This window comes from Streptomyces sp. NPDC059010, assembly GCF_042740355.1.
GTDB lineage: Bacteria > Actinomycetota > Actinomycetes > Streptomycetales > Streptomycetaceae > Streptomyces.
Map to the genome: position 1 here is coordinate 1 of NZ_JBHYJA010000068.1, position 43,892 is coordinate 43,892.

Consider the following 43,892-nt stretch of genomic DNA (forward strand, 5'->3'; position numbering starts at 1 on the left):
GAAGAAAGTACGCCGGTGGACTTCGAGGAACTCGTGTCCACGGTCACCCGGCTCTGGGCGAACGCTCTCCGGTTCCCCGGCCACCGCTGATCCGCACCCTTCATGTCTGCTGCTCGGGCAGAGTTTCTGCTGCGAAGCCGGGCTCAAGTCGCGTACCGGCGGAGTTCAGGAAGAACGCGACCATGTAGTACTGACCGACCAGCATGGTGATCTCGATCAGCTGCGCCTCGTCGTGATCGGAGGCGAGCGCGGACCACGTGGCCGCGGACAGCCGGGCGTCCCGGTGCAGTTCGTCGGCTGCGCGCAGCAGACGGGCATCGGCCGGCAGCCACCCCTCGGCGTCCGGGCCCGTGCCGATCCACCGAATCTCCTCGTCGGTGATCCCGGCGGCCCTGGCCAGCGGTAGGTGTCGCCCCCATTCGTAATCGGCGCGGGTGTTGCACGCGGTGCGCAGGATCAGCAGTTCCCGGGTCCGGGCCGGGAGACGGCCGTCACGCAGCAGATGGCTGCCGAACGGCAGGAAGTTCCGGAAGAGGTCGGGGTGGCGCACCAACGTGGTGAAGACGTTGGGGAGGCGGCCGTCGGCGTCACGGGGAATCGGGGCGAGCAGCTCCCGGGTGGCCGGGTCCCAGCCGTCCTCGGTCAGGGGCGCGAGGCGCGGGCCGGTGTCGGCGGCGCGGTGGGGCCGGGCATCGTGCTCGTCGGTCATGGCGGTCTCCGCGGTGCTCGTCGGGGTGTGCTCACGGGGTGGGGCGACAGCGCGCGAGGCGGGTCCGGGCACCGTCGATGGGTACCTTGCCGCGTACGCGTCGAGGCACTCCTGCGCCGCCGTGCGCGCTCGCCGAATTCCTGCGCGGCCTGCTCCACGGCTCAGCCGGGCGACGGCGGCGCGCGAGCCGCGGACGCTTCGACGGGGTCGGGCCGGTTTCATAGGCTTGCATGGCATCAGCGGGTGAGCGTGCAGGGGGGAACGCCGAGCGACTGCCTGGAGACGCGGATGACGGAGTTCAGCGAAGGCCACGACGATCCGTTCGCCCCACACCTCGCCGCCCTGGCGGTGCTCGACGACCGGGGAGCCGTGGTCGGATGGAACCGGCGGGCCCAGGAACTGCTCGGCCATCCGGCGACAGCCGTGATCGGTCGTCCGGCATTCGAGGTCCTGGTCGATCCCCGCGATCTGCCCGCTGTGCGGGCGGGCGCGGCGAGCTGCAGAAGAGCCGACGGCTGGTTCGGGGTGCTCAATGTGCGGCACCGCGACGGGCGGCTCGTGGAGATGGGGCTCAGGGCCCATCCGATCGCACGAGACGACCGCAGCCGTGAGTGGCTCCTCGCCGGGGCACTAGCGGTCGACGTCCTGGAGTGGCAGAGGGACCGCGCGGTGCTGGACGGACTGTATCGCCGGTGTCCGGTCGGTCTGGTCGTACACGGACCCGACCTGAGGCTTCTGCGGGTCAACCGGGCCATCGAACGGTTCAGCGGCGTCCCGGCAGCGGAGTTCCGGGGGCAGCCCACCGGCTGTTTCCTCGTCGCCGACGACGCGCACAGGGCCGTGGACCGGGTGCGCCAGGTGATGGAGACCGGGAGGCCGATGGTCTACTCCGAGCAGTTCGTCCGTCTGGAGTGGGATCCGGCGCGGGAGCAGGTCGCGATGGTCTCGTCCTTCCCGCTGGAGGATGCCTCCGGCCGCATGCTGGGCGTGGCCGAGATGATCGAGGACATCACCGAACGCCATCGCGCCCAGCGTCGGCTCGCGCTGCTGGACCAGGCCGGCAGCCGTATCGGAACCACCCTCGACGTGGCGGAGACCGCCCGGGAACTCGGCGAGGTGATGGTGCCGCACCTCGCCGACCATGCGTCGGTGGACCTGCTGCAGCCGGTGACGCGCGGTGAGGAACCGGCGCAGGCACTGGCAGGCCCAGTGGTCCGGGTGGGGGTCTGCGGCGTCGGCGCCCGGCAGCCCGGCCCGCCCCATCCGCAGGGCGAGCCGGTCCGGTTCGCACCGGACACTCCGCAGGGCAGATGCCTCGCCGAAGGGCGGGCCGTCCTGGAACCGGTGCTCCCGCCGGACTGGTTCTCCACGGAGGGCCGCCAGGGACCCCACGCTCCGGACCTGGCCGCCCACTCGCTGATCGTGGTGCCCGTCGCCGCCCGTGGCCTGGTGCTGGGCGTGATGACCTTGTGGCGTTCGCGCCGCCCCGATCCGTTCGAGGCGGACGATCTCACTCTCGCCCAGGAACTCGCCTCGCGCGCCGCCGTCTCCATCGACAACGCCCGGCGCTTCACCCAGCAGCAACAGACCGCGTTCGCCCTGCAGAGCAGCCTTCTGCCCCGGGCGGTGGCGGACCAGTCGGCCGTCGAGGTGGCCCTGCGGTATCTGCCGGCCAGCGCGGCCCCGGGCCTGGGCGGCGACTGGTTCGACGTCATTCCGCTGTCCGGGGCGCGGGTCGCCCTCGTCGTCGGCGACGTGGTCGGACGCGGTATCCACGCTGCCGCCACCATGGGCCGGCTGCGTACCGCCGTACACACACTCGCCAGCCTCGACCTGGAACCCGACGAGGTGCTCTCCCGTCTCGACGACCTGGTCGACCTGCTGGCAGCCGAACAGGAAGCAGCCGGCGAACGGCCCGTGGGGGAGCAGGTCGTCGGTGCCACCTGCCTGTACGCCGTGTACGACCCGGCCTCCGGACGGTGCTCCATGGCCCGCGCCGGCCACCCCCTGCCGGTGGTGACCGCGCCGGACGGACAGGCGGCTCTCCTCGACCTGCCCGCCGGCCCGCCACTCGGCCTGGGCGGCCTGCCGTTCGAGGCCCGGGATGTCGAACTGGCCGAGGGAAGCCTGCTGTGCCTGTACACCAACGGACTCATCGGCGAGCGCCACATCGATGCCGACCTCGGTCTGACCAAGCTGTGCGCCGCGCTCACCCGGCCCGCGGACGCGCTGGAACGGACCTGCCAGGCGGTGGTCGACTCCCTCGTGGCCGCCACTCCCACCGACGACGTCGCGCTGCTGATCGCCCGCACCCGCATGCTGCCGCCGGACCACGTCGCCTCCTGGCGTCTGCCGCTGGAGCCCGCCAGCGCCGCCCGGGCGCGGGCCCTGACCTCGGCCAAGCTGAGCGAATGGGGACTGGAACACCTGGCGTTCACGACCGAGCTGATCGCCAGCGAACTGGTCACCAATGTCTACCGCTACGCCAGTGGCCCCGCGACGCTGCGGCTGATCCGTGAACGGAGCCTGGTGTGCGAGGTCAGCGACACCAGCCACACCTCACCACACCTGCGCCGCGCCCGTACCACCGACGAGGGCGGGCGCGGCCTGCTCCTGGTGGCTCAGATGGCCGAGCGCTGGGGTACCCGCTACACCCGCGAGGGCAAGACCGTGTGGACCGAACAGCCACTGGCCGGCCTGTTCGCCTGACCGAGTCGGGTGGTGGCGGGCCGCTGCGGCAGGTGCCCGGTCATTCGGCCGCGGCGAGCAGCCGGGCCTCGCTCTCCTCGTACCGCCGCCGGTTCTCGTGGCTGTCGGCGGGGCGGCGCCAGTGGTCCAGACGGCTGCCCAGCCAGCCCGCCAGGTAGCCGAACGGGACCGAGACCAGTCCGGTGGACTGCATGGGGAACAGATCGAAGTCGGCGGCCGGGAAGACGGCGGCCGGCGAGCCCGAGACGGCCTTGGAGAAGGTCATGAGCAGCACCGCGCAGGCCGTGCCGCCGTAGAGGGTGGCGAGCAGGCCGGTGCGGGTGAAGCCGCGCCAGAACAGGGAGTAGGTGAGCGCGGGTGCCACCGCCGATGCCCCTATGCAGATGGCCAGGGTGGTCAGCACACCGACGTCCCAGTTCTGCACCGTGGTGGCCAGCCCGATGGCGACGGTTCCCACGGCGACGCAGGTCCACGCCGCGACCGTCATCTCCGTACGCGGCTCGGCCCGGCCCCGGCGGGCCGCGTGGGCGAACAGGTCGTGGGCGAGCGACGAGGCCGCGGCCAGGGTCATCCCCGCGACCGACGACAGCAGGGTGATGAACACCATGCCCGCCACGGCCGAGTAGAGGATCGTCGACCCGACGGAGTCGGGGACGCCGCCGAGTACCTGCGACAGCATGAGCACCGACGCTCTGCCGTGCGGATCGGCCGCGGTGATGTACTGCGACCCCACCAGCGCCGCCGCGCCCGTACCCATGATGATCACGAGCAGACAGAACGTGGTGACCGTGCCCACCGCCCACGACATGGAGCGGCGCACGGCCGGCGCGTCCTTCGCCGAGTACAGGCGCATCGTGATGTGGGGCAGACAGGCCACACCGAGGACCACGGTGATCTGGAGACCGGCGAAGTCCAGCCGGTCGACGGTCGACGTGCCCAGCTGAAGGCCCTGCTCCAGGAACGCGGGGCCCGCGCCGTTGCCCTGCTGGGCTGCCCTGAGGACGTCGCCAGGACTCCAGTCGAAGCGGTTCAGTACGAGGGCGGCGACGAGGACGCTGGTGCCGAGCAGGATGATGATCTTGATCATCTGGATGAGCGCGGTGCCCCGCATGCCGCCGATCGCCGCGTAGATGATCATCAGGCTGCCGACGATGACGATGCACGCCGTCCTGGCGCCCGCCACGTGCGGCATGTTCAGGATGAAGGTGAGCAGCGACCCGGCCCCGGAGAGCTGGACGACCAGGAAGGGCAGGGTCGCCGACAGCGTCACCACGCAGGCCGCGATCCGCACGGCCCGTCCGGGCATGTTGCGGGCCAGGACGTCGCCCATGGTGAACCGGCCGGCGTTGCGCAGGGGTTCGGCCAGCAGGAACATCAGCAGCACCAGGGACAGCGCCGTGCTGACCGCGAGGACGTAGCCGTCGTATCCGGCGAGCGCGATGATGCCGGTGGTGCTCAGCACCGTGGCCGCGGAGATGTAGTCGCCCGCGATCGCCAGGCCGTTCTTGAGCGGGGTGAGCGAGAGATAGCCGGTGTAGAAGTTCGTCAGGTCGTCGCGGTCCGGTCCCGCCATCACGCACATCATCAGCGTGACCGTGACCAGTGTGGTGAACAGGATCAGGACGGTGGCCTGCGTCCCGGAGCTGAAGTCGTTCATCTCGCGACCCCCGGGTACCGGCCGGCCGGGACCGTCCCCTCCCGCACGGCGCGGGCCAGCGGATCCACCGAGCGCTGTGCGCTGCGGCCGTACCAGAAGACCGCCGCGAAGGTGACGACGAGCTGGAGGACCCCCAGGGCCATGCCCAGGCTCAGCTCCCCGGCGATCTTGGACCCCATCAGACCCGGTGCCCAGCAGGACAGCACGACGTACACCACGAACGAGCCGAGCGCGGTCAGCGTGGAGATCCGGCGGAGCAGGCGGTAGGCCGAGCGGAGGGCGGCGAGGTCGGTGGCACGCCGAGGGGTCTCGTACAAGTACGAGTCGTACGGCTCGTGCCGAGGGGGCTGCCCGTACGGCTCGTGTCGAGGGGGCTGCCCGTACGGCTCGTACCGAGGGGCGTCGTATCCGTACCACCGGGGTTCGGTCTGGGGCTGCCACCACTGCTGTTCTGCAGGCGGGTAGCGGTTCTCGTCGGGAAATGTCATGGCGGGGCCTTCCGCTACGGATCGGACGGATCGGATCCGTGGAGGTGGACGGGACGAACGGCTGCGGGCGCACGATACCGACTGGTTGGAATGCCGATAAGGTCACCGTGGGTCACGTTTCGGGGTCGGTACGGGGTCAAGCCTGTGGTGAACATCACGCACCCCGGCATACCTACCGGTCGGTACTCTGCGGCGAGGCCGTGAACTACAGGAGGCGCGATGTCTGCGACCAACCGCCAGATCCGACTGGCAGCCCGCCCCGTGGGCGAGGTCAAGCCCGATGACTGGGAGCACTTCTCGGGGCCCGTCGACGAACCGGGCCCGGGCCGGTTCGCGGGCCGCACCCGCGTGATCTCCCTGGACCCGGCGATGCGCGGCTGGCTGGACGACCGGCCCTCCTACCTGCCGCCGGTGGGCATCGGCGAGGTGATGCGCGCAGGATCGGTCATCGAGGTCACCGCCTCCAACCACCCCGACTTCCAGCCGGGCGATCACGTGGTCGGCACGTTCGGCGTCCAGGAGTACGTGATCTCCGACGGCAAGGGCGCCCTGAAGGTCGACACCTCGCTCGCCCCGCCCTCGACCTACCTCGGCGCGCTGGGCATGCCCGGCATGACCGCCTACTTCGGTCTGCTGGACGTCGGGGCGCTGAAGGACGGTGAGACCGTCGTGGTGTCGGGCGCGGCCGGGGCCGTCGGCACCATCGTCGGCCAGATCGCGAAGGCCAAGGGGTGCCGGGTCGTGGGCATCGCCGGAGGGCCGGAGAAGTGCGCCATGCTCGTCGACGAACTGGGATTCGACGCGGCGATCGACTACCGCGCCGAGGACGTCAGGAAGGCCCTGCGCCGGGAGACCCCCGACGGCATCGACGTCTACTTCGACAATGTCGGCGGGGACATCCTCGACGCCGCCCTGACCCGGCTCGCGATGCACGCGCGCGTCGTGGTCTGCGGGGCGATCAGCCAGTACAACAACGCCACGCCCGTCAAGGGCCCCTCCAACTACCTCTCGCTGCTGGTGCGCCGCGCCCGCATGGAGGGCTTCGTCGTCTTCGACTACGCCAAGCGCTACGCGCAGGCCGCGCAGGAGATCTCCGCCTGGATCGGCGCCGGCCGCGTCAAGGTCAAGGAACATGTGGTGACGGGCAGCGTGGACGACTTCCCCGAGACTCTGGGGATGCTCTTCCGCGGGGAGAACACCGGCAAGCTCGTGCTGGAGCTCGCATGACCGCCGTCGCCGGCGACACCGTCGCCCGGCCGGAGCAGACGGACGGCGCCGCGCTCCGCGGCAAGGTGGCCATCGTCACCGGCGGTGCCAGCGGACTGGGCCGGGCCACGGCACTCACGCTGGCGAAGGCAGGGGCGCGTGTGGTCGTCGCGGATCTCGACGCGCGGGGCGGCCGCGAGGTGGCCGACATGGTCGGCGGCCATTTCCGCGCCTGCGACGTCTCCGACCCCGACGCCAACCGTGCGCTGGTGGACTTCACCCAGGAGGAGTGCGGCGGTGTCGACATCGCCCTGCTCAACGCCGGCGTGGCGACCGGATTCGGCCTCGGCGAGGACTTCGACCTGGCCCGCTACCGGCGCGCGATGGGCGCCAACCTCGACGGCGTGGTCTTCGGCACCCACGCGGTGCTGCCCGCCCTGCGGGCCCGCGGGGGAGGGGCGATCGTGGCGACCGCGTCCCTGGCGGGTCTGGCGGCCGTACCGCTTGATCCCCTTTACGCGGCAAACAAGCACGCGGTCGTAGGGCTTGCCCGCTCCCTGGGGCCGGCTCTCGCGCCGGAGAACGTGCGCTTCAACGCCGTCTGCCCCGGGTTCGCGGAGTCACGGATCATCGATCCGCTGCGCGACATGCTCTCCGGCCAGGGACTGCCGATCATCCCGGCTCAGGTCGTGGCGGATACAGTGCTGCGGATCGTCACCGGAGACGGCACCGGGGAGTGCTGGTTCATCCAGCCCGGCCGCGACCCGGAGCCCTTCCGATTCCGTACCGTCCCCGGTCCGGGCCGGCTCGCCGACGCCTGAGAATCATCGAAACCCATGGCCGGCAGCGGCTTCCCCGAAAGGCATGCATGATGAAGACCTCTGACCACACCGACCACGCGTCCGCCGTCACCGCGGTCGACCACCGCACGGCGGTCGCGGCGGAGACCGCCCGCTTCGTCGCGGTGGTCAGAGGTGCCGACCTGGCCGCACAGGTGCCCAGCTGTCCCGGCTGGACACTGGCCGACCTGGTCAAACACGCCGGAAGCGTCCAGCGCTGGTTCTCGGTGCTGTTGCGTGCGCGCATCCAGGAACCCCCGCGGACGCGTGAGGTGGACCTTCGGCTCCCCGACCATGAGGACGGATACGCCGACTGGCTGGCCGAGAGCGCGACCGTGGCCGCGGAGGCCTTCGCGGGCATCGAGCCGAACCAGCCGATGTGGGCCTGGGGCGCCGATCAGCACGCCCGGTTCTGGGCGCGGCGGATGCTCTTCGAGACGCTGCTGCATCGGGCCGACGCCGAGCTCGCACTCGGACTCCGGCCCGCGATGGACCGCCTCGTCGCGGCCGACGGGATCGACGAGTTCCTCGTCAATCTGCCCTTCGCCACCTTCTTCGCCCCCGAGGTGGCCAAGCTGCGCGGCCCCGACAGGACCATCCGCTTCCGCACGACCGACGGGGACGAGGCGTGGGTCGTCCGCCTGCGCCCCGACGGCTTCGGGCTCGAAACGGCCCACCCGGCCGAGGCCCCCGCCGACGCGACCGTCCAGGGAACCGCGGCCGACCTGCTCCTGCTCCTCTACGGCCGGCTGCCCTACGAGGCAGACGTCCTCGCTCACGAGGGGGACGAGGACCTGCTGGCCCACTGGTTCGCCAACTCGGCGTTCTGAGCAGGCACACCCCCGCCTTCACCCCTAGGGCGTCGGGCCGGGCTGCTGGTCGACCTCGGGCAGGGCCTGTTCGGCCCAGATCACCTTGCCCTGCGGGGTGTACCGGGTGCCCCAGCGCTCAGCCATCTGCGAGACCAGGAACAGGCCCCGGCCTCCCTCGTCCGTCGTCGCGGCGTACCGCAGATGCGGTGAGGTGCTGCTGCCGTCGGCCACCTCGCAGATCAGCTTGCGGTCGCGGATCAGCCGCACATGGATCGGCTCGGCGCCGTAGCGGATGGCGTTGGTGATGAGCTCGCTGAGGATGAGCTCCATGGTGAAGCCGAACTCCGACAGGCCCCATGCTTCGAGCCGGTGGGACACGGCCTCGCGCATCTCCCCGACCGCCGCCGGGTCCGCCGGGACGTCCCAGTCGGCGATCCGGTCGGGCGGCAGTTCCCGCGTGCGGGCCACGAGCAGGGCGACGTCGTCCTTGGGGCGCTCGGGGAGCAGACCGTCCAGCACGTCCTGGCAGGTCTCCTCGGGCGGCCGTCCGGGGTGGCCCGCCAGCGCGTCCCGCAGCAGTTCCATGCCCGCGTCCAGGTCGCGCCTGCGGTCCTCGATGAGGCCGTCGGTGTACAGGACGAGCTGGGTTCCCTCCGCGAGGCACAGCTCCGCGGTCTGGAACGGCATGCCGCCGACGCCGAGGGGCGGACCGGCCGGCACGTCCGGAAAGGTGACCGTGCCGTCGGGCCGGACCAGCGCGGGCGCCAGATGCCCCGCACGCGCCATGACGTAGCGGCGCGTCACGGGGTCGTAGATGCCGTAGAGGCAGGTGGCGCCCACGACGCCCGCGGCACTCTCGGCCGCCTCGTTCTGGTCGATACGGCCGACCAGGTCGTCCAGATGGCTCAGCAGCTCGTCGGGCGGCAGATCGAGGGTGGAGAAGTTGTGCACCGCGGTCCGCAGCCGTCCCATCGTGGCGGCGGCGTGCAGGCCGTGCCCGACCACGTCGCCGACGGCCAGTGCCACCCGGCTCCCCGGCAGGGGGATCACGTCGAACCAGTCGCCGCCCACGCCCGACTGGGCGGGGAGGTAGCGGTAGGCGATGTCGAGGGCGTTCTGCTCGGGCACGGCCTGCGGCAGCAGGCTGCGCTGGAGCGTGACCGCCAGGGTGTGCTCACGGGTGTAGCGGCGGGCGTTGTCGATGCTGATCGCGGCCCGGGCCACCAGTTCCTCCGCCAGCGACAGGTCCTCCTCGTCGAAACGCTCATGGTGTTGCGCGCGCCAGAAGTTGGCGATGCCCAGCACGACGCCACGGGCCTGGATGGGGGCGGTGATGAGGGAATGGATGCCGTAGTCGATGATCGCTGTGGAGCGCTCCGGGTCCTGCACACGCCAGCCCGCGGCGGTCGGCAGATCGCTCACCAGCTGGGAGTGGCCGCTGCCGAAACCGCGCGCCTGGGGTGTGGAGGGGAGATAGTCGAAGAGCCGGCCCTGTTCGGAGAGCGGATGGTCCTCCCAGATTCCGCACACGGCCGCGCGTCGCATGTCCGTCGCCGTGGGCGCCGGCTCCTCGCCGCGCAGGACGGCGTCGGCCAGGTCCACGGTGACGAAGTCCGCGAAGCGGGGGACGGGGACGCGCGCCAACTCGTCGGCGGTGCGCAGCACGTCCAGGGTGGTACCGATGCGCAGTCCGGCGTCGTAGAGCAGCCTGAGCCGCTCCCGTGCCATCTCCGCCCTGCCGGTCACCGTCTGCAGTTCGGTGGAGTCGCGCAGCGTCACCACCGTTCCCTTGGGGCCGCCCTTACGGTCCGTGGGCCGCTGGTTGACCGCGAGCAGCCGCTCTCCGGCGAGATGCACCTCGTCGGAGGCCTCGCGGCCGGAGGTGAGCAGCTCCTTCATCTCGGGATCGAGGTCCGGCAGTTCCGAGACGAGCCGTCCCTCGACGTCCGGGGGCAGCTCCAGCAGCCGTCTGGCCTCGTCGTTCGCCAGCATCACCCGCCCGTCGGCGGCCACGATCAGCACGCCTTCCCGGACGGAGTGGAGCACCGTGTCGTGGTGCTCGTACATCAGGGTCATCTCGGTCGGGGCCAGGCTGTGTGTCTGCCTCCGCAGCCGCCTGCCCACCAGCGCCGTCACACCGGTGGACAACACGAGCGCTCCGGCCCCGGCGCCCAGGATGATCGGCAGTTGCCGGTCCACCTGACTCTCGACGTTCTTGACCTTCATCCCGGCCGAGACCAGGGCCACCACCTTGCCGTCGGCGTTCTTGATCGGGACCGTGGCCTGTACCTCGCGACCGAGCGGGCCGTCGACGCTCTCCACGTAGACCTTCCCCGCCAGCGACGGCCCGATCTCGCCCACGAACCGCCCTCCGATCCGTTCCGGCAAGGGGTGCGTGTAGCGGATGCCCTTGGTGTCCATGACCACGATGAAGTCGACGCCGGCGGCCCGGCGTGCCTTCTCGGTGAGCGGCTGGAGGATCTTGCTCGGGTCCGGTGCCTGCAGCGCCTCCAGGACGCCCGGTGCGTGCGCGAAGGTCTGTGCCACGGCCGTGGAGCGGCGCCTGGCCTCGGCGCTGGTGTCCCGCTCCGACTGCAGGACGAGGGCGATGACGCCGAAGGCCACGAGCAGCACTACCAGAGCCACCTGGAAAACCAGCACCTGCCCGGCCACGCTTCGCGGGCTCTTGCTGATCATTCGCTTGGCCGATAGGTGCTTAAAACGGGCGAAACGGTTCGCCATGCGACCTTTTTAACATCGGTGATCCGAGGTGGCCAGGGCCCGCCCACTCGATCCTTGCCCGGTCGGCCTCGGGCGCGCTCGATATCCGCTCGGGTCGATATGATGCATTTTGTGGTCATGTCTGCACGGCTGCGGCACCGTCGCCCCGCCTACAGCGGCCGATGGGAAGCTGCTCGGCTGGCACCCGTGATCCTGACCGTCCTCATTGCCGGCCTGGCGTTCTCCACCCCCAGGGAGATCGCCGTCAGCCGCCTTCTGCCCGCCGCGCCCGCCCTGGCCGCCGCGATGTGGCCCGTGCTCCCCACGATCCTGCTGGGCGCGTTCTGCCTGCTCACCATGATCGTCCTCAGCTTCTTCTACACCGATCTGGGGACCCAGTACACGGCGGCCGCGATCGTCGCCGTCACCTTGGCGGCCGCGTACGGCAGTCATGTCCGACTTCAGCGGGAAGAGATCCTCTTCCAGGTCCGGCTCGTCGCCGACGCGGCCCAGATGGTGCTGCTGCGCCCGCTGCCGCGCCGCATCGAGGACGTCGAGATCGAGTCGCTGTACCTGGCGGCCCAGGAACAGGCCCGGATCGGCGGCGACTTCTACGAGGCGATCGGTACACCGCACGGGGTCCGGCTGCTCATAGGGGACGTGCGGGGCAAGGGTCTGTCCGCGGTGGGGGCGGCCTCGGCGGTGATCAGCTGCTTCAGGGAGGCCGCGTACGACGAGCCCGACCTGCGAGCGATCATCCAGCGCCTGGAAACCACCATCACCCGCCACAGCGCCGCGTTCCCCACCCACGACCAGCCCGAGCACTTCGCCACCGCCCTCCTCGCCGAGATCCCGCACGGCGGCGGCCACGTACGCCTGCTCAACTGCGGGCATCCCCCGCCGCTGATCGCGCAAGGCGGGAAGGTCCGGGTCCTGGAGCCCAGCATCCCCTCCCCGCCCCTCAACCTCGCGGCGCTCATCGGTGACCGCTACTGGGTCGACGTCGTCGCCTTCGCCCCGGGGGACCAGCTGCTGCTCTACACGGACGGCGTATCGGAGACCCGGGACCACGCCGGCCAGTTCTTCCCGCTGCCGGACTGGATGCGGCGGCAGGGCGAGGAGCAGCCCCGCGAACTGCTCGACCGGCTGCACCGGGATCTGCTCTACCACAGCGGCGGACGGCTCGACGATGACATCGCGGCCCTCGCTCTGAGGTGCTCCGACATGGAGGATCGGGGAGTCGTCGACGCCGGGAGCTGAGTCTTCGTGTCGGCCTGCTGGGCGGAGACCGATGTGTCATCTGGTGTCCCGCGTGCCGACGGTCACCGCGTTGCTCCAGCTAGCTATGACGGTCGTTATAGAGGCGTGTAACCTGCTCCTATAACAACTGTCATAGGAGGCAGACTGCCATGACGATCATCACCGTGAACGCCCCCAAGGGGCGCCTGAGCCTGGAACAGCGTCATGAGCTGGCCGAGACCCTGACGGACGCGGTGCTGGTGCCCGAGGTGGGCCGGCACGCTCCGGCTGCCCGGGCCGGTTTCCAGGTGCACTTCGTCGAGCGTGAGCGGGACATGATGGCCATCGGCGGCCGGCTGCTGGCGGACGCGGACCCGGAGCTCGATGTGATGGTGATCGACCTCGCCGTCATGGACGCCGCCTGGCAGCCGGAGGTTCGGGCCGAGGTCATCGAACGCGTCCTGGGTGCGCTGGCGGCGGCGTGCGGGCTGGAGAAGCCGGCGCCTGCCTGGTGGGTCAACTTCCGGGTGATCGACGAGGGGAGCTGGGGCTCGTCGGGGGGTGTGCTGTCGATCCTGCCGTTGCTGGAGAGCGGGGTGTTCACGGAGGAGCGGGTCAAGGCCGTCCGCGCCGCGTTGGGCGTCTGACGGTCGGATATGCCGCGCTCAGACCGTGCTCGGCGGACGAGAAGCCGTGCAGTACCTGGACGTCCTCGTCGCGCACCAGGAGCTCCTTGGAGACGGCCCCCGGAATGCCGTTGAGGAAAGGCTTCTTGTACCGGTCGTAAACGGCCGCTGCTTCGACACGCCGGGACTTGTCCATGGTCAGGGTTATTTCGAGATATGTCATGGCCCGGATGTTGGATTCCCGCGCTCGGGCCCGGTAGTGGCGTCGGAGTTATAGAGCCATAACCACTGTCAATCACTGTCAATCACCCGTGCTTTCAGTGCCCTGCTCGGTGAGCGCCGCGACGAAGTCCTCCAGGTCGGCCGCGAGTGGCGTGCCGTTGTCCCAGACGGCCTCGTAGGTGATCTCGACGGGATGTCCGGCCCGGACGAGGGGCCGGGAGCCGCCGTGGTCGTGTGTGATCTTGGACTGGGGCAGGAGTGCGGCACCCACGCCCATCCGCGCCCACTCGTCCAGCACGCGGTAGTTGGAGGCTTCGCCGGGGTAGGTGCGCAGCGCCAGGTCGTGGCTGCGGAAGAGCTCGGTGGTGAAGGTGGTCAGTCCGCAGCTGTCCGGCACGAGGATGTAGGCGGCGTCGGCCGCGGCCTGCAGCTCGACCGGGCTCCGGGTCCGGGAGTCGGCGGGGTCGATCACGACCACCGGCTCGCGGGCGATGACCCGGTGCCGGAACGTGGGCATGGCCTGCACGGCGGGCACGAGAAGGATGTCCAGCCGGCCCGCCTGGAGGTCCTCGCGCAAGTGGGCGAGATCGGCCTCGCGCAGGACCAGGTCGCGCGGACGATCCAGATTGCGGGCGGCGTCGAACGCGCGGGCGACGAGGTCGGCGCCGATCAGGGGGGAGACGCCCATACGGATCGTGTCGGGGGCCGGGTGGGCCAGCCGCTGCGCCTCGGCGACCACCGAGTCCAGGGCGTCGAGGGCCTGGTCGATCATGGGCAGGATCCGAGTACCGTCAGGAGTCGGCCTGACCCCGCGCGGCGAGCGCTCGAACAGCGTCACGCCGAGTTCCTGCTCCAGCCGTGCGATGCCGTTGGACAGGGCGGGCTGGGTGACCCCGTAGGCCCGGGCGGCCGCACTGAACGACTTCGTCCTGGAGACGGCCCTGGCGTAGCGAAGTCCTTCGATGTTCATGCTGCTGCTCCCCTCCTCCCCTCCTGGATATAGCCGTTATTTATACCCCCATTCACCATGATCCTCTACCGGGACCGCCCTGGGGCGCCTTACGGTGCAGGCCGAGCCATGCGCGCGATATTCCCTGGAGTGTGGATATTCGCGTCCCTTTTTCCTTTCCAGGGGAGATTCTCGTGACTCAGGACGCCAACCGTATTCACCGGGCCGCGCAGGTGGCGGAACCCGGAGCTGCCGTACAGGTCGTCCCGATGCGGGAGCGGCCCCCCGGGGTCGGCGAGGTGCGTATCGACGTGGAGGCGACCGGCATCTGCGGCGCCGACATCGGTACGGTCCGCAATCCCGCTCCGGCAACCGGCTTCCCGGTCACTCCGGGCCACGAAGTCGCCGGTGTCATCGCGGAGCTGGGCCCGCAGGTGCAGGGGCGGGAGGTGGGGGAGCGGGTGACCGTCGGCTGGTTCGGCGGCAGCTGCGGGCACTGCTCCGCCTGCCGTACCGGCGATGTCGTGCACTGCCCGGAGCGGAAGGTGCCGGGCCTGTCGTACACCGGCGGCTGGTCGAGCACCCTCACGGTGCCCGCCGCCACGCTCGCCCGGATCCCCGAGGGCCTGTCCGCGGCGGAGGCCGCGCCGTTCGGATGCGCCGGCGTCACCACCTTCAACGCGCTGCGGCACTCCGGTGCCGGGCCCGGCGACCGGGTCGCCGTCCTCGGGATCGGCGGTCTGGGGCATCTGGCGGTGCAGTTCGCCGCGGCCATGGGGTTCGAGACGGTGGCGATCGGCCGCGGCGAGCAGAAGCGCCCGTTCGCCGAGGAACTGGGCGCGCGGCACTACGTCGACACCGAGCGGCAGGAACCCGGCGCGGCGCTGCGGGAGTTGGGCGGGGCGCGGCTGATCCTGTCCACGGCCTCCAGCAGCAGGCCGCTGGCGGAACTGCTGGACGGGCTCACCCCGCACGGCAGGCTCACCGTCGTCGGCTTCGACGGTTCTCCCCTCGAACTGCCGGTGGCCAAGATCGTCATGGGCGCGCGCAGCGTCACCGGTCATCTGACCGGCAGCCCCGCCGACACCGAACAGGCCATGCGTTTCGCCGTCGCCACCGGTGTCCGCCCGCAGGTGCAGACCGTCCCGCTGGACGAAGCGCAGCAGGCGCTCGACACCCAGCAAGAGGGCAAGGCCCGCTTCCGGATGGTCCTCATTCCCGGCGTCTGACCGCCGCCGTAGAGCAGCAGAGAAGCAGCAGAGAAAGGGATCCGTAGATGCTCCAGCGTCACGGCCACGACGTCGTCGTGGTCGGTGCCGGGATCGCAGGCCTCGCCGCGACCGCCGCGCTGGTCGCCGCCGGCCGCGACACCGTGTGCCTGGAGGCCCGCGAGCGTGTCGGCGGGCGGCTGCTCAGCGCGGCCGCCCTGCCGGGGGCTCTCGATCTGGGGGCCACCTGGTACTGGGACGGGGAGCGGCGCGTCGCGGATCTCGCCACGCGGCTCGGCATCGACACCTTCGAGCAGCATCTGGCGGGAGACACCCTCGTCCAGGACGCCACCGGCGTACGCCGACTGCCCGGCAACCTGATCGACGCGCCGGCCCGTCGGTTCGCGCGCGGGGCCGATTCCCTGGCTCACGGGCTCGCGGCCGAACTGTCGGCGGATGTCCTGCGGCTCGACACCCCGGTCACCGCGATCCACCGCCGCGACACCGGCGGACTCGCCGTCCACACGCCGGGCACGGTGATACACGCCGAGCACGTCATCGTGGCCGTACCGCCCGCACTCGCCCTCGCGCACATCGACTTCGGCTCGGAACTCTCCGTGGACCTGAGCCACCTCGCCCGGTCAACCCCGGTGTGGATGGGGGCGGTTGCCAAGATCGTCGCCCGCTACTCCACCGCCTTCTGGCGCGACGAAGGGCTCGCCGGAGCGGCGTTCAGCAGAACCGGCCCCCTGCAGGAGCTGCACGACATGTCGGGCCCCGGCGGGCGGCCGGCCGCGCTGTTCGGCTTCGCGGCGGCCCAGGCCGTCGGCCCCGGATTCGAGGAGGCGGTGACCGCCCAGCTGGCCCGGCTCTTCGGCCCTGCCGCAGCCGAGCCCGAGACGCTCCAGGTGCAGGACTGGAGCAGCGAGCCGTGGACCGCGCCGCCCACCGTCCACCGCCTGGCCGACCACTCCCTGTTCGGCCATCCCCTCTACCAGCAGCCCGCGCTGGACGGCAGGCTGCACTGGGCCTCGACCGAGACGGCCGACCAGCACTCCGGGCACATCGAGGGTGCCCTGGCCGCCGCCGAGCGAGCGGCTCACGCAGTCCTGTCCCTGACCACAGACGAGGTGAACTCATGCTCCAGGTAGAAGCGTTGCTGCGCGAGTACGACCGTGCTCGTGCCTACACCGACGAACTGTGGAAGGACCTCACCCCGGACGAGGTGACCTGGCGTCCGCACGAGAACTCCAGCGCCATCGGCTGGCATCTGGGCCACCAGGCCCATGTCGCCCACTTCATGATCCGCAACCTCACAGCGGCCGAGCCCAGCCCGGACCCGGAACTGGACGCCCTGATGGACTCGGCCAATCCCGAGCGTTTCCGCGGCGCCCTGCCCACGGTCAGGCGACTGACCGACTTCCGCACCACCGTCGCCGAACGCGTGCACGCCCGCATCGGGGACATCGCCGCCGGCCGGGTCGGCGCCCCCGCGCAACTCACCGTCGTCGCCACCCACTTGATCACCACCCTCATCAACCACGAGTACCAGCACGACCAGTGGATCAGCGAGGTCCGCGCCGCCGACCTCGGCCACGCGCTCCCGCCCGATCCCGACGGCGACCACGTACGCCGTATCGACGGCTACCTCGTCATCGATGTTCTGTAGCCGGCCCAGGAGCGGGATCTGTAGCCCGCCTGGCAGAGGGATCTGTAGCCGGCCCATGAGAGGGAAAGGGAACCGCCCGTGACGAGCACCGCCTCAGCCACCACACCCACCGGCATATCCACCCGGCCCGTGGCACAGCGCCGCGTCCTCGCCGTCCTGGTGGGCAGCCAGATTCTAAGCGGGGCGGGTCTTGCGGCCGGTATCACCGTCGGAGCGCTGCTCGCCCAGGACATGCTCGGCTCCACCGACCTCGCGGGACTGCCCAGCGCCCTGTTCACCGCCGGCTCGGCCCTCGCCGCCGTCGTGGTGGGCCGTATCTCCCAGGCGCGGGGCCGCCGACCGGGCCTCGCCGCGGGCTATCTGACCGGCGCCGTCGGCAGCGCGGGAGTCATCGCCGCCGCCGTCGCCGACAGCCCCGCGCTGCTCTTCATCGCCCTGTTCGTCTACGGCGCCGGTACCGCCACCAACCTCCAGGCCCGGTACGCCGGAGCAGACCTCGCCGCACCCGCCCACCGCGCCCGTGCCGTCTCCACCGTCCTGGTCGCCACGACACTCGGCGGCGTCGTCGGACCCAACCTCGCCGCACCCACCGGCGACCTCGCGGACACCCTCGGCATCCCCTCCCTGGCCGGGCCGTTCCTGCTCTCCGGCGCGGCCTACGCGCTGGCCGCCCTCGTCCTCGCCCTATGGCTGCGCCCCGACCCCCTGCTGCTCGCCCGGAGCCTCGACGTCCAGCAGCGGGCGGAGGGCGCGGAGGGCACGGAGGCCGAGACGGCACTGGCCCGTCGTTCCGGGCTGATACCGGGCGCGCTGACGATGATCCTCACCCAGCTCGTCATGGTCGCGATCATGACGATGACCCCCGTGCACATGCACGACCACGGCCACGGCACCGCCGCCTCCGGCCTCGTCATCGCCATCCACGTCGGCGCCATGTACCTGCCCTCACCGCTGACGGGCTGGCTCGTCGACCGCTACGGCCGTATGAGGATCGCCGTCGCCTCCGGAACGACCCTGCTGGCCGCCGGCCTCCTCGCCGCGACCGCGCCCGGCGACTCCGTCGCCCTCCTCGCGGCCGCGCTGGCCCTGTTGGGCCTGGGCTGGAACTTCGGCCTAGTCTCCGGCACCGCGATGATCACCGACGCCGTGCCGCTGGCCACCCGCGCCAAGACCCAGGGCATGGTCGACGTCTCCATCGCCATCGCCGGTGCCACCGGCGGCCTCGCCTCCGGCCTTGTCGTCTCCACCGCCGGCTACCCCGTCCTCGCCCTCACCGGCGGCATCCTCGCCCTGGCTGTCGTACCGGCCATCGCCGCCACGGCGAGCAGCCGGTGAGCCCGGTGCCAGTGCCCCCGCCCGGCCCCGACGCGCAGATCTCCGACCGGTTCACGAGCCCATGGCGACGACCGGTTCACGAGCCCTTGGCGACCATCAGCTCCTCGAAACGCCGGAGCGGGCCTTCCCGGAACCGTCGCGCCCGGGCGGCGAGGCCGAACTCGGGCGGTCGGCGGCGGAGCCCCTCAGCATGGTCGCCCTTTCGTCCGCCCCTACGGCCATTTCGTCCGCCCCTACGGGTGGTGGTCGCCGGTGTCGGGGTGTTCGAGGTGGGTGGCCAGGACCGCGGCCTGGACGCGGCGCTGGACGCCGAGTTTGGCCAGGAGGCGGGAGATGTGGTTCTTGACGGTCTTCTCGGACAGGTACAGCTTCTTGCCGATCTCCCGGTTGGTCAGCCCGTCGCCGATCAGGGCGAGGATGTCCCGTTCGCGGGGAGAGAGACCGGCCAGCTCCGGAGCGACGGCGGGCGTCTCGGCGGGGTCGGCGCGCAGCGAGCGCATCAGCCGGGCCGTGGTGGCGGGGTCCAGCATGGACTGGCCCGAGGCGACGGTGCGGACGGCGGAGATCAGGTCGGAGCCCTTGATCTGCTTGAGGACGTAGCCGGAGGCGCCGGCCATGATGGCGTCGAGCAGGGCGTCCTCGTCGTCGAACGACGTCAGCATCAGACACGCCAGGTGCGGCATCTGGCTGCGCAGCTCCCGGCAGACGGTGATGCCGTCGCCGTCCGGGAGGCGTACGTCGAGGACGGCGACGTGGGGGCGCAGGGCCGGGCCGCGGACGAGGGCGTGCGCCACGGTGTCCGCGTCGCCGACCACCGAGATGTCCGGCTCGGCGTCGAGCAGGTCGGTCAGACCCCGTCGTACGACCTCGTGGTCGTCCAGCAGGAACACACGGATCGGGTTCTGCTCGGTGAAGGTGCCTGTGTCGGTCATGACGACCTCTCGTTCCCCGTTCCCTGACGGCGGACGGGCCGCGGGTGGCCCGCCGGGACGATCATTACTCGCCGGGCCCGGATGTACCAGGGCCGACCGGCCCAAGCGGGGTCCCTCCCCACCCGGGCGAGGCCGCCGCTCACCGCGCCGCCCAGGGGTCGAGGTGGCCCTCCAGTTCGAAGTCCACGTCCACCACGCCCTCGACGGCCCGCACCAGACGGGCGGCCACCGGGATCAGGGACGTGTCCCGGACCCGCCCGGTGAGCCTCACCACTCCATCGTGCACCTGGACCCGGATCGCGGAGCCCGGCGCCGGGAAGAGATGGGCCAGGATCTCCCGGCGCACCTCCTCGGCGATCTCCTCGTCGCCGCGCAGGAAGACCTTGAGCAGGTCGGTCCTGCTGACGATGCCCTCCAGCATGCCCAGCCGGTTGACCACCGGCAGCCGCTTGACCTTGGCGTGCGCCATGATCCGGGCGGCCTGGGCCAGGGTGGCGTCGGGGCGGGTGGTGAGCGCCGGGGAGGTCATCAGCTCCTCCGCGGTGATCGCGCCGGCCTTCGCCAGATCGGACAGCCGGCGCAGCTGGGTGTACCGGTCGGGGTCGCTGTCGCGGAACTCCTCCTTGGGCAGCAGGTCGGCCTCGGAGACGACGCCGACGACCCGGCCCTCGCCCTCCAGGACGGGCAGGGCGCTGACCTTCCAGTCCTGCATCAGCCGCACGATCTCCTTGAACGTGGCCCTGCGGCCGACGGCGGCGACCGTGTGGGTCATGACGTCGCTGACGATGTGCGGGGTGCCGTGCATGATGGCTCCCTTCTCGCTTCGGCTCACGTGCGGGTTCACCTGGTCACCTGTCCGGGTGCTCAGACCGGGCTGCCGGCTCCGTAGGGGGCGTAGAGGTCCAGCAGCCGGGTCCGGGCGGCGCGCAGGCGGTGGGCGAGCACGTCGCCGACCCATCGGGTGACGTTGTTGGCCAGGTCGGGGTCCTCCTCGCACATCGCGCGGACGGCCGTCGCGTCGAACTCGTACGCCCGCACCGGGGTCGTCGCCGCGGCGCCCAGGTGCCAGACGTGCGGGGTGAACAGCCATGACCAGCCGACGAGTTCGTTGTGCCGGATTGTCTCGATGACGGCCGGGCGACGGCCCGGCACGCGCATGTCGAGCTCGATGGTGCCCGTGCGGATGATCCAGAACCGGTCGGCCTTCCCGCCTTCCTCGAACAGACGCGTCCCTTCCGGGAAGGACACCTCGCGGGCCATGCGCATGAGCCGCAGGCGGTGCTCGGCCGGCAGGGCCCGCATCATGGTGGGCGCGGGTGTGGTGATCATGGCGTGCCTCCCGACGGGGTGCAGGGACTTCCAGGGCCAGCGTGTGCCCACCGCCCGTCACAGCACATGGGCCACTCGGTCCATCGGGCTGGGCCACTGGGCTCCGATCCGGCCGAACGGGTCCCCGAACGGTGCGTGGCCTGCTCACCTACTGGTCGCGGGACCACTTCCGGTACGCGGCCACGGCCGTCGGCAGCGTCGGAAAGATCAGGTCCGCGCCCACGGCGTCCGCGAGACCGTACGCCCTGAGGTCGTCCAGCAGGTCCTGCTTGACCCGGGCGAGGGCGAACACGACGCCGCGGTCGGCGAGTTCGCGGCGCAGCTCGTCCACGGCGTCCAACGCGGTGATGTCGACCTCGACATTGGCCTCCGCGTTGAGGACGAACCAGCGGACGGGATCGCTCTGTTCGTCGACGGCGGCCAGGGCGCGGCGGCGGAAGTCCTCGGCGTTGGCGAAGAAGAGCGGGGAGTCGTAGCGGTAGACCAGCAGGCCGGGGATGGTGTGGGCCTGCGGGTAGTCGTCGATGTCGTGCATGCCGGCCACCCCGGGCACGACGCCCTGGATCGCGTCGTGCGGGCGGGCCACTCGCGTCAGCAGCTCGGCCACCGACAGGCCGACGGCGACGAGGACGCCGTACAGGATGTCCAGGGCGAGCACCCCGGCCAGGCAGCCGAGGGCGAGCAGGAGTTCGCGGCGGCGGAAGGAGGCCAGCCGGCGGAAGCCCACGAGGTCGATCATGCGGACGGCGGCGTAGACGACGAGTGCGCCGAGGACGGCGGACGGGGTGCGGGTGAGCAGGGGACTGAGGAAGAGCAGGACCGCGAGGACCACCGCGCCCGCGACCAGTGAGTACACCTGGCTGCGGGCGCCCGACGAGGAGGCGAGCGCGGTGCGGCTGGCGCTGCTGCTGACGGGGAAGCCGTGCAGGGCGCCGGCGCCGAGGTTGGCCGCGCCCAGGGCCAGGAACTCCTGGTTGGCGTCGAGCCGGGGGCCGTCGTCCTCGCCGTTCGCCGGGCCGGTGAACGCCCGCGCGGTGAGGATGAAGTCGGTGTAGCCGACCAGGAGTACGCCCAGGGCGGGCAGCACGAGACGGGGTACCTCCGTCCAGTCCGGCCAGGCGAGGCCGGGCAGGCCGGAGGGGACCTCGCCGATCACCTTCACGCCGTACCGGCCGTCCAGGTCGAAGACCACCACGGCGACCGTGCCGAGGACCACGGCGAGCAGCGGTCCGGGTACGGCAGGGACGTACTTCGCCATGAGGAAGAGCAGGGCGAGGGCGGCGGCGGAGAGGAGGACCGTGGCCGGGTCGGCGTCCGTCACATCGCTCGCGAACGACCACAGTTGGGGGAAGAACCTGGTCTCCGTCGTCCCGACCCCGGTGAGCTTGGGCAGCTGGTCCGCCATCATGATCAGGGCCACGCCCGCCATGTAGCCGATCAGCACCGGGCGGGAGAGCAGGTCCGCGACGAAGCCCAGCCGTACCGCCCGGGCGACCAGGCACAGCAGGCCGACCGTGACGGCGAGGGTGACCGCCAGGGTGGCGTACCGGTCGGGGTCGCCGGCGGCGAGCGGGGTGACCACGGTGGCCGTCATCAGCGCGGTCGTGGACTCGGGGCCGACCGACAGCAGACGCGAGGAGTCGAGCAGCGCGTACAGGCCGAGGGCGGGCAGGATCGCCCACAGCCCGGCGACCGGCGGGAGTCCGGCCACACCCGCATAGGCCATGACCTGCGGGACCAGGTACGCCGCCACGGTGACACCGGCCAGCAGGTCGCCCCTCAGCCAGGTCCGCCGGTAGCCGAGCAGGGCGAAGGCCCCGGGCACCAGGCGGCGCCACCTTGCCGTGTGCCCGCCCGCGCCCCGCTCCATCAGCCGCCCTTCGCTGTCCGACCTCAGGATCCACCGGCGCGCCCACCACCGCGAGAGGTGAACCGGGGGCGGCCCGGCATGCACCCCAACGGGCCCTGTGGACAGGGCCGTTCAGCCCTACGACCCCGGACCTTCGGCACCGGGTGGCCGGCGCCCGGGGCGGCCAGAGTGAGCTGCGGTGGGGGAGGAGGTGCGGTGGGCTCCCCTGTGGGCCCACCGCACGGGCACCCGGCCGGCCGGCGGCGAGAAGCGGCCGCGTCCGGTCCGGGCCGGACGGCACCCGGCCAGGGCCGGTCGGCCCCTTGCAGGGACCTGCGGCCCCTGCCGCACGCGGTGTCCGAGGACGAAGCTCGAATCGGGACCACCGATTCTGGAGGTGGGGATCATGACCGGCACCGTCACCGTCGGCCTGGACGGCTCGCGGGAGAGCCGTGCCGCGGCCGAGTGGGCGGCCCGCGAGGCACGGCTGCTCGGCGTGCCGTTGAAGCTGGTGCACGTCTGGGAGCCGGTCCCGGCGCCGATCGCGCAGGCGCCGCTGCTCGGCGCCGAGACCCGGCAGCACTGGACCGAGCGGATCCCCCGGGACGCGGCGGAGGGCATCCACGTACGCCACCCCGGCCTCGACGTGATCATCGAGCAGCTGTCCGGCCGGCCCGCCGACCTGCTGGTGGGCGCGGCGAAGGACACCGAACTGCTGGCCCTAGGCTCGCGCGGACTCAGCGGCATCGGCGGCTTCATGCTCGGCTCGGTGGGACTGTCGGTCGTGGCACACGCCGAGCGGCCGGTCGTCCTGGTCCGCGCCGACCAGCAGGCCGCCGACGAGCACGAGGCGGACCCCGCCGGCATCCCGTCCGCCGCGACCCGGTTCCGGCCGGTCGTCCTCGGCCTCGACACCGAGAGCCCCGACGAGGAACTGATCGAGTTCGCGTACGCCGCCGCCTCCCGCCGCGGCACCACACTGCGGGTCGTGCACGGCTGGAACCCGCCGCCGTACTACGCCTACGGCCTGCCCGCCGACATGGAACTCCACGGATCCCTGGCCCGGCGCGAGACCACGGCCCTGACCGAGGTCATGCGGCCGTGGCGCACGAAGTTCCCGGACGTCGAGGTCGTCGAGGAGTCCCCCTACGGCTCCCCTGGCGGCCACCTCGTCGACGCGTCCCACGAAGCCTCCCTGGTCGTCGTCGGCAAGCGCATCCGCCGCAGCCCGATCGGCGCCCACATCGGCCCCGTCACCCACGCCGTCCTGCACCACTCCACCGCCCCCGTCGCCGTCGTACCGCACCACTGACACGGGAAGACCGAGGAGCACAAACCATGAAGGCAGCGGCCGTACGAGGCTTCGGAGAGCCCCTGGCCAACCAGGACCGGCCCGGCCCCGGCCAGGTCGAGGCACGGATCGTCCTCGACCTCGGCGCGGACCGGTGAGGGCGGTGGACCTGCCGGTCGTCGTCGGCGTCGACGGCTCCGGGCCCAGTCTGCGCGCCGTCGACTGGGCGGCCGACGAGGCCGTACTGCGCGGCGTGGCGCTGCGGCTGGTGTACGCCTCACTGTGGGAGCGGTACGAGGGAGACCGGCTCGCCGAGGACCTGGGCGAACCGGCCGAACGGGTGCGGGCCCAGGACGTGGTGGAGAGCGCCGCCCGGCGCGCCCGCCGCCGTCGGGCCGACGTGAAGCTCTCCACCGACATCGTGCCCGAGGAACCCGAGTACGTGCTGCTGCGGGAGAGCCGCAGCGCCTCCCTGCTGGTGACGGGGACTCGCGGCCGCAGCGGTGTCGCCGAGGCGCTGCTGGGCTCCGTGAGCCTGACCGTGGCGGGGCACGCGCACTGCCCGACGGTCGTCGTGCGCGGGAGCCATGACAACCGGGGCGGCGCCCGTGACGACCACGCCCGGGCGGGCGACGGCCCGGCCCGCTCGCGCGAGAGCCGGGCTCCGTCGAGCGGCCGTGTCGTCGTCGGTGTCGGCGAGAAGGCGCCGCTCCGGTTCGCCTTCGAGGAGGCGCGGCGGCGCGGAGTGCCGGTGGAAGCCGTACGCGCCTGGCGGTGCCCCGCACGCGAAAGCACCGATCATCCCCGGCAGACCGGGGAACCCGCCCGGCTGCATGAGCAGCAAGCGGTGCAGGCCCTGGAGGAGGCGCTCCAGGGGGCGCCCGCCGATGTCGAGGTGCACCGGCGGGTCGTGGAGGGCCACGCCCGGACCGTCCTGGTGGACGCCTCCCGCGACGCCGGCCTCCTGATCGTCGGAGCCAGGCGCCGCCCACGGCACTTCGGGCTCCAACTGGGCCGCGTGGCCCACGGCGTGCTGCACCACTCGGCCTGCCCGGTCGCCGTCGTGCCCGAGTGGAACGACTGAACCGCCGGGCGCAGGCACAGCAACTCCACCTGAAAACACGGTAGTTCGAGCAACGACGACCTCCGGAGCGTTCCCATGTCCGAGGTGGAACACCACCAGAACGCCACAGCACTCTCCGACGACGAACTGCGCACCCTCGACGCCCACTGGCGCGCCGCCAACTACCTGGCCGCCGGACAGATCTACCTGCTGGCGAACCCACTCCTCACCGAGCCCCTGAAGCCGGAGCACATCAAACCGCGGCTCCTCGGCCACTGGGGCACCTCACCGGGCCTGAACCTCGTGTACACCCACCTCAACCGCGTCATCAAGGCGCGCGGACTCGACGCGCTGTGCGTATGGGGGCCGGGCCACGGCGGGCCGTCCGTGCTCGCGGGGTCCTGGCTGGACGGCAGCTACGGCGAGATCTACCCGGACGTCCCGCGCGACGCGCAGGGCATGGAGCGGCTGTTCCGGCAGTTCTCCTTCCCGGGCGGAGTGCCGAGCCATGTGGCGCCGGAGACCCCGGGGTCCATCCACGAGGGCGGCGAACTCGGCTACTCCCTCGCCCACGCCTACGGCGCCGCCTTCGACAACCCGGACCTGCTCGTCGCCTGCGTGATCGGCGACGGCGAGGCCGAGACGGGCCCACTGGCCGCCTCCTGGCACTCCGACAAGTTCCTGGACCCGGTGCACGACGGCGCCGTCCTGCCGATCCTGCACCTCAACGGCTACAAGATCGCCAACCCGGCCGTGCTGTCCCGGCTGCCCGCGGCCGAACTCGACCAGCTGCTCAGGGGATACGGCCATGAACCGCTCCATGTCACCGGCGACGACCCCGCCGCCGTACACCGCGCCCTGGCGCTCGCCCTCGACGAGGCGCTGGACCGTATCGCCCTGATGCAGCGCTCGGCCCGCGAGGGCGATGTCGCCGAGCGGGTGCACTGGCCGCTGATCGTGCTGCGCACCCCGAAGGGCTGGACCGGCCCCGCCGAGGTCGACGGCCTGCCGGTGGAGGGAACGTGGCGCGCCCACCAGGTCCCGCTCGCCGGAGTGCGTGAGAACCCGGAGCACTTGAGGCAGTTGGAGGCATGGCTGCGCTCGTACCGCCCCGAGGAACTGTTCCACCCGGACGGCCGGCCCGTCGCCGACGTCCTCGCCTGTGTCCCGGACGGCGCCAGGCGCCTGGGCGCCACCCCGCACGCCAACGGCGGGCTCCTCGTCCGCGACCTGCCCATCCGGTCGCTGGACTCCTTCGCCGTACCGGTCGACAAGCCCGGCGCCACCCTGCACGAGCCGACCCGCATCCTCGGCGAGCTCCTGCACCAGGTCATGAAGGACACCCGGGCCCGCCGGGACTTCCGGGTCGTCGGCCCGGACGAGACCGCCTCCAACCGGCTCCAGGCCGTCTTCGACGCCAGCGGCAAGGCCTGGCAGGCGCAGACCCTCCCGGTCGACGAACACCTCGACCGGCACGGCCGGGTGCTGGAGATCCTCTCCGAACACACCTGCCAGGGCTGGCTGGAGGGCTACCTCCTCACCGGCCGGCACGGCCTGTTCTCCTGCTACGAGGCATTCGTCCACATCGTCGACTCCATGGTCAACCAGCACATCAAATGGCTCAGGACAGCGCGGCAGCTGCCCTGGCGCGCCCCCGTCGCCTCCCTCAACTACCTGCTGACCTCGCACGTCTGGCGCCAGGACCACAACGGCTTCTCCCACCAGGACCCCGGCTTCGTCGACCACGTCCTCAACAAGAGCCCCGAAGTCGTCCGGGTCTATCTGCCGCCGGACGCCAACACCCTGCTCTCCGTCGCCGACCACGCCCTGCGCAGCCGCGACCACGTCAATGTGATCGTGGCCGGCAAACAGCCCTGCTTCGACTGGCTGTCCATGGACGCCGCCCGCGCCCACTGCGCGCGCGGCGCCGGCATCTGGGACTGGGCCGGCACGGAGAACGGCGGCGCACCGGACGTGGTGCTCGCCTGCGCCGGCGACGTACCCACCCAGGAGGTCCTGGCGGCCGCCCAGCTGCTCCGCCGCCACCTGCCCGACCTCGCCGTCCGTGTCGTCAACGTCGTCGACATGACCCGGCTGCTGCCGCGCGAGGAACACCCGCACGGGATGGGCGACTTCGAGTACGACGGCCTGTTCACCGAGGACAAGCCGGTGATCTTCGCCTACCACGGCTACCCGTGGCTGATCCACCGCCTCGCCTACCGCCGCACCGGCCACAAGAACCTGCACGTACGCGGCTACAAGGAGTCCGGGACCACGACCACGCCGTTCGACATGGTCGTCCGCAACGACCTCGACCGCTACCGCCTGGTCATGGACGTCATCGACCGCGTCCCCGGCCTCGCCGTCCGCGCCGCGGCCGTACGGCAGCAGATGGCCGACGCCCGCACCCGCCATCACGCCTGGATCCGCGAGTACGGAACCGACCTGCCCGAGGTCGCCGACTGGGCCTGGAACGCCTGAGCGCGCCGCCCGCCACAGCTGGAGGGGGCCGGTGCCGCCGATCACCGACCCCCTCCTCTCACCTGGGACGACCAGCGCACAACCATGGACCGACCGGTCCCCGGTCCACCCCGGACAGCCCATGGGCCCCCTCGCCGATCCGCCGGATGCTCGAAGTGCAAGGCGGACTTCGACCAGGTCCTCGCGGCACCGGGCCGGGGCACCGCGCCCGACGCCCGGATCCCCCTGCTGCCGCGCCCGCCCCCGAACCCTGTCTGCGCCGACTCCGCTGAGGAGGACCAGCCATGAGGCACGACAAGGTCGGCTCCGTGATGACGAGCGACGTCGTGCGGGCCGAGCACGGCACCCCGTTCAAGGAGGTGGCACGGCTGCTGGCCCGCCACCGGATCAGCGGGCTGCCGGTGGTCGACGAGGACGACAAGGTCATCGGGGTCATCTCCGAGACGGACCTGGTGGCCCACCAGGCGCACACCCCTGACCCGCACCAGCCCGGGCGGCGTCCGCGCCTCCCCGGGCTGACGCGCGGCGCCCGAAGGGAGGCCGCGAAGGCCCGGGCCCGTACCGCCGGTCGGCTGATGACCGCACCGCCGGTCACCGTGCACGCCGACGACACCGTCGTCGAGGCCGCGCGCACCATGGTCCGGCGGCGCGTGGAACGACTGCCGGTGCTGGACGAGGCGGACCGCCTGGTCGGCATCGTCACCCGGCGCGACCTGCTCCGGGTCTTCCTGCGGCCCGACGCGGACATCCGCGCCGACATCCTCCAGGAGGTGTTGGTGCGCGCCCTGTCGCTGCTGCCGCCCTACGCCGTCGACATCTCCGTGACGGACGGGGTCGCCACCCTGACCGGACGGATGGCACGCAGGAGCCAGACGGAGATCGCCGTCTCCATGACCCGGCAGATCGACGGCGTCGTCGCCGTGGTCGACCGGCTCACCTGGCGCCTCGACGACGCACGGCTGCGGCCCGACGAACAGGCCCTGCTCGGCGGAGCCGACGAATGGCTGCGCCGACTGTGAGAGGAGGCGGACCGCCATGACACGCAAGGTGCTGGTGGCCTACGGAACGACCAATGGATCGACCGCTCGGATCGCCGAGACCGTCGCCGACGTCCTGCGCCGGGACGGGCTGACGGTGGACGCGCTGCCCGCCCGGTCCGTGGCGAGCGTGTCGGCGTACGACGCCGTCGTGGTCGGCGGCGGACTGTACGCCGGGCGCTGGCACAAGGACGCCCGCCGCTTCGTCCGGCGGCACGGCCAGGCTCTCGCCGAACGCCCGCTCTGGCTCTTCAGCAGCGGCCCGCTCGACGCCTCGGCCGGCGAGCGGGACATCCCGCCCGTGCCCGGGGTGAAGAAGGCCATGACACGGCTGGACGCCAGGGAGCACATCACCTTCGGAGGCTGCCTCCAGGAGGGCGCGAAGGGGTGGGTGGCCGGGATGATCCTGCGCTCCGGGAAGGGCGGGGACTTCCGGGACTTCACCGCGATCGAGAAGTGGGCGGGGCGGGTGGCCGCCGAAGTGCAGGGGGGTGGGTGAGAGGTGTGCGTGAAGGGCCGCACCCGCCCGAGCGGTCCTCCCGTATCCGCGTCAACCTGGACTAGCGGGGCGATTTCCGGGCTCCGTGCCATATCGAGTGGGGTGAGGAGTGTCATGAAGGGCTACGTGTTCCACGGCGCCGGACAGTCCGCCTGGGAAGAGGTCCCGGACCCGGCCATCAAGGAGCCCACCGATGCCGTCGTACGGGTCGGTGCCGTCACCATCTGCGGCACGGACCTGCACATCCTCAAGGGCGACGTACCCGAGGTACAGCCCGGAACCGTCCTGGGGCACGAGGCGGTCGGCGAGATCGTCGAGGTCGGCAGCGACGTCCGGACGGTGCGGCCGGGGGACCGGGTCCTGGTCTCCTGCATCAGCGCGTGCGGCCGCTGCGCCTACTGCCGGCAGGCGGCGTACGGCCAGTGCCGGGGCGGTGGCGGCTGGATCCTCGGCCATCTGATCGACGGTACGCAGGCCGAGTACGTCCGGGTGCCGTACGCCGATCTGTCCGTGCACCTGTTGCCGGGCGCCATGGACAGCAACGACGCCGTCCTGCTCGCCGACATCTTCCCGACCTCCTACGAGGTGGGCGTGCTCAACGGGCACGTCCGGCCCGGAGACACCGTCGTCGTGGTCGGTGCAGGCCCCATCGGACTGGCGGCCGTCGCCACGGCCCGGCTGTTCTCCCCAGAACGCATCGTCGCCGTCGACCTGGCCCCCGCCCGGCTGGAGGCCGCCCGGCGGCTGGGCGCCGACGCGGTGGCCGATGCCCGGGAGGTGCCCGAGCAACTGGTCGCCGACCTCACCGACGGGCTCGGCGCGGACGTCGTGATCGAGGCGGTCGGGGTGCCGGAGACCTTCGAGCTGTGCACCCGCATGGTCCGGCCGGGCGGTCACGTCGCCAACATCGGCGTGCACGGCGCCCCCGCCACCCTGCACCTCGAAGACCTCTGGATCAAGAACATCACCATCACCACCGGCCTGGTCGACACGTCCTCCACGCCCACCCTGCTGAGGATGACGGCCGCCGGCCGCCTGCCCACCTCGCAGCTGGTCACCCACACCTTCCCGCTCGACCTCATGGAGGAGGCGTACGCCGTCTTCGCGGGGGCCGCCGACACCGGCGCCCTCAAGGTCGTGCTGGGCGGCGAGCGCCATGACGAGGTCGTGGCCGTGTGAGTTGAGGCCCGACCACCTTCGCACCGCGCCGCTCGGGCCCGGTTCAGGCCCCGCCCGAGCGGGCGCCCGCGGTGAGCAGGATCGTCGGGGTCGGTCACCGGCCGGGCGTACCCACGTCCTGGACGACGGGGACATCGTCATCCGCAACTGGCCCGCTGCCGGGCGCTGGTGCGGCCCTGGGTGGACCAGGCGATCCGTATCCGGCCCGACCTGGTCACGGGCACCCTGGGAAGGATCGTCTTCACCCGGCACGCGTTGCCGACCGTCCGGTCAACCAGACACGCCGGCCGGCAGCCGCAGCACCTCGGCGCCGTCGAGCTCGATGCGGTGGCGCGGTCCCGGAAGGACCGGCCGGCTGTCGTCGTGGACCATGACGGGCTTCCGTTGGGGTGCGTTGCCGCTCATTGCAGGGTCTGCCTGCGCACGGAGCGACACCGCGGGGGATCGGTGCCGCTCCTGACTCCACTGTCCCCCGTGCCACGCCCGACGCCAAGGGCCGATGGGCCCCGGCACGGTCCCGGACGGCCCGCACCGGCCCACCGTCGCGTCAAATCGGCCAGGTTCGCGCCCTCGCCGCCCAGCGGGTCCGTCATGCCCCGACGGCACCCGCGGAAGTAGTGGACGTGACGGACCATGACGCTGCGCTCCTCGTTCCTCGGCTCGGCGGCGGCCAGGGTGTGCGGCTCTCCGGCCGCCACGCGGCTCCAGCGTCCAGCGGCGTCGGGCCGCGTCGGCAGATGCTGCCCGTCCTCATGGCGGGGTCGAACGGCCCAAGCGTCCCGTGAGTGGAAATGCCCCTCAGGTGGACCGTGCGAGCGGCCCCGGACCTGCTGCCCCGACGGGTCCGATTCCGTACCGTCCCCCGGCGCACGCCGGTAGCGTGAGCCTTGTCCGGAGCGGCCGGCGCCCGGCCGCCCACGGGACCGGAGGAGACGCAGGTGGGAAGCCCCGACGAACCCCGGGAAGCCCGCATACGGCTGCCGCAGCTCAGGCTGGACGAGCTGCTGGAGGAGCTCCAGGCCCGGCTGGACGCGGCCCGCGGCACCCGCGACCGGGTGCACAGCCTGCTGGAGGCGGTGCTCTCGGTCGGCAGGGAACTGGACCTGGAGCAGGCCCTGCACACCATCGTCGAGGCCGCCGCGGTGCTGGTCGACGCCGAGTACGCCGCCCTCGGCGTGATCGGCCCCGACGGCAAGCGGCTGTCCGGCTTCCACACCGTCGGCGTCGCCGAGCACCAGATCGCCGAGATCGGCCACTACCCGGAGGGCCACGGCATCCTCGGCGAGCTGATCCGCCACCCCGAGCCACTGCGCCTGGCCAAGATCTCCGAGCACCCCGCGTCGTACGGCTTCCCGCCCAACCACCCGCCGATGAACACCTTCCTCGGCGTCCCCATCCGGGTCCGCGAGCAGGTCTTCGGCAACCTGTACCTCACGGAGAAGCGGGGCGGGGCGCTGTTCGACGAGGAGGACGTCTCCGTGACGTCGACCCTCGCGGTGGCGGCCGGCGTCGCCATCGACAACGCCCGCCTCTACGAGGAGTCCCGGCTGCGGGAACGCTGGCTGCGGACGACCGCGGAGATCACCCACAGCCTGATGTCCGGCAGCGGACGCGGCGAGGTGCTCGGACTGATCGCCGACCGCGCCCGGGAGATCACGGGTGCGGCGCTGGCCCTGGTCGCGATGCCGATGGAGGACACCGACTCGCTCAGCGTGGAGCTCGCCATCGGACCCGAGGCGCAGAGGCTGCGCGGACTGGTGCTGCCCGTCGACGGAAGCCTGATCGGCGAGGCCTTCTCGACGGCCGGCCCCGTCACCAGCCCGGATGTCTCCCACGACGAGCACAGCGAGATGGGGGTCCCCCCGGCCGAAGGCTGGGGGAGGATCTCGGCCGGGCCCCCGCGCTTCACCGGCCTGGGCCCCGCGGTCGCCGTGCCCGTCGGCACCGGGGAGGGCGGCATACGCGGTGTCGTCCTGCTGATCCGCGGGGCGGGCCAGCGGGTGTTCACCGGCAAGGAGATCGAACCGCTGCAGGGCTTCGCGGCCCAGGCCGCCGTGGCCATGGAACTCGCCGAGCGGCGCCAGGACGCCGAGGTGGTCGCCGTGCTCAAGGACCGCGACCGCATCGCCCGCGACCTGCACGACCTGGCGATCCAACGGCTGTTCGCCACCGGCATGACCCTGCAGAGCGCGGGCCGCTTCATCGAGCACCCCGAGGCCTCCGAACGGGTGGTGCGCGCGGTGGACGACCTGGACGAAACCATCAAGATCATCAGGTCGACGATCTTCGGCCTGCGCTCGCGCGAGGGCTCCGGCGGGGCCGGGCTGCGGGCGCGTGTCGTGCGGCTCGCGGGCGAGGCGGCGCCGGTGCTGGGCTTCGCGCCCAGCGTCCGGATGGAGGGCCTGGTGGACACCCGGGTGCCGCGCGAGATCGCCGACCACGTCGCCGCCGTACTCTCCGAAGCCCTCACCAACATCGCCCGCCACGCCCACGCCGACCGCGCCGACGTCGCCCTCACCGCCGACGCCGAGCAGGTCCGCCTCACGGTCACCGACAACGGCGTCGGCATCCCGGCCGACGGCCGCCGGAGCGGGCTGCGCAACATGGCGGAGCGGGCCCGGCAGCTGGGCGGCGAGCTGGAGCTGAGCAGCCGCGAGGGCGGCGGCACGACGTTGTCGTGGTGGGTGCCGGTACCGGGCGAGTAGCCGGACGGCGAGTTGTCGGCACCACCCGGACCAGTGCCGCGGGCCGAACGTCCCCGTGAGATGCCCATCCGCCTCTCGTGACCGCCCCCCGCCCGGTGCGACGGTGAAATCAGAGCACCGGCTGTCCCGCGGGGCAGCCCGACAGAAGGCGGTGAGGGTGATGACACTCCCCCTGGTCGTGGGTGTCGACGGATCCGACGCCAGTCTGCTGGCCGTCGACTGGGCGGTGGACGAAGCCGCCCGCGACGCTCTGCCGCTGCGGTTGGTGTACGCCTCTCTCTGGGAGCGTTACGAGGGCGCCGTACCGTCGACCGCGCGGCAACGCCCCTCCGCGCGCGTGCTGGCCGAGCACATCGTCGCCTCGGCGGCCGAGCGTGCCGCACGGCGCGACCCGGAGGTGAAGGTGACCACCGACATCGTCCCCGCCGACCCGGTCGACGCCCTCCTGGGCGCGGGCAACAACGCCTTCGCCCTGGTGACGGGGGAGCGCGGCCGAGGTGGGCTGAAGGGGCTGCTCCTCGGTTCGGTCGGCCTGGGCGTGGCCGCCCGCGCGCACTGCCCGGTGATCGTGGTCCGGGGTGACGAGACGGGCCTGGTCGGACTGCACGAGCGGATCCTGTTCGGCGCCGGGGACCCGGCCGCCGGAGGCCGGGCCGTACGCTTCGCCTTCCGCGAGGCCGAGACACGCGGGTGCGCCCTCGACGCCGTACGCGCCTGGCGCTGCCCCGCACATGACGGCGTGGAGCACCCGGCACTCGCCGAGGAATCCGCCCGGGAGCACGAAGCGCGAGCAGCGGCGCAGCTCGACGCCCTGCTGTCCGGGGCCATGGCCGAACACCCGGGCGTCCGGGTGCGCCGTACCACTGTGGAGGGCCCGGCCCGGCGGATCCTCGTGGACCGCTCCGCCGCCGCCGACCTGGTGATCATCGGGGCGCGGCGCAGGCACGGCCACTTCGGCCTGCAGCTCGGCCGGGTCGGGCACACGCTGCTGCACCACGCGCACTGCCCGGTCGCGGTCGTGCCGCAGCTGGCGTGAACGCCGTCGCTGCGCCCGTGCGGTTCAGAGCTGGGGCTGTCCCTCCAGGATGGCGGCCGGCTCCAGGGTGCGGGTCACCAGGGCGTGGGCGGTCTCGGTGATGCGGACGTGATGGTGCCGCGCGTAGACGGTGAGCAGCCGTCCGGCCTCGCGCACCGTGGCCCCCGCGTACTCGGCGAGCATGCCCTTGGCGATGTCCAGGGTGGCCTTCGAGGCGATGACGCTCTGCACACGGGTGATGACGTCGTCGCCGCGGGCCGGCTCGGTCGACCAGTGCATCAGGGCCAGTGTCGCGGAGTCGGCGAGGGCCTGCGCGAGGTGCACGTCGTCACCGCCCAGGTGGCCCGCGCGCCGGCGCAGCAGGGTGAGGGCGCCCAGTGTGCGCTCGTGCAGCCGCATCGGGACCGCCAGTAGTGAGTCGTATCCGGCCACGCCCATGGCGTTGACCAGTCTGGGCCAGCGCCCGAACTCGACGGCGATGTCGGGGACGCTCACCGCCTGGCCGGTGCGGTAGCAGTCCATGCAGGGGCCGTAGCCGTTCTGTACCTGGAGGAGGGCGGCGAAGGCGGCCTCCTCGTCGGTCGTCGCCATCGACTTCAGACTGCCCCGGGCGTCGGCGATCATCACCGCCGCCGCGTCGGCGTCCAGCAGGTCCCGGCAGGTGTGGACCAGTCGATGGAAGAGTTGCAGCGGGTCGAACTCCGCCGCGTAGGTGTCCGACAGGGCGACGAACGCCTGCGCCAGCTGTCGCTCGCGGTTCATGCTCGCCTCCCCGGCAGTGTGGGCACGTGTGCTGGCCGTTCAGTCATCGCCGAGGTCCAGCGTGCGGTCGATGATCGCCCGGGCGACTTCGGTGGAGGTGCTCCCCTGTGCGAAGGCCCGTGCGCGCAGACGCAACAGTGCCTCCTCGGCGGTCACTCCCAGCCGCACCATGATCATCCCTGTGGCCTGGTGCACCTCCTCGCGGTCTGTTTCCGCTCCTGCCAGCCACGTTACGACTCCTTCGGGGTTCGGAGAAGCGTGATCAAGGGCGATGACTGCCAGTGTGACCGCATCGGCGACCAGCATGGCCGTGCGGATCTGGTCGCCGCTCAGCGATCCTGCCCTGTCGCGGTACAGATCGAGGGTGCCCAGCGCGTCTCCCGCGCCGGTCAACGGCACGGAGAAAGCCGCTTCCGCGCCGGCCCTGGCGGCCTGGACGGAGTACAGCGGCCAGCGCCGGGTGGCCGGGGGACGGGTCAGGTCCGTGGCGAACACGGGCGCGCGCAGGCGGACTGCTTCCACACAGGGGCCCTCGCCGAGGGTGTACTGGATCTCCGCGAGCCGCGCGGCGACGTCGTTGCTGGCACACAGCACGACTCCCATGCCCGAGCCGTCGCCCACGACGGACACGGACAGCCCCGTGACCACCGGGAGCAGCGAGGCACAGGCCTGGCCCAGCGCATGGGGCACCTGGGTCGGAGGAGTGTCGCGCACCGCGGCGATGAGTTCGTGCGCGATACGGGCGCGCTCGACCTCGGCCTCCTGCTCGGCGTCTCCACCGCCCAGCAACTCGTCACCGGCCACGGACCTTCACCTCCCCGCGATCACTCTGGGACACGGCTCTACCCGATCTTGGCACAGCGTCGGCGCCAAGGCTCCCGGCCGCCGCGGACATGCCTGTGGCGGGACGGGCTCGTGGCCCGTGGCCCGTGAGGGGAAGGGGACGGGGCGCCGCTCCGGGGGTCAGTCCCCGCTCCGCACGACGTTCCATTCATGCCCCCGGTTCCTCTGCTCCGTGTCGACGTCGGCCTTCGCGCGCAGGCCGGTGCGTAGGCCCTGCCCGTGCTTACGGCGTGCGGTCGCCCAGCCCGACTCGGGTCGGTGGACGGTGATCGTCTTCCTGGTGTCCGCGGTCACGGCGGTTCATCTTCTTCACGAGTCCGGGGAGGATTCGGTTCGGTTACCTCATCACCGAGTTTCCGTAGAACGACCTGGGGAAACTCCCGGCTCCCGGAGCAGACCGCTCACCGGTTGGGACGTGCGGCACTGACGTCCGCCAGGGCCGAGCCGGGGTCGCGTTCGATGGACAGGTCGCCCAGGGAGACGATGCCCACCGCGTGACGTTCCCGGTCGACGACCGGCATGCGGCGGACGGAATGTTCACGCATCAGCCTCACCGCGCGGTCCAGGCCGTCGTCGGGCGCGAGCGTGACCAGAGCAGCGCTGCACGCCTGCGCCACGGTCGTGCGGGCCGGGTCGCCGCCCTCGGCCATCGCGCGAACCACCAGGTCACGGTCGCTGACCAGCCCGCACAACCGCCCGCCCTCGATGACCAGTACGGCACCGATGTCCTTGTCGCGCATCAGCCGGGCCACGGCCCGGACCGAGGTCAGCGGCTCGACGGTCACCGGGTCGGCCGTCATGACGTCGCGGACTTGCCGAGTCATGGAAAACATCCCTCCGTGGAATGGGGGCGGTGCGCTCACCGCCGGGCAGCCCTCGGGTACCCGTGGGCGGCCGGCTCCCACATCCCGGAGAGGGTCAGCCCGGTCCGCCCGGTTTGCCCCGCCGTGGCACAGTGGCCGTATGTGCGGCCGATACGCCTCCACCCGCAGCCCCGAGGACCTGGCCCAGCTGTTCCAGGTCGCCGAGTGGCACCCGGAGGAAACCCTGGAGCCGAGCTGGAACGTCGCCCCGACCGACGAGGTGTGGGCCGTCCTGGAGCGCACACCTCGGGACGGCGGCGAGGGCGCGCCGCCGCGCCGCCGGCTGCGGCCGTTGCGCTGGGGCCTGGTGCCCTCGTGGGCGAAGGACGCGAGGACCGGCGCCCGGCTGATCAATGCGCGCGTGGAGACCGTCCACGAGAAGCCCGCCTTCCGTCGCGCCTTCGTCAAACGCCGCTGTCTGCTGCCCGCCGACGGATTCTTCGAGTGGGAGGAGGTCAAGGACGCCGAGTCGGGCAGGGCCCGCAAGCAGCCGTACTACATCCACCCGGAGGACGGGCAGGTCATGGCCCTCGCCGGCCTCTACGAGTACTGGCGCGATCCGGCGGTCAAGGACGCCGACGACCCCGCCGCCTGGCTGATGACCTGCACCATCATCACCACCGAGGCCACCGACGCGGCCGGCCGCATCCACCCCCGCATGCCCCTGGCGCTCACCCCCGACCACTACGACGCCTGGCTCGACCCGCGTCACGAGACCACCGACGACCTGCGCACCCTGCTCACCCCTCCGGCAGGCGGCCACCTCGACGCCCGGCCCGTCTCGCCCGCCGTCAACAGCGTCCGCAACAACGGCCCGCAACTGCTGGACGAGGTGGCCGCGCCTGAGTGAGCGCCGGCATGAAGGCTGAAGGCCGGCATGAAGGTCAGCATGAAGACATGAATGAGTCTTCATCTGTTCCTTTATTGTGGAGTGCATGACTGCCACGCTCACCCCACGGTCGGCCGCCGCCTCCGCCGTGTCCGCGAGCCCCGCGGCTGTGCCGCGGCGGCGCACCCGGCTCCTCGCGCTGCCGGAGGTCCGCCGGTCCGTCGCCGCCACCGCGCTGTTCCTGGCGGCGCTGCCCCTCCAACTCGCCGGAGCACCCGCCTGGACCTGGGGCGCGCTGTACGCGCTGGCCTACGCCACGGGCGGCTGGGAGCCGGCCCGGGAGGGGCTCAAGGCACTCAAGGAGCGGACCCTCGACGTCGATCTGCTGATGGTCGTCGCCGCACTCGGCGCCGCCTCGATCGGGCAGGTCATGGACGGCGCCCTGCTGATCGTCATCTTCGCGACCTCGGGCGCCCTGGAGGCGCTCGCCACCGCCCGCACCGCCGACTCGGTGCGCGGCCTGCTCGACCTGGCCCCCGCCACGGCCACCCGGATCACTCCAGACGGCGTCGAACAGGCCGTGGCCGTCGAGGAGTTGGCGGTCGGGGACATCGTCCTCGTACGGCCCGGCGAGCGCGTCGGAGCCGACGGCCGGGTGCTGGACGGGTCCAGCGAGGTGGACCAGGCGAGCATCACCGGGGAGCCGCTGCCCGCCGTGAAGGATCCGGGCGACGAGGTCTTCGCGGGCACCCACAACGGCACCGGCGCGCTCCGCGTCCGCGTCGAGCGCGACGCCTCCGACTCCGTGATCGCCCGGATCGTACGGATGGTGGAGGAGGCGTCCGGTACCAAGGCGCCCACCCAGCTGTTCATCGAGAAGGTCGAACAGCGCTACTCGCTGGGCATGGTGGCGGCGACCCTCGCCGTGTTCGGTGTGCCGCTCGCCTTCGGCGAGGCGTTCTCCGAGGCGTTGCTGCGCGCCATGACGTTCATGATCGTGGCCTCGCCCTGCGCCGTGGTGCTGGCCACCATGCCGCCCCTTCTGTCGGCCATCGCCAACGCCGGCCGCCACGGCGTGCTGGTCAAGTCGGCGGTGGTGATGGAACGCCTCGGCCAGGTCGACGCCGTCGCCCTGGACAAGACCGGCACCCTCACCGAGGGCACACCGCGCCTCATCGACATACGGCCGCTGCCCGCGAGCGGCGTGGACGCGGACGGGCTGCTGACGCTCGCCGCGGCCGCGGAGCACCCCAGCGAACACCCGCTGGCCCGGGCCGTCGTGGACGCCGCGCGCGAGCGGCACCTCGACCTGCCCACCGCGCGGGACTTCGCGTCGGCGCCGGGCGTCGGGGTGAGGGCGGTCGTCGACGGCCGTACGGTCGAGGTGGGCGCCCCGGTCCGCGTGCTCGACGATCCCGACGGCCCCGAGGGAGCTGTCCTGGAACTGGCCGGGGAACTTGAGGAGTCCGGCCGTACCGCCGTCCTCGTGGTGGTCGACGGTACCCCCGCCGGAGTGCTCGGCATCGCGGACCGGCTGCGTCCCGACGCGGCCGCCACCGTGGCCGCCCTCACCGCACTCACCGGCACCGCACCGCTCCTCCTGACCGGCGACAACCCCCGGGCCGCCGCCCGGCTGGCCGCCGAGGCCGGTATCGAGGACGTGCGTGCCGGGCTGCTGCCGCAGGACAAGATGAGCGCGGTCAAGGAGTGGGAGGGCGCGGGCCGCAAGGTCATGGTCGTCGGGGACGGCGTCAACGACGCGCCCGCCCTGGCCGCCGCCCACATCGGCGTCGCCATGGGCGGAGCGGGCTCCGACCTGGCCCTGGAAACCGCCGACGCGGTGATCGTCCGCGACGAACTGGCCGCCGTCCCCACCACCGTCGCCCTCTCGCGCCGCGCCCGGAGACTGGTCGCGCAGAACCTCGTCATCGCCGGGGTGTTCATCACCGGCCTCGTCCTCTGGGACCTCTTCGGCACTCTGCCCCTGCCGCTCGGCGTCGCGGGCCACGAGGGCTCCACCGTCCTCGTCGGCCTGAACGGGCTGCGCCTGCTGCGGGAGACGGCATGGCGGCGGGCGGCGAGCGACGGGACCGGGTGAGGTTCGCGGCGGGGCGGGCGTTGGGGCCGGGACCCGCACCGGCCGGGGGAGGGCGCCGTCAGTGTCCCGGCGCCGGGCCGCTGCTGCTGCGGACCACGAGGTCGACCGGGACCAGGGAGTCGACCGGGGGCGGCTCGGCGGTGCCGTCGAGCCGGTTCAGCAGCAGACGCAGCGAACGCGTGCCGATCTCCGCGAAATCCGTCCGCACGGTGGTCAGCGGGGGCAGGAAGTGCGCGGCCTCGGGGATGTCGTCGTAGCCCACGACACTCACGTCGCCGGGGACGGAGCGGCCCGCCTCATGCAGGGCGTGCAGCACACCGAGGGCCATCTGGTCGTTGGAGACGAACACGGCCGTGACATCCGGGCGTCCGGCCAGCCGCCGGCCCAGCTCATGGCCGGAGGCGGCGCTCCAGTCGCCGATCAGCGGAGCCGGGACTTCGGCGCCGGCCGCCTCCAGCGTGGCCTGCCAGCTGCCCAGCCGATGGTCGGCAGAGGTCCAGCCGGTCGGGCCCGCGATGTGCCACACGGTGCGGTGCCCGAGGCCCAGCAGATGCTCGACGGCCTTGCGGGCCCCGGTCCGGGAGTCGCCGGTGACCTGCTGGGTGTCGGCGTCGAGACCGTTCTCCAGCACGACCAGCGGGGTGTCCAGACGGGTGTCCGCCAGGGCCTTGCCCACCCACAGCTGCGGGGCGATCGCGATCACGCCGTCCGCGCCCTCCGCCGACAGCCGGTTCACCGCCTCGACCACCGTGTCGGGCTCGGCCGTGTCCAGCGCGATCGAGCTCAGCAGGTAACCGGCCTCCTGGGCCGCCGTGTTGATCGCGGTCAGGATGGAGGCGGGCCCGTAGCGGGCCGCGTCGAAGGAGATCACGCCGACCATCCGGGTCCGCCCGCTGGCCAGCGACCTGGCACTGCGGCTCGGCCGGTAGCCCAGCGTCCGCATGGCGGTCAGGACCGCCTCGCGGGTCTCCGGCCGTACCGACGGATGGTCGTTGAGGACACGGGAGACGGTCTGCTTGGAGACCCCGGCCAGCCGCGCCACATCGTCCATCACGGGCCGCGCACCCGCGAAGTTCCGTCTGCTGCGCCCCCTCGGAGCAGGGCCGTCGGCGGAGCTTCGGGTCATGATGGCTGTTTCCTCGGCGTCGGCACGGCGGTGCTGGTCCGCCCCGGCAGGACCCCAGCATAGGCAGGGCGGCGGGGCGGCAATCCCGGATGGTCGTCGCGTCCGAGGACAGCGGGCGAGCACCCGCGGGCGGCGCGCAGGTGGTGCGGGCGGGGTGTCAGTCGGTCTCCGGGCCGAGGTCGGGGGTGTCGGTGAGCCGGGCGCGGGTGTCGGTCGTGGCGTGGAGCTCCAGCACGATGAGGTGGTTGGTGCCCGGGCGGAGGATCGGGGCGGGGACGTAGAGGGTGTGCTGTGGGCCGCGGTTCCAGTAGCGGCCGAGGTGGAAGCCGTTGATCCAGGCCTGGCCCTTGGTCCAGCCGGGCAGGGCGAGGAAGGTGTCGGCGGGGGTGTCCACCTCGAAGGTGCCGTGGTGGAAGGCCGGTTCGGTGGCCGTGGTCGCGTCGGACGGGTCGAACGGCACCGCGCTGAGGTCGTCCAGCGGCAGCGGGTGGCAGTCCCAGCCGTGCAGGGGGGTGCCGTTGAAGGTGACGGGGCCGAGCAGGCCCTTGGGGGCGCCGATGCGGGGGCCGTAGTTGACGCCGCCCATGTTCTCGACGAGGACCTCCAGCGTGGCGCCGGGACGCGGGACACGGACGGGGAGGGTCTCGTCGTGGCGTTCGCGTTCCAGTACGCCGAGGGGGGCGCCGTCCACGAAGACCTGGGCGCGGTCGCCGACCCCGCCCGTGAAGCGCAGGAGGCCGTCGCCCGCCGCCTTGAACGCCGTGCGGTAGAGGGCGTAACCGGCGTGCAGGCCAAGGTCGTTCAGTGTCACCGGGTCCTCGGTGCGGACCGGCCCGGCCAGGGTGGACGCGTGCCGCAGGAGCTCGGCTCGGCGGTCCAACTCGACTGTGGTGAGCGGGAGTTTGGGCGCCGCAACGGGGACCGGCTCGGTGGGGACGGGCGCGTGGCGGGCGATGACCTCGCGGAACGCGTGGTACTTGGGGCCGGGGTCCCCGCACTCGGTGAGGGCCGCGTCGTAGTCGTACGACGTGACCGTGGGCTCGTAGGCGTGCTTGTGGTTGGCGCCGTTGGTGAAGCCGAAGTTGGTGCCGCCGTGGAACATGTAGATGTTGACGGAGGCGCCCGCGGACAGCAGCCGCTCCAGGTCGGCGGCGGCGTCGGCCGCGTCCCGCACATGATGGGGGCCGCCCCAGTGGTCGAACCAGCCGATCCAGAACTCCGCGCACATCAGGGGTCCTTCGGGCTGGTGGGCCCGGAGTTCGGCCAGATTCCGCTCGACCCGGCTGCCGAAGGTGGCCGTGGCCAGGACGCCGGGCAGGGTGCCGGTCGCCAGATGCTCGGGGTTGGCCTGGTCACAGGTGAACAGCAGCTCCTCGACCCCCCTGGAACGCAGGGCCTGTTCGAGATGCTTCAGGTAGGCGGAGTCGTCGCCGTAGGCCCCGTACTCGTTCTCCACTTGCACGGCGATCACCGGGCCGCCCGCCGCGGCCATGTGCGGCAGCAGCGGGGGCAGCAGTACGTCCAGGTAGTGGTCGACCGCCTCGGTGAAGCGCGGGTCGCCGGTGCGCAGCCGGATGCCGGGGTCCGCGACGAGCCACGCGGGCAGACCGCCGTCGTCCCATTCGGCGCAGATGAACGGCCCGGGACGCAGCAGGACATGCAGGCCCTCGGCCTGGGCGAGGCGCAGATAGCGGGGGAGGTCGAGGAAGCCGTCGAGGACGAGTGGGCCGTCGCGGTCCGGCTGGTGCAGGTTCCACGGCACATACGTCTCGACGGTGTTGAGGCCCATCAGCCGCGCCTTGCGTAGCCGGTCGGCCCACAGGTCGGGGTGGACGCGGAAGTAGTGCATCGCCCCGGAGATGATCCGGAAGGGCTCGCCGTGCAGCAGAAAGCCGTCGGCGGACGTCGTCAGAGCGGGCAGAGCCGGCAGAGCGGGCATACGGAAGCTTCCCTTCGGTGCGAACGACTGCGGTGTGAACGATTGCGGTGCGAACGGCTGCCGACGACTGTGGTGCGAACGGCTTCGGCAGTGGTTCAGCGAGCACGGGTACTGCGGATCAGCCACAGGGTCGCCGCCAGGCACAGGGCCGAGACGGCGCCCAGCAGGAGCGGGACGCTGCGGACGCCGGACCACTCGATGGCCTTGCCCAGCGCCGGGCCCGCCACCACGCCGCCGACCATGGAGGCGGCGATGACGAGGGCGCCGGCCCGGCGGGCCCGTGGGGCGGCACGGTGGAGCCAGGGCAGGCCGGTCGGGAAGATCGGCGCGATGAACAGGCCGACACCGGCGTAGGCGTACGGGGCCAGACCCGGAAGCGCGGCGAGCAGCAGACAGACCGTCATGCCCGCACACGAGACCGTGATGATGGTCTGGGCCGAGCGGCGCAACGCGATCGGGGCCACCAGGAAGCGGCCGACCGTCATCATCAGCCAGTACACGGAGGTCGCGGTGGCGGCGAATCCGGCGCCGTATCCGACGCTCTCCAGGTGGGTCGGCTCCCAGCCGCCGACACCGGCCTCGATCCCGACGTGCAGGACGTACAGGGCGACGAACACGGCGAGCACGGAGCCGAGACTGCGCACGAGGACCTGTCCGCCGCCCTCGCCGCCGACGTGGCCCCCGCCCTGGCCGTCGCCCTGGCCGTCGTGTGGCTCGCCGGGCGTCCCCGACGGCTGCGGTGCCCGGTCGCGTACGCCGCGCAGGCACAGCAGCAGTGGCAGGTTGGCCAGCGCGAAACCGAGGAACACCGCCGGGTAGTGCGCCGAGCCGACCACGCCGATCAGGGCGGGGCCGAGGATCGCGCCGATGCCGAAGTGGGCGTTGAGGATGTTCAGCATGGCCGTCGAGCGGTGGCCGAAGCCGACGGCGAACAACTGGTTGAGGCCGTAGTCGATCCCGCCGAAGCCGAGCCCGGCGAGCAGCGCCATGGCCAGCGCCGTCGGCCAGCCGGGGGCCAGCGCGAAGCCCGCCGCGCCCACGGCCATCAGCAGATACGAGGCACCGAGCATCTGCCGGTTGCCGATACGGCCGTACAGCCGGTCGAAGAGCAGCACGCCCGCCACCCCGCCCACGAAGTGCGCGCTCAGCCCGAGCCCGGCGGCCGACGGCGACAGCCCGAACTCCTCGCGGAAGGCGGGGATCGCCGGACCGTACAGGGCCTGGAGGGCGCCGATGAGCACGAAGCCCACACAGGAGGCGACCACGGCGGCTGGGCTGAAGACCCGGGGGTGAGGGGGTGCCGACGTCAGCGTCATGGCGGTTGATGTTACCGGTAACATCGCGCGGCTCGTCAAGATTTGCGGCGGGCTGATCGGTGGCGGGTTGAGCGGTTGAGCGGTTGAGCGGTTGCGGGGTGGCGGCCCGAGAGATTCTGGACTGCTAGTACAGACATTGGACGTGTAGTCTAGGAGTCGCTCGATGGGCAACTGTCGAGCCCGGGCGGAGCGAGGAGTGGGCGTGGCGGCCGAGCAGGCCCTGGAATCCGAGCGCGACGCGATCGTTGCCGCCCTGCGGCCGGTCGTGGACGGGCTCGTGGCGACGTTCGGGCCGATGTGCGAGGTGGTCCTGCACGACTACCGGC

38 protein-coding genes are annotated in these 43,892 nt (G+C 72.1%); 20 read left to right on the plus strand and 18 right to left on the minus strand.

The window, feature by feature from the left end; all coding sequences use genetic code 11:
- Positions 1-100: 100 nt before the first annotated feature.
- A complete protein-coding gene (locus ACFWYS_RS43200) occupies positions 101-709 on the minus strand; it encodes a carboxymuconolactone decarboxylase family protein (protein ID WP_384781905.1) in 609 nt (202 codons plus the stop codon).
- Positions 710-997: 288 nt separating this feature from the next.
- Between ACFWYS_RS43200 and ACFWYS_RS43205 the strand changes: the two genes are divergently transcribed.
- A complete protein-coding gene (locus ACFWYS_RS43205; RefSeq protein WP_384781907.1) occupies positions 998-3,418 on the plus strand; it encodes a SpoIIE family protein phosphatase in 2,421 nt (806 codons plus the stop codon).
- 40 nt (positions 3,419-3,458) lie between these two features.
- On the opposite strand, the gene ACFWYS_RS43210 is transcribed toward ACFWYS_RS43205, so the two are convergent.
- The gene (locus ACFWYS_RS43210) at positions 3,459-5,075 is read right to left on the minus strand and encodes a cation acetate symporter (RefSeq protein ID WP_384781909.1); all 1,617 of its coding nucleotides are present in this window, start codon (positions 5,073-5,075) and stop codon (positions 3,459-3,461) included.
- Positions 5,072-5,563, minus strand: a complete 492-nt coding sequence (locus ACFWYS_RS43215; protein ID WP_384781911.1) for a DUF485 domain-containing protein — start codon at positions 5,561-5,563, stop codon at positions 5,072-5,074. The genes ACFWYS_RS43210 and ACFWYS_RS43215 overlap by 4 nt, the downstream gene beginning before the upstream one ends.
- Before the next feature lie 219 nt (positions 5,564-5,782).
- Between ACFWYS_RS43215 and ACFWYS_RS43220 the strand changes: the two genes are divergently transcribed.
- The 3 genes from ACFWYS_RS43220 to ACFWYS_RS43230 are packed head-to-tail and all read left to right on the plus strand — an operon-like array spanning position 5,783 to position 8,438.
- Positions 5,783-6,790 (plus strand): NADP-dependent oxidoreductase, encoded by a 1,008-nt coding sequence (locus ACFWYS_RS43220; RefSeq protein ID WP_384781914.1) that lies wholly within the window; start codon positions 5,783-5,785, stop codon positions 6,788-6,790.
- Positions 6,787-7,590, plus strand: coding sequence for an SDR family NAD(P)-dependent oxidoreductase (locus tag ACFWYS_RS43225; protein ID WP_384781916.1), 804 nt, complete (start codon positions 6,787-6,789; stop codon positions 7,588-7,590). Before ACFWYS_RS43220 ends, ACFWYS_RS43225 begins: the two co-directional genes overlap by 4 nt.
- A gap of 47 nt (positions 7,591-7,637) precedes the next feature.
- Positions 7,638-8,438: a maleylpyruvate isomerase family mycothiol-dependent enzyme gene (locus ACFWYS_RS43230; RefSeq protein ID WP_384781918.1), complete on the plus strand. Its 801-nt coding sequence runs from the start codon at positions 7,638-7,640 to the stop codon at positions 8,436-8,438.
- 24 nt (positions 8,439-8,462) lie between these two features.
- Here ACFWYS_RS43230 and ACFWYS_RS43235 read toward each other — a convergent pair whose 3' ends face one another.
- The gene (locus ACFWYS_RS43235; RefSeq protein WP_384781920.1) at positions 8,463-11,117 is read right to left on the minus strand and encodes a SpoIIE family protein phosphatase; all 2,655 of its coding nucleotides are present in this window, start codon (positions 11,115-11,117) and stop codon (positions 8,463-8,465) included.
- A gap of 156 nt (positions 11,118-11,273) precedes the next feature.
- Between ACFWYS_RS43235 and ACFWYS_RS43240 the strand changes: the two genes are divergently transcribed.
- Together ACFWYS_RS43240 and ACFWYS_RS43245 are read left to right on the plus strand one after the other, a co-directional pair.
- Positions 11,274-12,401, plus strand: a complete 1,128-nt coding sequence (locus ACFWYS_RS43240) for a PP2C family protein-serine/threonine phosphatase (protein ID WP_384781922.1) — start codon at positions 11,274-11,276, stop codon at positions 12,399-12,401.
- 149 nt (positions 12,402-12,550) lie between these two features.
- Positions 12,551-13,027, plus strand: coding sequence for a 4-oxalocrotonate tautomerase family protein (locus ACFWYS_RS43245; protein WP_384781924.1), 477 nt, complete (start codon positions 12,551-12,553; stop codon positions 13,025-13,027).
- On the opposite strand, the gene ACFWYS_RS43250 is transcribed toward ACFWYS_RS43245, so the two are convergent.
- A complete protein-coding gene (locus tag ACFWYS_RS43250) occupies positions 12,996-13,229 on the minus strand; it encodes a hypothetical protein (protein ID WP_384781925.1) in 234 nt (77 codons plus the stop codon). The genes ACFWYS_RS43245 and ACFWYS_RS43250 overlap by 32 nt on opposite strands.
- Before the next feature lie 78 nt (positions 13,230-13,307).
- The gene (locus ACFWYS_RS43255) at positions 13,308-14,198 is read right to left on the minus strand and encodes a LysR family transcriptional regulator (RefSeq protein WP_384781927.1); all 891 of its coding nucleotides are present in this window, start codon (positions 14,196-14,198) and stop codon (positions 13,308-13,310) included.
- Positions 14,199-14,371: 173 nt separating this feature from the next.
- On the opposite strand from ACFWYS_RS43255, the gene ACFWYS_RS43260 reads away from it, so the two are divergent.
- From ACFWYS_RS43260 to ACFWYS_RS43275, 4 genes are all read left to right on the plus strand, one after another.
- A complete protein-coding gene (locus ACFWYS_RS43260) occupies positions 14,372-15,406 on the plus strand; it encodes an alcohol dehydrogenase catalytic domain-containing protein (protein ID WP_384781929.1) in 1,035 nt (344 codons plus the stop codon).
- Between the two features lie 47 nt (positions 15,407-15,453).
- The gene (locus ACFWYS_RS43265; RefSeq protein WP_384781930.1) at positions 15,454-16,536 is read left to right on the plus strand and encodes a flavin monoamine oxidase family protein; all 1,083 of its coding nucleotides are present in this window, start codon (positions 15,454-15,456) and stop codon (positions 16,534-16,536) included.
- A complete protein-coding gene (locus ACFWYS_RS43270) occupies positions 16,524-17,054 on the plus strand; it encodes a DinB family protein (RefSeq protein WP_384781932.1) in 531 nt (176 codons plus the stop codon). The genes ACFWYS_RS43265 and ACFWYS_RS43270 overlap by 13 nt, the downstream gene beginning before the upstream one ends.
- 78 nt (positions 17,055-17,132) lie before the next feature.
- Positions 17,133-18,389 carry an MFS transporter gene (locus tag ACFWYS_RS43275; protein ID WP_384781934.1) on the plus strand — a complete coding sequence of 419 codons (1,257 nt, stop codon included), beginning with the start codon at positions 17,133-17,135 and terminating at the stop codon, positions 18,387-18,389.
- A 233-nt stretch (positions 18,390-18,622) separates the two neighbouring features.
- On the opposite strand, the gene ACFWYS_RS43280 is transcribed toward ACFWYS_RS43275, so the two are convergent.
- From ACFWYS_RS43280 to ACFWYS_RS43295, 4 genes are all read right to left on the minus strand, one after another.
- Positions 18,623-19,321, minus strand: a complete 699-nt coding sequence (locus ACFWYS_RS43280; protein WP_384781936.1) for a response regulator — start codon at positions 19,319-19,321, stop codon at positions 18,623-18,625.
- 139 nt (positions 19,322-19,460) lie between these two features.
- On the minus strand, positions 19,461-20,126 hold the full coding sequence (locus ACFWYS_RS43285; RefSeq protein ID WP_384781978.1) for a CBS domain-containing protein: 666 nt from the start codon (positions 20,124-20,126) through the stop codon (positions 19,461-19,463).
- 59 nt (positions 20,127-20,185) lie between these two features.
- Positions 20,186-20,650 carry a cyclic nucleotide-binding domain-containing protein gene (locus tag ACFWYS_RS43290; protein ID WP_384781938.1) on the minus strand — a complete coding sequence of 155 codons (465 nt, stop codon included), beginning with the start codon at positions 20,648-20,650 and terminating at the stop codon, positions 20,186-20,188.
- Positions 20,651-20,798: 148 nt separating this feature from the next.
- The gene (locus ACFWYS_RS43295; RefSeq protein ID WP_384781940.1) at positions 20,799-22,520 is read right to left on the minus strand and encodes a SulP family inorganic anion transporter; all 1,722 of its coding nucleotides are present in this window, start codon (positions 22,518-22,520) and stop codon (positions 20,799-20,801) included.
- 385 nt (positions 22,521-22,905) lie between these two features.
- On the opposite strand from ACFWYS_RS43295, the gene ACFWYS_RS43300 reads away from it, so the two are divergent.
- The 6 genes from ACFWYS_RS43300 to ACFWYS_RS43325 all read left to right on the plus strand — a co-directional run bounded on the left by ACFWYS_RS43300 (position 22,906) and on the right by ACFWYS_RS43325 (position 30,049).
- Positions 22,906-23,811 (plus strand): universal stress protein, encoded by a 906-nt coding sequence (locus ACFWYS_RS43300; RefSeq protein WP_384781942.1) that lies wholly within the window; start codon positions 22,906-22,908, stop codon positions 23,809-23,811.
- 142 nt (positions 23,812-23,953) lie between these two features.
- Entirely contained in the window at positions 23,954-24,874 is a 921-nt protein-coding gene (locus tag ACFWYS_RS43305) for a universal stress protein (RefSeq protein ID WP_384781944.1), read from the plus strand.
- Between the two features lie 75 nt (positions 24,875-24,949).
- A complete protein-coding gene (locus ACFWYS_RS43310; protein WP_384781946.1) occupies positions 24,950-27,334 on the plus strand; it encodes a phosphoketolase in 2,385 nt (794 codons plus the stop codon).
- Positions 27,335-27,618: 284 nt separating this feature from the next.
- Complete coding sequence (locus ACFWYS_RS43315) at positions 27,619-28,353, plus strand: CBS domain-containing protein (RefSeq protein ID WP_384781948.1); 735 nt, start codon at positions 27,619-27,621, stop codon at positions 28,351-28,353.
- Between the two features lie 16 nt (positions 28,354-28,369).
- Positions 28,370-28,870 (plus strand): flavodoxin domain-containing protein, encoded by a 501-nt coding sequence (locus tag ACFWYS_RS43320; protein WP_384781950.1) that lies wholly within the window; start codon positions 28,370-28,372, stop codon positions 28,868-28,870.
- A 114-nt stretch (positions 28,871-28,984) separates the two neighbouring features.
- On the plus strand, positions 28,985-30,049 hold the full coding sequence (locus ACFWYS_RS43325; protein WP_384781952.1) for a zinc-dependent alcohol dehydrogenase family protein: 1,065 nt from the start codon (positions 28,985-28,987) through the stop codon (positions 30,047-30,049).
- Positions 30,050-30,319: 270 nt separating this feature from the next.
- On the opposite strand, the gene ACFWYS_RS43330 is transcribed toward ACFWYS_RS43325, so the two are convergent.
- Complete coding sequence (locus tag ACFWYS_RS43330; RefSeq protein ID WP_384781954.1) at positions 30,320-30,454, minus strand: hypothetical protein; 135 nt, start codon at positions 30,452-30,454, stop codon at positions 30,320-30,322.
- 533 nt (positions 30,455-30,987) lie between these two features.
- Here ACFWYS_RS43330 and ACFWYS_RS43335 point away from each other — a divergent pair.
- Both ACFWYS_RS43335 and ACFWYS_RS43340 read left to right on the plus strand, forming a co-directional pair.
- Positions 30,988-32,754, plus strand: a complete 1,767-nt coding sequence (locus ACFWYS_RS43335; protein WP_384781956.1) for a GAF domain-containing protein — start codon at positions 30,988-30,990, stop codon at positions 32,752-32,754.
- A 160-nt stretch (positions 32,755-32,914) separates the two neighbouring features.
- Positions 32,915-33,790: a universal stress protein gene (locus tag ACFWYS_RS43340; RefSeq protein ID WP_384781958.1), complete on the plus strand. Its 876-nt coding sequence runs from the start codon at positions 32,915-32,917 to the stop codon at positions 33,788-33,790.
- 24 nt (positions 33,791-33,814) lie between these two features.
- Here the strand turns inward: ACFWYS_RS43340 and ACFWYS_RS43345 are convergent, their stop codons facing one another.
- The 4 genes from ACFWYS_RS43345 to ACFWYS_RS43360 form a co-directional block, all read right to left on the minus strand.
- Positions 33,815-34,552, minus strand: coding sequence for a GAF and ANTAR domain-containing protein (locus ACFWYS_RS43345; RefSeq protein ID WP_384781960.1), 738 nt, complete (start codon positions 34,550-34,552; stop codon positions 33,815-33,817).
- 39 nt (positions 34,553-34,591) lie between these two features.
- The gene (locus ACFWYS_RS43350) at positions 34,592-35,356 is read right to left on the minus strand and encodes a GAF and ANTAR domain-containing protein (RefSeq protein ID WP_384781962.1); all 765 of its coding nucleotides are present in this window, start codon (positions 35,354-35,356) and stop codon (positions 34,592-34,594) included.
- A 159-nt stretch (positions 35,357-35,515) separates the two neighbouring features.
- Positions 35,516-35,689, minus strand: a complete 174-nt coding sequence (locus ACFWYS_RS43355; protein WP_384781964.1) for a hypothetical protein — start codon at positions 35,687-35,689, stop codon at positions 35,516-35,518.
- Between the two features lie 107 nt (positions 35,690-35,796).
- Positions 35,797-36,219: a CBS domain-containing protein gene (locus ACFWYS_RS43360; RefSeq protein ID WP_384781966.1), complete on the minus strand. Its 423-nt coding sequence runs from the start codon at positions 36,217-36,219 to the stop codon at positions 35,797-35,799.
- Between the two features lie 139 nt (positions 36,220-36,358).
- Here ACFWYS_RS43360 and ACFWYS_RS43365 point away from each other — a divergent pair, with 139 nt between their 5' ends.
- Entirely contained in the window at positions 36,359-37,108 is a 750-nt protein-coding gene (locus ACFWYS_RS43365; protein ID WP_384781968.1) for an SOS response-associated peptidase, read from the plus strand.
- An 85-nt stretch (positions 37,109-37,193) separates the two neighbouring features.
- Positions 37,194-39,185 (plus strand): heavy metal translocating P-type ATPase, encoded by a 1,992-nt coding sequence (locus tag ACFWYS_RS43370; RefSeq protein ID WP_384781970.1) that lies wholly within the window; start codon positions 37,194-37,196, stop codon positions 39,183-39,185.
- A gap of 58 nt (positions 39,186-39,243) precedes the next feature.
- On the opposite strand, the gene ACFWYS_RS43375 is transcribed toward ACFWYS_RS43370, so the two are convergent.
- The 3 genes from ACFWYS_RS43375 to ACFWYS_RS43385 form a co-directional block, all read right to left on the minus strand.
- On the minus strand, positions 39,244-40,311 hold the full coding sequence (locus ACFWYS_RS43375; RefSeq protein WP_384781972.1) for a LacI family DNA-binding transcriptional regulator: 1,068 nt from the start codon (positions 40,309-40,311) through the stop codon (positions 39,244-39,246).
- 157 nt (positions 40,312-40,468) lie between these two features.
- Positions 40,469-42,250: a glycoside hydrolase family 35 protein gene (locus ACFWYS_RS43380; protein WP_384781974.1), complete on the minus strand. Its 1,782-nt coding sequence runs from the start codon at positions 42,248-42,250 to the stop codon at positions 40,469-40,471.
- Positions 42,251-42,345: 95 nt separating this feature from the next.
- Positions 42,346-43,566 carry an MFS transporter gene (locus ACFWYS_RS43385; protein WP_384781976.1) on the minus strand — a complete coding sequence of 407 codons (1,221 nt, stop codon included), beginning with the start codon at positions 43,564-43,566 and terminating at the stop codon, positions 42,346-42,348.
- Positions 43,567-43,892: the final 326 nt, after the last annotated feature.

What these genes read in the sequence shown, in the direction of transcription:
- ACFWYS_RS43200 (WP_384781905.1), bottom strand. Translation starts at nt 709, where the DNA reads ATGACCGACGAGCACGATGCCCGGCCCCACCGCGCCGCCGACACCGGC.
- ACFWYS_RS43205 (WP_384781907.1), top strand. Translation starts at nt 998, where the DNA reads ATGACGGAGTTCAGCGAAGGCCACGACGATCCGTTCGCCCCACACCTC.
- ACFWYS_RS43210 (WP_384781909.1), bottom strand. Translation starts at nt 5,075, where the DNA reads ATGAACGACTTCAGCTCCGGGACGCAGGCCACCGTCCTGATCCTGTTC.
- ACFWYS_RS43215 (WP_384781911.1), bottom strand. Translation starts at nt 5,563, where the DNA reads ATGACATTTCCCGACGAGAACCGCTACCCGCCTGCAGAACAGCAGTGG.
- ACFWYS_RS43220 (WP_384781914.1), top strand. Translation starts at nt 5,783, where the DNA reads ATGTCTGCGACCAACCGCCAGATCCGACTGGCAGCCCGCCCCGTGGGC.
- ACFWYS_RS43225 (WP_384781916.1), top strand. Translation starts at nt 6,787, where the DNA reads ATGACCGCCGTCGCCGGCGACACCGTCGCCCGGCCGGAGCAGACGGAC.
- ACFWYS_RS43230 (WP_384781918.1), top strand. Translation starts at nt 7,638, where the DNA reads ATGATGAAGACCTCTGACCACACCGACCACGCGTCCGCCGTCACCGCG.
- ACFWYS_RS43235 (WP_384781920.1), bottom strand. Translation starts at nt 11,117, where the DNA reads ATGATCAGCAAGAGCCCGCGAAGCGTGGCCGGGCAGGTGCTGGTTTTC.
- ACFWYS_RS43245 (WP_384781924.1), top strand. Translation starts at nt 12,551, where the DNA reads ATGACGATCATCACCGTGAACGCCCCCAAGGGGCGCCTGAGCCTGGAA.
- ACFWYS_RS43250 (WP_384781925.1), bottom strand. Translation starts at nt 13,229, where the DNA reads ATGACATATCTCGAAATAACCCTGACCATGGACAAGTCCCGGCGTGTC.
- ACFWYS_RS43255 (WP_384781927.1), bottom strand. Translation starts at nt 14,198, where the DNA reads ATGAACATCGAAGGACTTCGCTACGCCAGGGCCGTCTCCAGGACGAAG.
- ACFWYS_RS43265 (WP_384781930.1), top strand. Translation starts at nt 15,454, where the DNA reads ATGCTCCAGCGTCACGGCCACGACGTCGTCGTGGTCGGTGCCGGGATC.
- ACFWYS_RS43270 (WP_384781932.1), top strand. Translation starts at nt 16,524, where the DNA reads ATGCTCCAGGTAGAAGCGTTGCTGCGCGAGTACGACCGTGCTCGTGCC.
- ACFWYS_RS43280 (WP_384781936.1), bottom strand. Translation starts at nt 19,321, where the DNA reads ATGACCGACACAGGCACCTTCACCGAGCAGAACCCGATCCGTGTGTTC.
- ACFWYS_RS43285 (WP_384781978.1), bottom strand. Translation starts at nt 20,126, where the DNA reads ATGCACGGCACCCCGCACATCGTCAGCGACGTCATGACCCACACGGTC.
- ACFWYS_RS43290 (WP_384781938.1), bottom strand. Translation starts at nt 20,650, where the DNA reads ATGATCACCACACCCGCGCCCACCATGATGCGGGCCCTGCCGGCCGAG.
- ACFWYS_RS43295 (WP_384781940.1), bottom strand. Translation starts at nt 22,520, where the DNA reads ATGGAGCGGGGCGCGGGCGGGCACACGGCAAGGTGGCGCCGCCTGGTG.
- ACFWYS_RS43300 (WP_384781942.1), top strand. Translation starts at nt 22,906, where the DNA reads ATGACCGGCACCGTCACCGTCGGCCTGGACGGCTCGCGGGAGAGCCGT.
- ACFWYS_RS43310 (WP_384781946.1), top strand. Translation starts at nt 24,950, where the DNA reads ATGTCCGAGGTGGAACACCACCAGAACGCCACAGCACTCTCCGACGAC.
- ACFWYS_RS43315 (WP_384781948.1), top strand. Translation starts at nt 27,619, where the DNA reads ATGAGGCACGACAAGGTCGGCTCCGTGATGACGAGCGACGTCGTGCGG.
- ACFWYS_RS43320 (WP_384781950.1), top strand. Translation starts at nt 28,370, where the DNA reads ATGACACGCAAGGTGCTGGTGGCCTACGGAACGACCAATGGATCGACC.
- ACFWYS_RS43325 (WP_384781952.1), top strand. Translation starts at nt 28,985, where the DNA reads ATGAAGGGCTACGTGTTCCACGGCGCCGGACAGTCCGCCTGGGAAGAG.
- ACFWYS_RS43330 (WP_384781954.1), bottom strand. Translation starts at nt 30,454, where the DNA reads ATGAGCGGCAACGCACCCCAACGGAAGCCCGTCATGGTCCACGACGAC.
- ACFWYS_RS43340 (WP_384781958.1), top strand. Translation starts at nt 32,915, where the DNA reads ATGACACTCCCCCTGGTCGTGGGTGTCGACGGATCCGACGCCAGTCTG.
- ACFWYS_RS43345 (WP_384781960.1), bottom strand. Translation starts at nt 34,552, where the DNA reads ATGAACCGCGAGCGACAGCTGGCGCAGGCGTTCGTCGCCCTGTCGGAC.
- ACFWYS_RS43360 (WP_384781966.1), bottom strand. Translation starts at nt 36,219, where the DNA reads ATGACTCGGCAAGTCCGCGACGTCATGACGGCCGACCCGGTGACCGTC.
- ACFWYS_RS43365 (WP_384781968.1), top strand. Translation starts at nt 36,359, where the DNA reads ATGTGCGGCCGATACGCCTCCACCCGCAGCCCCGAGGACCTGGCCCAG.
- ACFWYS_RS43370 (WP_384781970.1), top strand. Translation starts at nt 37,194, where the DNA reads ATGACTGCCACGCTCACCCCACGGTCGGCCGCCGCCTCCGCCGTGTCC.
- ACFWYS_RS43375 (WP_384781972.1), bottom strand. Translation starts at nt 40,311, where the DNA reads ATGACCCGAAGCTCCGCCGACGGCCCTGCTCCGAGGGGGCGCAGCAGA.
- ACFWYS_RS43380 (WP_384781974.1), bottom strand. Translation starts at nt 42,250, where the DNA reads ATGCCCGCTCTGCCGGCTCTGCCCGCTCTGACGACGTCCGCCGACGGC.
- ACFWYS_RS43385 (WP_384781976.1), bottom strand. Translation starts at nt 43,566, where the DNA reads ATGACGCTGACGTCGGCACCCCCTCACCCCCGGGTCTTCAGCCCAGCC.